The organism is Rhodanobacter sp. OR87 (genome assembly GCF_000473345.1).
Taxonomy (GTDB): Bacteria; Pseudomonadota; Gammaproteobacteria; order Xanthomonadales; family Rhodanobacteraceae; genus Rhodanobacter; species Rhodanobacter denitrificans.
In genome coordinates this window covers 112,129-153,986 of the sequence record NZ_AXBJ01000010.1, presented here as the reverse complement: position 1 = coordinate 153,986, position 41,858 = coordinate 112,129, and the positions used below count along the sequence as shown (strand labels likewise).

Below are 41,858 nucleotides of genomic sequence, written 5' to 3'. Positions count from 1 at the left end.
ACCGCGAGCGTGGCCGGCTGTTGCACCTCGGGCAGCGGAACCCCTGCGGCCAGCGCGCCCGGTATAGCGCCCGGTAGCACCTCGCCTCCGTGCCGTAGCGCCGGATGAACTGCGCCATCGACAACCCCGACTGGAACTGCACTTGGTTCATGGCCATGCCGGTTCTCCGCCTCGTAACATGGCACTGAGCCTCCGCCGCGCACGTCTCACATCACGCGACAGTCGGCTGAGCGTCGTCGCTAATCAGGTCATCTGAAGGTCACCTCTTACTGTGCATGCCTAGGCATGGACAAACGCATAGCGGTTCCCATAGTTCGCGTGCTGACGAAGACTGGGCAGGTGGTAAACCCATCGCCGGACGGATACGATTATTCCGTAGAAGGGCAGGGTAGCTTTACGCCGCTCTCGATGGCGCTTGATGTGACTGTGCCTGGCGCTGACGCCAACTATGCGCTAGTGGCTTCCGATAACTCACACTTAGACACATCTATAACTCGGATCAACTTTGATTGGGGCAACCATCTGGATATTTTGACATATCCCATTGGTCGATTCGATGTTCGATACATCGTTCATTAAGCGTTAACATCTTGGGATCCTGATGAAAAAGCTACTTTGGATGTTACTGGTCGTGTTAACTGCCTGCTCGGCCGATGTGCGTCGATTTGTGCCTCCAGCCGCAAACCTAAATTACATGGCACATCTGATCGCTCTTTCCGACTCTGCAGGAACGCTTTTGCGCTCAGAAGGACACTATCTATTCATTACGTCCGTAGACGGCGCGCAGAGCAAAAGTAACTGGGAGCTTAGGAAATTACCGAGTGACATTTACCTGACGCCTGGCGCGCACCGATTCGGCGTGCTCTACCAACACTCGGGGCTGACCGCCTCGGCGCAGTTCGAGGTCGACGCCAAGGAGGGGATGGCTTACTACATACACCGTCATGCAGGAGCCTACGGTGTCCAATTTTGGCTCACAGAAGGCAAAGAGGATGGTCCAAAGGTTGGCCGGCTGCTGCAGGCGCCAGAATAGCGAAGCCCGAAAACGGTTCCAGGTTTCGTTTTAGATCTGGCTGTGGTCGTGGTGGGGCGACGCTTCCAATCGCGTGGGTTCAATGTCGAAAACGGGCAGCGCAACCCGTTTTCGACTCGCCGAGTCCGGCCAAGGCCCGCCTCGGCTTCGCCGGATCAAGCGCCAAGGCGCTTGATCCACGACCGGCCTCTCTGGCCGCTAATCCTCCTCCGCATGCGGTTTCCACGCCGCGCTGAGCTGCTTCTGCACGATCGGAGGCACGGCTTCGTAGTGGCTGAGGTCGAGGCTGTAGCGGCCGCGGCCGCCGGTCATCGACTTCAGTTCGGTGGGGTAGTCGGTGAGTTCGGCCAAGGGCGCCTGCGCCTTGATCACCAGCTCGCCGCCGCGCTGGGTGTCGGTGCCTAGGATGCGGGCGCGCTTGCCGGCCAGGCCGCCGGTGACGTCGCCCACGCTGTGCTCGGGAATCGCCACCTCGACGTTGACGATCGGTTCCAGCACGATCGGCTTCGCCTTGCCGACCGCGTCGAGGAACGCCTTCTTGCCGGCGCTGATGAAGGCGACCTCCTTCGAGTCGACCGGGTGGTACTTGCCGTCGTACACGGTCACGCGCAGGTCCTGCAGCGGGTAGCCGGCGACCGCGCCGTGCTCCATCGCCTGGCGCACGCCTTTCTCGATCGCCGGCAGGAACTGGTTCGGGATCACGCCGCCCTTCACCGCGTCGACGAACTCGAAACCGGCGCCGCGCTCGAGCGGTTCGATGCGCAGGAAGACCTCGCCGAACTGGCCGGCACCGCCGGTCTGCTTCTTGTGCCGGTGGTGGCCCTCGGCCTGGCCGGCGATGGTTTCGCGGTAGGCGATGCGCGGCGGCTGCGAGTCCACCTCGACGCCGTAGCGCTCGCGCATGCGCTCCAGCATCACCTTCAGGTGCAGCTCGGACAGCCCGCGCACCACCGTCTCGTTGAGTTCCTTGTGGTGCTCGACGCGGAAGCACGGGTCTTCCTCGGCCAGCCGTGCCAGCGCGTTGGAGAGTTTCTGCTCTTGGCCCTTGTGCCTGGGCACCAGCGCCAGACCGAACATCGGCGCGGGGAAGGTCGGCGGCGCCAGCACGATGCGGTCCTCGTCGTGCGAGTCGTGCAGCACCGCGTCGAAGTGGATCTCCTCCACCTTCGCCACCGCGGCGATGTCGCCCGGGATTGCCGCCTCGATCTCCACGTGGCCCTTGCCCTGCGGGCGCAGCAGGTGGCCGACCTTGAACGGCTTGCGGCCGTCGTCGACCAAGAGCTGGCTGTCGCGGCGCACCGTGCCCTGCCACACGCGGAACACGCCCAGCTTGCCCACGAACGGATCGTTGACGATCTTGAACACGTCGGCAATCACGTGCGCGGTGGCGTCGGCGCTGACCTGCAGCGGCGTGCCGTCGCCGCGCACGAACGGGGGCGGGTTGCCCTCGGCCGGGTTCGGCAGCAACCGCGCCGCCACGTCCAGCAATTCGGGCACGCCCGCGCCGGTGCGCGCGCTGACGAAGCAGATCGGCACCAGGTGGCCTTCGCGCAGGCACTGCTCGAACGCGTCGTGCAGCTGCTGCGGGGTCAGCGCGCCTTCGCCGGCGTCGAGGTAGCGGTCCATCACGGTTTCGTCGACCTCGACCACCTGGTCCACGATGCGCTGGTGCGCTTCGGCCAGCGAGGAGAAATCGGTGGCGCCGTCGGTGTGGAAGAAGCAGTCCAGTACCCGGCTGCCGCGGTTGGCGGGCAGGTTCACCGGCAGGCATTCGCTGCCGAACTCCTCGCGCAGCGCCTCGACCAGCGCCGCCAGCTTGGCGCCGTCGTAGTCGATCTTGTTGATCACCAGCATGCGCGCCAGGCCGCGTGCCTTCGCGTGCATCATCATGCGGCGGGTGCCGTGTTCGATGCCGTTGACCGCATTGACCACCACCGCCACGGTCTCCACCGCGGCCAGCGCCGACAGCGTGCCGCCGCGGAAGTCGGCGTAGCCGGCGGTGTCGATCAGGTTGATGCGGCAGCCGGCGTGGTCAAGGCCGGCGATGCAGCTGTCGATGGAGTGGACGCGCGCCTTCTCCTGGCTGTCGCTGTCCGACACCGTGTTGCCGCGCTCGACCGAACCGATCGCCTGGATCGCGCCGCCGGCGTGCAGCAGCGCCTCGAACAACGTGGTCTTGCCCACGCCGGCGTGCCCGGCGAGCGCGATGTTGCGGATGCTTTCCGTGGAATACGTCACGATGCGACCCTCCCATGCAGGGCGTGGCCTCGTGGCATGAACGGCGCCGCGTGAGGCCGCGCGTTGGCGGCTGACGATGGCGGGCCGTCATGGTCGTGTTGTGCCGCTGCAGGGCGTGGCGTGCACCGGGCAAGCGCGGTCATGGCGGAGAGACGGCGCGTGGCGCCGCCCGGCTAGCCTTGAGCGAACCGTCGGTGCGGTCAAGTTGCAGTGCGGGGAACCGCTGCCGTGTAGCGGCGGTCTCAACCAAACGTCGCGGCCCGGCCAGTCGAGCCGCCGCCTGCCCAGCTGCCATTCGACGCTGGGCGGAGGTTCAAGCGCCATCGGTCATCCTGTCCGTCGCCATTACCCGCGAGGCATCGTCATCGTCCGTCCGCAGCAGCTCGCCCGGCGCCGCCCACCGCCGCCGGACCCGGCACCCGGCCAGCTGCCGGGTCGCGGCCTGAGTCCGCTGGAAGGCGCGGCGCAGGCGCTGTTGCGGCAACGGCGCTGGCGCGAGCCGCGGCGCGAGCGTCGCCAGCACTGGCTGGCGCTGGTGGTGGCCGGCCTGCTGCATGTGCTGTTCGTGCTGGTGATCTGGCAGCAGATGCGGCCGCCGGTGATCCGGAGCGTGGTGCACCTTCAACTGGATGATGTACTGCAGGTGCGCTTTGTCGCGCGCACGCCGAACGCCGCGGCCGCGCCGCCACCGCCAGCCATGCCAACGCCACCGAAGCCTCGCGCGCTGCCCCGTCCGCACGAGCCGCCGGCGAAGGATGCGATGACCCTGCAGGTGCCCACGCCGGCAGCGGCCGCTGCGCCGCGCCTGTATGACGAACATGGCCAGCCGTTGCTGCCCGCGGCCGCTGCCAGCGCGCCCACGCCCGACTACGTGCAACGCCTGCCGCAGGGCGACCCGCGGATCATGCAGCACCGCAGCCCGGTCACCTACCAGGCTACGCGCTTCGAGAAGGACTGGAACAGCAACAGCAATGCGATCGACAGCGCGCTGCAGAAGCTGGTGGACAAGACCACGCTGAAGAAGACCATCCGCCTGCCCGGTGGCGTGCGCATCCACTGCGGCGTTTCGCTTGCCATGCTGGCCGGCGGCTGCGGCGGCGATCCGCCGCCACCGCCTTCGGCCAAGGACGGCGACGAGCGCCTCAGCATGGCGCCGGCGAAACCGCTGGGCGGCGACGCGCACGCACCGCCGAAGCCCGGCGAGGAAGCGTGCATCGCGATGTACCGTGCCGGCAAACCGCTGGCGTGGGGTTGCCCGGTCGACACGCCGAGTCGCGCGGTCGATGCCGAGCTGCGCGAGCGTGCCGCGGGAACCGCCAGGCAACCCTGAGCGTCATGCGGAAGCGCGGGCGCGGCCGCTACACTCGCCGCATGCCCCTGCCGCCCCCGGACCCGCCTGCCAGCCGCCCCGCCAATCCGGCGCGGGTGATGCTGAGCTCGCCGCTGGCGGCAGCCACGCGGGCCCGCGTCTATCACCAGCGCACCCGGCTGCGTTCGCGCGAACGCGGCCTGCGCATCCTTGCCATGGTCAGCAGCTTGCTGGTGCATCTGCTGTTCCTGTTCGGCTTCGTGCTCGGCCCGGCGTTCCAGGTGGTGCCACCGCCGGAGTCACGGCAGCAGTTCCTGCAGGTGCGCCTGGTCGAGCCGCCGGAGCCGCCGCCCCCGCCGCCGGTGCGCGGCACCCCACCGAAGGAGCGCGGCCCGCGGCATCAGGGCCGCCGCAGCCGGCCTGCGCCTGGCAGCGAGCGCAGCGCGAACGCGGTGGCCGTGGTGGCGCAGCCGCCGGCCGCAGCCGCCGCACCGCCGACGATCGCGAAGGCCGCGCCGCCGCGCGCGCCGAAACCGCAACCGGCCGCGGCGCCGCCGGCGCCGGTGAGCCTGCCGCAGCCGGCGCCGACGCCGGCACTGCGGCCGATCCCGCTGGCTGCCGAGCCGCCGGCCGTGAGCTTGCCGACGCCCGTCGTGCAGCTGCCGGTGCCGCCGAAGTTCCAGCCCGAGTCGGTGCGCAAGCCGCAGCTGGAAGGCAAGCGCCCGCTGCCGCCGCCGCCGTCGCTGGCGTTGCCGGAACTGCCGCCGCAGGCCGCGCCGCCGATCACCGTGTCGAGCATCGCGTTGAGCACCGAGTTGCCGAAATCCACCGCACCGGCCAGTGTCACGCCGATCCGCGCGCAGCTTCCCGCCGCGCCGCCGGTGCCCGAGTTGCAGCCCATCCCGTTACCGGCGCAGCCTGCGCCGAGCGTGAACGTGCAGGCGCCATTGAGCGTGCCCGCGCCGACCGTGCCGACCGAGCGGCCACAACTGCAGGCACCGTCGATCGAGGTGGCCCAGGCGGAACTCGAGACGGTGCCGCTGGCGCCGGCCACGCCGTCGCGGATCGAGCCGCCGGCGCCGAGCGCGAAGATCGACGTCGCCGATGCCGCGCGGCAAATGGACGTCCAGCCGTTCATCGCGCGGCCGCAGTTGAGCACGCCGCCAACCGCCGCCGCCGCCGCGCCAGCCGCAGCGGCGGCGAGTCCGCCGTTGGCGTCGCCATCCCCCGCACCGGCCGGGCCGCCCACGCCCAGTCCGGACGACGCCCGCAGCGGACGCGATGTCAGCCGCGCCCCCGACGCCACGCCGCAAGGCAGCGAGCTGGCCACGCCCGGCCAGCCCGAAGGCGTGGTCGCTGCGCCGGAAAGCACCCGCACCGGCACCGCCGCCGCGCAGCCGGCGGCGCGTCAGGGCAGCGACAACGGGCGTCGCGGCGAGCAGCCCGGCAAAGGCCAACCCGGCGGCGACCAGCCCGGTGCGGAAGAAGGCAAGCCGCAGGGCGAGCTGGGCAGCTACGTGCAGCTGAAGCCGCGTGGCGACACCGAGATCATGCGCCACGGCGTGCCGAACATCGGCTACCAGCCGACCCGCTTCGAACAGGACTGGGCGCCCGAGGGCGAAAGCTCGATCGACACCGCCCTGCGTCGCGCGGTGGAGAAGACCAAGGTCAGCCACACCTTCCACCTGCCGCGTGGCGTGCGCGTGGAGTGCACGGTGATGCCGTTGCTGCCGATCGCGCTGTTCGGCTGCGACAACCCCGATCCGCCGGCGAAGCCGGTCGACGACAAGGTCTACGAACGCCTGCACCTGGCGCCGGCCAACCCGGCCGCCGCGCACGCTCCGGCGGTCAGCCGCACCGCCCCAGCGCCGATGGTCACGTTCGACAACAGCGCCGAATGCGCCGCCGCCCGCGTCGCCGGCAGCCCGCCACCGCCCGGCTGCGCAGGTCCCGTGCTGCCGGCCAGGCCGGCCACACCCGCCGCGTCATCCAGCTCATGGGTGCCGGCGAGCGATCAGTTCCACTGAGTTGCGGCAGAGGGCCATTCCCGATCAGGCGAACCGAATGCACCGTGGCCGCCGCGGTTGAGCACACGAGCATGGCCCCGGGAGATGACGACAACCGCCAACACGCACGCAGCTGATCCAGCAACCACGGCATTTTCGCCCCCGTTACACCCTCATTTTCGCCCGTGTAACTCATACATGTACTGACCCAGTGAAAACCTGCTCAGGTGTTACCTTGAAGAGGACACCCCATGCCTTGGCACGCTGCCGGGGCGACCGCTTCGGCGTCGTTGTGATCGTTCTTGCTGCGCGAGCTCTTGCGGAACGGTTTGACGAACTGGGCGGCCATGATCCGTGGCTGCAGACCGCACCCCAGGCAGCGTCGCGCCCAGCGATGCGCCCCGCTGCAGGCCTCCATCACCACCACCGTGCCGGCCGCACCTGCGCCAACCAGGTACTGCCGTTGTCGCCGATGGTTGCCCGAACTGCGGCGGCTTCAGTCCGCAGTCGGCAGCGCGCTGCCGCTCTGCCGGTGGGGTATCTGCCGTCGCGCGAGCGGGCGTCGAGGCCGGGCGGTTGCGCCGGGGCGCCTGACCCCGGCGCCTACAGCAGCCGCAGCAGCTCCTTCATCAGCGGCAGCCGGCGCACGCGCACGGCGCTGGCGCGGAACACGGCGTTGGCCAGCGCGGGGGCGGCGGTGGGCATGGCGAGGAAGCTGGCGCCGGCGGGCGTGCGGTCGTCGGCGACGGTGATCACTTCGACGTCGTTCGGCAGCTGCGCCATGCTGGCCAGCGGGTAGTCCCGGTAGCCGCGCTGCTGCACCTGGCCGTTCTTGAACGTGATGGCGGGATTCAGGGCGATGGACAGCGCGTCCAGCGTGGCGCCGGCCAGCTGGCCTTCGAGCCCGCGCGGGTTGATCACGCGGCCGACGTCGGCCGCGCAGACGACGCGCTGGATGGTCAGCTGTTCGCCCTGCATCGACGCCTCGATCGCGTGCGCCACGTAGGCGCCGTCGACGTGCCAGCAGGCGATGCCGAGCCCGTTGACGGTGCGCAGCCAGTTCTTCCACTCGATGCGGTCGGCGACCAGCTTGAGTACGTTGACCAGGCGGCCGGTGTCCAGCGTGCCGCCGCTGCCCAGCGGCAGCTGGCGCGGCTCGCCGAGGATACGCAGGCGCGTCTTCAGCGGATCCTCGCGCAGCTGGTGGGCGAGCTCGTCGATGAAGCTTTCCACCGCGAACGCGTTGCTGAGGTGCGGCATGCCGCGCATCGGCCCGCGCGGCATCGCCGACTGCAGCGCGTACCAGTCGCTGCGATAGTTCGGCACCAGTGCGGCGGGCAACTGGTCGGCCAGCAGCTCGGACGTCCACAGGCGGTCGGCAGCCACGCCGCGACCGTTCAGCGCGGAGGCGCTGGCCATGCGCTGGTACCAGCCGAGCAACTGGCGCTTGCGGCCGATGGTCGCGCTGATCCGGTGCACGCTGCCGGCGCGGTAGTAGTCGTGGCCGAAGTCCTCGCCACGCGTCCACAGCAGGCGCACCGGCCGGTTGACGGCCTTGGCCAGCAGCACCGCTTCGGCCACGTAGTCGTGGTCGAGCCGGCGGCCGTAACCGCCGCCGACACGCGGCACGCGGATGTCGATGCGGTCGGGGGCCAGGCCGGTCAGGCGCTGCACCACGGCCCAGGCCTGCTGCGGCGCCTGGGTCGGCACGACCAGGCTGGCGCGGTCCTTGTCCAGCCGCACCAGGCAGTTCATCGGCTCGGCGGTGGCATGCGCCAGCCACGGCTGCACGTAGGTGGCATCGAGGCGGCGTGCGGCTTTCCTGCCGGCGGCCTCGACGTCGCCGTCGTTGCGCACGCGACTGGTGGGAGCGGCGTCGCCGGCGAGCAGGGCAGTGGCCTGCTGTTCCAGCGCGGCGCTGTTCTCGCCGGCGCTGGCGCCGGGCTTCCACTCGAGCTTGAGCCTGGCGCGCCCCTGCAGCGCGGCCCAGCTGTTCTCGGCCAGCACCGCCACGGCCGGGGCGATCACCGTGCTGCCCGGCGGCTGGCCGGGCTCGGGTTTGAGCTGCACCACTTTCAGCACGCCCGGCACGGCGAGCGTGTCGGTGGTATCGATGCGCGCCAGCGTGCCGTCCGGCCACGGGCAGTGCGCCAGTACGGCGACCAGCGCGTCGCCGTAGTAGTGGTCGATGGCGTAGAGGGCGGTGCCGGTGACGATGGCGCGCGCATCGACGTCGCCGGCGCTCTGGCCGATCAGGCGGTAATCCGCGGCGTTCTTCAATGGCGGCACGCTGGACGGCAGCGCGATCTTGCTGGCGTCGGCGGCCAGGCTGCCGTAGCCGAAACGGCGGCCGTCCGGGGCGATCACCGTGCCGGCCTCGCAGCGCAGGCGGCTGGCCGGCACGCCGAGCCGGCGTGCCGCCGCCTGCAGCAGCAGCCAGCGTGCCACCGCGCCGACCTGGCGCAGGTCGTTCCATGCGGCAGGGATCGAGCCGCCGACGCCGCCGAGCTGGCGGCCGTAGCTCCAGCGCGGCTTGCCGTTGTCGTTCTCCACGCCGAGTCCGAGCGGCACCACGCCGACGCGGTTCCAGTCGGCGTCCAGTTCGTCGGCGATGATCCGCGGCAGCGCGGTGGCCACGCCGGTGCCGGTGTCCGGGTCGCGCGCGCCGATCAGCACGTTGCCGTCGGCGTCGATGCGCACGTAGGCGCCAAGGTCGTAGAGGTTGTCGCCGAGCATCGCCGGCGGCAGCGGCGCGTCGGCGGCGTCGGCGAGGCGGATGCCCACCACCAGCGCACCGGCGCCGCCGGCCAGCACCTGCAGGAAGCGGCGGCGCGAGAGCCGGATGCCCTGACTGCTCATGGCCGGCCCGCCTTGCCGGCGGCGGCACGCTTGATCGCGCGGCGCACGCGGCTCTGGCAGCCGCAGCGGCACAGGTTCGGCAACTGGTCGATGTCGCCGTCGTCCGGGTGGGGTTTGCGCCGGAGCAGGTCGACCCCGGCGATCAGCCAGCCCGGCGTGCAGTAGCCGCAGCCGATCGCGTCCTCGTCGATGAAGGCCTGCTGCAGCGGGTGCAGGCTGCCGTCGTTGGCGGCCAGGCCTTCCACCGTGGTCACCGCCTTGCCGGCCAGTCGGGACAGCGGCTGCATGATCGCGGACACCGCCTTGCCGTCGAGCAGCACCAGGTCGGCGCCGTTCTCGCCGGCGTCGCCGCCGTACTTGGTGCCGGTCAGCCGCAGCACGTCGCGCAGGTACCACAGCAGCGGCATCTGCGGGTCGCCGGTGTGGCGGAAGCGCTCGCCGTTGACTTCAAGCTCGATGCCGTCGCGCACCTTCTCGGCCACGATGCCGCTTTCCTGGCCGGTCGGCAGGACCTTGGCTTGCACGGGCGCCATCCATCATCTCCTTGAAGTCGATCCGTACATTGTGGCATTGCTGCCGCCCGCTTAGGGCAGCGTGCGGCTGAACAGGTGACGCCAGAGCGCGTAGACCGGCACGCCGGCGAGCATGATCAGCAGGCCGATGCCGCTGTTGCGCGGGTTGTCGCGCAGCGACAGCAGCACCACCGCGGTCACCGCGGCGATGAACAGCAGCGGCAGCCACGGATAGCCTGGCACGCGAAAGCCGCCGGAGGCGCGGTCGTGGCGGCGGTACCAGAATAGCGTGGCCACACCGATCGCGCAGGCCAGCCAGTCGCCGAAGGTGGCGTAGTCCAGCAGCTGGCCATAGCTGCCCGACAGCGCGAGCACGATGGCCCAGCCGGAGAGCAGCAGCAGCGCGGTGTTCGGCGTGCGCCAGCGCGGGTGCAGCCGCGCCACCACGCGGAAGAACAGCCCGTCCGCGCCCATCACCTGCAGCACCCGCGCGCCGGCGACCAGGGTGATGTTGCAGAAGCCGAGGGTGGAGATCGCCACGCCCAGCGCGATCAGCTTTGCGCCGACCGGGCCGGCGACCTGCTGCATCACGTCCGCTGCCGGCGCGGTGCTGGCGGCCAGCCCGGCGTGGCCGAGCACGGCGAGATAGGCCACGTTGACCAGCGCGTAGGCGACGATCACCAGGCCCATGCCCAGCGCGAGTGCGCGCGGCAGCGTGCGCTGCGGCTCGCGCACCTCGCCGGCGAGGTTGTTGAGGTAGGTGAAGCCCGAGTAGGCGAACAGCACCGGCAACGCCGCGCCGATGAAGCCCACGCCCTGGCGCGCCGGATCGGCCGCCAGCAGCTGGCCGTGGCCGGCGCCGGCGCCGGCGAGGAACAGGCCGCACGCCACCAGCACCGCCACCGCCAGCAGCTTGAGCAGGGCGAACAGGTTCTGGATCTGCGCGCCGAGGCGGATGCCGAACAGGTTGATGGCGCTGACGAAGACCAGGCCGCCGACGGTCAGCGGCAGCGCCCATGCGCTCGGCAGCCCGAACAGCGCGGCGGTGTAGCTGGCGAAGATGGTCGCCACCGCCGCGCTGGAGCCGGAATAGATCACCAGCAGCATGGTCCAGCCGAACAGGAAGCCGGCCAGCGGCCCGAACGCCTCGCGCAGGTAGACGTAGCTGCCGCCGGCGTGCGGCCGGCGCGCGCCGAGTTCGGCGTAGCACAGCGCGCCGATCAGGGTGAGCACGCCGGCGGCCACCCACATCAGCAGCAGCGCCAGCCCCGACTCGGTGCGCTGCGCCACGATGCCGGGGTTGAGGAAGATGCCGCCGCCGATGATGCCGCCGACCACGACCAGGGCGGCGTCCCGGGGCCGCAGGCTGCGCGCATAGGCGGTGCGGGAAGATGGGTTCATCGGATCGTAGTGGCGGCGGTGGAACGAGGCGGCGAGCATGCGGGCTTGCCGGTGCGCTCGCAAGCGGCGCCACCATCGAACTGCCATGGTATCGATCGACCAGGATGCCGACGGCTTGGCGGAAGTTATTGAAGACGCAAGAAAATACGATGTTGCAATAATGTGAAATCATCCACAAAAATGCACCGCCGCGCGACCGGTGTTCGCCGGCAAAGGGCAGAAACAGACGTAAACCAACAAGGACGCTACATGAAAAAGTACATGCAGGCAGCCGTCGCCGCCGTGGCGATGGCAGTGGTTTCCAGCGGCGCATTCGCCGCCGACCAGGGGGCATTCTTCATCAACGGAAATTTGGGCCAGTCGCATTTCCACGACAGAGGCTTCAGCGACCGCAGTGACACCAGCGGCGCACTGCGCGCCGGCTACAGCTGGCAGGGCGAGACCGCCGATTTCGGCATCGAGACCGGCTATGTCGACCTCGGAAAGGCCAGTGGCAGTGTCGCGATCGGCACCACCGTCGTCGGTTTCAGCGCCAAGGCCAAGGGGCCGCTGCTTGGCGTCAATGGCCGCTACAAGTTCCGCAACAAGATGTACATCTCGGGTCGCGCTGGCTGGTTCCACACCAAGATGGACATGAACACCGGAGGCTTTGGTTCGGGCAGCTACAACGGCGACGGCACCTATGCCGGCGTCGGCGTGGGCTACGACGCCACCCAGCACTTCAGCCTGGGCGTGGGTTTCGACAACTATCACGGCCGCATCAAATTCAATGGCCGCAAGTACGGCGAGAGCATTGGCGTGTTCTCCGGTTTCGCCGAGTACCGCTTCTGATCTTCGGGTCCAGCAACGCCACGGTGGCCGTCTCGTGCGGCCACCGTCGTTCTGGCGCAACGGTTCAGTCGATCTGCAGTTCGCCGCGCACGCCGATCGCGCAGGCGCCGCCGATGGTGACGGCGCCGCTGGCCGGATCGCGCTCGACCTCGACGTAGCCGTCGCGGTCGACCTCGCGGCCCTGGCTGGCGCGGTAGCGCAGGCCGTAGCCGTCGCGCCCGTCGCGCTCGCCCAGCCACGCCATGATCGCCGCGTTGGCGCTGCCGGTGACCGGATCTTCGGGAATGCCGTCGGCCGGGCAGAACGCGCGCACCGCCATGCTCGCCCCGCCCGAGCGCTGCCGGCCGAACACGCTGACGCCGACCGCGCCAGCGGCTTCGCACAGCGCGCCGATCGCCGCCAGGTCCGGCTGGAGCTGGCGTACCGCGGCTTCCTCGCGCAGGTCGCAGACGAACCACAACGGGCCGTTGTCGATCAGGCACGACTGCTCTTCCGCCAGCTCGGCGTGCACGGCCCGGCCGAGCGTGCTGGGCTGGGCCGCGCTGACTGCGCGCAGCGCGGCCGGCGGTGCCTGCACGTGGATGACCCTGTCGCGGCCATCGCCTTCGACCCGCACCGGCAGCAGTCCGGCCGCACATTCCTGCACCAGCGCGCTCTTGCCGGCGGCGACCAGGCCGGACTCGATCGCGGCGTACGCGCTGCCCACGCTGGGATGGCCGGCGAACGGCAGCTCCTGGCGCGGGGTGAAGATGCGTACGCGGTAGTCCGCCGCGGCGCTGCTCGGCGGCAGCAGGAAGGCGGTTTCGGACAGGTTGGTCCAGCGCGCGATGCACTGCATGGTCGCTTCGTCCAGCCCCTCGGCGTCGACCACCACGGCCAGCGGGTTGCCCTCGAGCAGGCGGCTGGCGAAAACGTCCAGTTGCAGAAACGAAAAGATCGGCATGGGTGCCTCTCGTGGTGCGGACGGACCTGAACGCTGGCTAGCGCAACGCGCCGAGTGTAGGTGATCCCCTGCAGCTCGGCCCGGGAATGCACGGCTAGAATGCGCGGCCGCCGATGATCAGCGGCCATCAATCAACGAAAAAAATAGGGAGTTTCCCCATTAACAAGATCCTGACCGCCGCCCTCGGCGCGGCGCTGGTCGTGGCGTCCGCCGCGGCCGCCGCCGCCGAAACCCAAGGCGCGTTCTTCATCAATGCCGCCGTCGGCCAGGCGCAATACCACGTCGGCCGTAGCGCCGGCCAGGGCTACTCGGTGGACGACAAGGACACCGCCGGCGCCCTGCGCTTCGGCTATGCCTGGAACGTCGGCAACGGTTTCAACCTCGGCGTCGAAGGCGGCTACGCGGACCTGGGCAAGGTCGTCGCCCGCTACAGCTACAGCGACGGAAGCACGATCCGGACCGGCGTCCATGCCAAGGGCTGGCTGCTCGGCGGCAATGCCAAGTACAACTTCGCCGGTCCGTGGTACGCAACGGCCCGTGCCGGCTGGTTCCGCTCGGAAGCGGACGCCAGCTACCGCTACAGCGAGCCGGGCTATACCGAGTACGCCAGCGGCAGTGCCCATGGCGACGGCTGGTATGGCGGCGTGGGCGTGGGTTACGACTTCGCACCCAACTTCAGCCTCGGTCTGAACTACGACAACTACCACGCCAAGGCCCGGTACAACCAGGCCTCGATCGGCGGCAATGTGGGCACCTACATGCTGACGGCCGAGTACCGATTCTGATCCCCAGGGAAGATCCGCTCGAGTGGCGCGCTGCCCGCCACGTCCGCATGTGCGGGAGTGGCGGGCAGGATCAGGGCATGCTCCAGCGTCCCCAGCCTGAACTGGCAACGGCCGCCTCGCGCGGTCGTTGTTTTTTGTCCAGCCCGGTAGTCTGCGGCACAATAGACGGCTTGTGCGCCACGCAAGGTGGTGCGTCGAAACCCACGAAAGCCGCCATGACCGCCATCAAACAAGCAGACCTGATCCAGTCCGTCGCCGACGCGCTGCAGTACATCAGCTACTACCACCCGGTCGACTACATCAAGAGCCTCGCCGCCGCGTACGAGCGCGAGGAGTCGCCCGCCGCGAAGGATGCGATGGCGCAGATCCTGATCAACTCGCGGATGGCCGCCGAAGGCCACCGGCCGCTGTGCCAGGATACCGGCATCGTCACCGTGTTCCTGAAAGTGGGCATGAACGTGCGCTGGGACGACGCCACCATGAGTCTGGAGGACATGGCCAACGAAGGCGTGCGCCGCGCGTACCTGGACCCGGACAACAAGCTGCGCGCCAGCGTGCTGGCCGACCCGGCGGGCAAGCGCGTCAACACCAAGGACAACACGCCGTCGGTGGTCAACATGTCGATCGTGCCGGGCGACACGGTCGAGGTGATCGTGGCGGCCAAGGGCGGCGGCTCCGAGGCGAAGTCGAAATTCGCCATGCTCAACCCGTCCGACTCGATCGTCGACTGGGTGCTGAAGACCGTGCCCACCATGGGCGCCGGCTGGTGCCCGCCGGGCATGCTTGGGCTGGGCATCGGCGGCACCGCCGAGAAGGCGATGCTGATGGCGAAGGAGGCGCTGATGGAGTCGATCGACATCCAGGAACTGATCGCGCGCGGCCCCGCCAATCGCGCCGAGGAACTGCGCATCGAGCTGTACGAGAAGGTCAACGCGCTGGGCATCGGCGCGCAGGGCCTGGGCGGCCTGACCACCGTGCTCGACGTCAAGGTGAAGGATTTCCCGACCCACGCGGCGAACCTGCCGGTGGCGATGATCCCGAACTGCGCCGCCACCCGCCACGCGCACTTCGTGCTGGACGGCTCCGGCCCGGTGATGCTCGACCCGCCGTCGCTGGAGGATTGGCCCAAGCTCACCTACGATGCGTCCAAGGGCCGCCGGGTGAACCTCGACACCGTGACCCGGGACGACGTCGCCGGCTGGAAACCGGGCGAGACCCTGCTGCTCAACGGCAAGCTGCTCACCGGCCGCGACGCCGCGCACAAGCGCATGGTCGAGATGCTCGACCGGGGCGAGCCGCTGCCGGTGGATTTCAACGGCCGCTTCATCTACTACGTCGGCCCGGTCGATCCGGTGCGCGAGGAGGTGGTCGGCCCGGCCGGCCCGACCACCGCCACGCGCATGGACAAGTTCACCGAGCAGGTGCTGGCGCAGACCGGCCTGCTCGGCATGGTCGGCAAGGCCGAGCGCGGCCCCGCCGCGATCGAGGCGATCAAGAAGCACCGCTCGGTGTACCTGATGGCCGTGGGCGGCGCCGCGTACCTCGTTTCCAAGGCGATCAAGGCCTCGCGCGTGGTCGGCTTCGCGGACCTGGGCATGGAGGCGATCTACGAGTTCACCGTCGAGGACATGCCGGTGACCGTGGCGGTCGACTCGGGCGGCAGCTCGGTGCACCAGACCGGCCCGCGCGAATGGCAGGCCAGGATCGGCAAGATCCCCGTGTTTATCAAGTAAAAGCAGTGCGCGCAGCGCACGCGTTTGCCTCCTCCCTTGCTCGCAGGGGAGGATTGAGGAGGGGTCAGCTCTTCGCCAAAGTCAAAAGCACCCCACCCCAACCCTCCCCTGCAAAGCAGGGGAGGGGGCTCGGCCGCCTGCTGCTTCGCAGGTCGATTTCTTCCATCGGATTCAGACGTCCATACGTCCAAAAATAATCCCCGGGAAAACCATTTGCATTTCAAATGCCGCGGCGCAACACTGACCTGATATCCATCCCTTACAGCGAACCCCTGTGACTCCGCCAATCTCCGCGCCGTTGCCCCCTGACGCCCCCTGGATCGTGATGAAGTTCGGCGGCACCAGTGTCGCCACGCTTCCCCGCTGGCAGAACATCCGCGAACTGGTCGCCAGCCGCCGCGCCGAAGGGGCGCGCGTGCTGGTGGTGGTTTCCGCGCTGACCGGCATCACCGACGCGCTGAAACAGCTGTGCGGCGAGGGCGAACAGGACAAACGCAAGGCGGCGGCCGGCGCGGTCGCGCAACGCCACTACGACTTGCTGGAGCACATGCAGCTGGCGTTGCCGGACACGCTCGGCTCGCGCCTGTCCGACCTGGCTGCGCTGGCCGCCGACGGCCCCGCGCCGCGCGGCGAGCTGGCCTGGCAGGCGCAGGTGCAGGCGCACGGCGAGCTGATGTCCAGCGCGCTCGGCGCCGCCTTCCTCAGCCACAGCGGCCTGCCCACGCAATGGCTGGATGCGCGCGAGTGCCTGGCGGCGGTGGCGCTGCCGAACCAGAACGAGCGCACCCGGCTGCTGTCGGCGATGGTCGAGGCGAAGCCCGATCCGGCGCTGAACGCACGCCTGGCCGCACTCGGCGAGGTGTTCATCACCCAGGGCTTCATCGCGCGCGAGCAGCACGGCCGCACCGTGCTGCTCGGCCGCGGCGGCTCGGATACCTCGGCCGCCTATTTCGGCGCATTGCTGAAGGCGCAGCGGGTGGAGATCTGGACCGACGTGGCCGGCATGTTCACCGCCAACCCGCGCCAGGTGCCCGGTGCGCGCCTGCTGCAGCGGCTGGATTACGAGGAGGCGCAGGAAATCGCCTCCACCGGCGCCAAGGTGCTGCACCCGCGCTGCCTGTCGCCGTTGCGCGAGCCGCGCGTGCCGCTCTTGATCAAGGACACCAACCGGCCGGAGCTCGACGGCACCGTGATCGGTCCGGAGGTGCGCGCACACGCACCCAGCGTCAAGGCGATCAGCGCGCGCAAGGGCATCACCCTGGTCTCGATGGAGTCGGTGGGCATGTGGCAGCAGGTCGGTTTCCTCGCCGACGTGTTCGCGCATTTCAAGACGCACGGCCTGTCGGTGGACCTGATCGGTTCGGCCGAGACCAACGTTACCGTGTCGCTCGATCCCACCGAGAACCTGCTCGACTCCGACGCAATCGCCGCGCTGGCCTCGGACCTGGCCAAGGTGTGCCGGGTCAAGGTGATCGCGCCGTGTGCGGCGATCACCCTGGTCGGCCGCGGCATGCGCTCGCTGCTGCACACCTTGTCCGGCGTGCTGGCCGAGTTCGGCCAGCTGCGCGTGCACCTGATCTCGCAGTCGTCGAACAATCTCAACCTCACCTTCGTGGTGGACGAGGAAGTGGTCGATGCGCTGCTGCCGCATCTGCACGACCTGCTGATCGGCGCCGGCGCGCTGCGCACCGACGACAGCGTGCTGTTCGGCCCGAGCTGGCAGATGCTGTATGGCGGCGGCGACATCGTTCCCGCCGTGCCGGCATGGTGGCGCGTCGCGCAGCGGCCGCGCCTGCTGGAACTGGCCGCGGCGGCCACGCCGCGCTATGTCTACCATCTGCCCACGGTGCGCCAGCAGGCACACGAACTGAAGTCGCTGGCAGCGGTGGACCGGCTGCACTACGCGGTGAAGGCGAACACCCACCCGGCCATCCTGCGCGCGCTGGCGGCGGAGGGCTTCGCGTTCGAGTGCGTGTCGCCGGGCGAGCTGGAAGCGGTCAGTGCGGTGGTGCCGGCGTCGGTGCCGCTGCTGTTCACGCCGAACTTCGCGCCGCGCAGGGACTACGTCCGGGCGCTTGCCACCCGCGCCAGCGTCACGCTGGACGCGCTGCATCCGCTGCAGCACTGGGGCGAGCTGTTCCGCGGTCGCGAGATCGTGTTGCGGGTCGACCTGGGCCGCGGCCTGGGTCATCACGAAAAAGTGCGTACCGGCGGCAGCGCCAGCAAGTTCGGCCTGCCGCTGGATCAGTTGCCGACATTCCTGCAGCTGGCCGATGCGCATGGCGTGGCCGTGCGCGGCCTGCACGCGCATCTTGGCTCGGGCGTGCTCGACGCCGCGCATTGGGGCGAGGTGTATGCGCAGCTGGCCAGCCTGGCCGAGCGCATCGCCAGCGTGGTGTTCCTCAACATCGGCGGTGGCCTCGGCGTGCCGGCGCACCCGGGCGAGGCGTCGCTGGACATCGCCGCGCTCGACCGTGCGCTGCGCGAGGTCAAGGCGGCCTATCCGCAGTACCAGTTGTGGATGGAGCCGGGCCGCTACCTGGTCGCCGACGCCGGCGTGCTGCTGACGCGGGTGACCCAGCTGAAGGACAAGGGCGGCTTCCGCTATCTCGGCGTGGACACCGGCATGAACAGCCTGATCCGCCCCGCGCTGTACGATGCCTGGCACAAGATCGTCAACCTGAGCCGGCTCGGCGAACCGGCCACCGCGCTGTACCAGGTGGTCGGCCCGATCTGTGAGTCCGGCGACGTGCTCGGCACCGACCGCCGATTGCCCGAGGCAGCCGAGGGCGACGTGATCCTGATCGCGCAGGCTGGTGCCTATGGCAAGGTGATGTCCTCGCACTACAACCTGCGCGACGAGGCCGACGAAGTCATCATCGACTGAGGTTTCTGCATCCTCTCCCCTTTGGGGAGAGGATTGAGGTGAGGGGTCACGCCGCGGCGGACCAGCAACAAAGGAGCTTTTCAGGGTGAAACGCCAGAACGTCGACCGGGCACGTGGTCTGCACCAAGCCATGACCGATGCCGAGCAGAAGCTTTGGTTCCATTTGCGCAACCGGAAGTTGAATGGCCACAAATTCCGCCGCCAACATGAGATCGATCATTACATCGTTGATTTTGTTTGCAGTGAGGCCATGCTGATCGTTGAACTGGATGGCGGCCAGCATGCGGAACAGGTCGGGTACGACGAGCGCCGCACCCGGTATCTGCAAGCCAAGGGATACCGCGTGCTGCGTTTCTGGAACAATGAGGCACTGATGAATATCGAAAGCGTGCTCGGGGTGATTCTGGAGGTCGTCGCCAGCCCGGCCCCTCACCCCAGCCCTCTCCCCGCAGGGGAGAGGGGGCACGTCGCGGCAGAGAGTGAAGAATGACGATAACCGTGCAACCGCGCCTGACCCGCGTGTTCCGTTTCACCCGCGCGAGCTACGCCGATGGCGTGGCCGAACTGGCGTATGCGTTCGACGAGGGCGAGGAACTGGTCGAGACGATCCGCTTTCCGCAGGCGCCGGCGGTGCCCACCGAGCGGCGCGCGGCGTTCGACGCGGCACTGAAGCTGCTGCACCTGGTTGCCGGCGTCAGCTATTACAAGGCCGGCGTGCCGCCGAAGATCGAGCTGGCCGATGGCCCGCTCGACGACGGCACCGCCGAGCTGCTGGACCAGTTGTACCTGCATGGCTTGGCCGAGTTCGCCTACCGCAACGGGCTGGATCTGCGTGGTCGCATTGCGTTCCCGCGCCTTGGCGCGGGAACAGGAACGGAACGTTCGCGTGGTGGCAGCGCGCCCGCGGTCGGCACGCTGGATTTGCCAAAACGCACCCTGGTGCCGATCGGCGGCGGCAAGGATTCGCTGGTCGCGGTGGAGGCGATCAAGGCGATCAGTGGCGAGGCGACCGCGGTATGGGTCGGCAATTCCGCCCTGATCGCGGCCTGCGCCGAACGCACCGGCCTGCCCATGCTGAACATCCAGCGCGAACTGGCGCCGGGCCTGTTCGAGCTGAACCGGCTGGGTGCGTGGAACGGGCACATCCCGGTGACCGCGGTGAACTCGGCAATCCTCGTCGTGGCGGCGATCCTGTACGGCTACGATTCGATTACGTTCGCCAACGAGCGTTCCGCCTCGGCCGCCACGCTGGAGTACGACGGCCAGCAGGTGAACCACCAGTGGAGCAAGAGCCTCGCGTTCGAGACGCTGCTGGGCGACTGGCTGCACAGCCACGTGGCCGCCGACCTCGACTACTGCTCGCTGCTGCGGCCGTACTCGGAGCTGGCGATCACCCGCGCGTTCGCGAAGCTGACGCCGTATTTCGACGTGTTCTCCAGCTGCAACCGCAACTTCAAGCTGCTCGGCCCGAAGCCGGTGGACCGCTGGTGCGGGCAGTGCCCGAAGTGCCACTTCGTGTTCCTCGCACTGGCGCCGTTCCTGCCCAAGCCGCGGCTGCTGGGGATCTTCGGCCGCAACCTGCTGGATGACGAGAACCAGGCCGCCGGCTTCGACGCGCTGCTGGAATACCAGGACCACAAGCCGTTCGAGTGCGTGGGCGAGGGTGCCGAGGCGCGCGCGGCGATGTACGCGCTGAGCCAGCGGCCGGAGTGGCAGGAAGATGCGCTGGTCGAGCGCTTCCGCAGCGAAATCCTGCCGCAGCTCGACGCAACGCAGCTGGCGCTGGAGCCGTGGCTGCAGCCGTCGCCCGAACACCGCGTGCCGGCACGCTTGCAGCCGGCGCTGGCGGCGATCGGTTGATGCGCTTCGACGAGCTTCGCGATCGCCGCGTGGCGATCTGGGGTTTCGGCCGCGAGGGCCACGCGGTGCTCAAGGCGCTGCGCGAGCGCCTGCCGTCACAACCGCTGACCTTGTTCTGCAGCGCCGCCGAAGTCGAGGCGGCGCGCGCGTTCGACGCAGCGCTGCACATCGTCGCCGGCGAACCGGATGCCGCCACGCTGGGTCGCTTCGACGTGGTGGTGAAGTCGCCCGGCATCTCGGCCTACAAGCCGGCGTTGCTGGCCGCGCGGGCGCAGGGCACCCGGTTCACCTCCGGCACCGCGCTGTGGTTCGGCGAGAATCCCGACGCGCGCGTGATCGCCGTCACCGGCACCAAGGGCAAGAGCACCACCAGCGCGCTGATCGCGCACCTGGCGCGCGCGCTTGGCGTGCGCACCGCGCTGGCCGGCAACATCGGGCTGCCGCTGCTGGAACTGCTCGGCCAGTCGGCGGACCTGTGGGTGATCGAACTGTCCAGCTTCCAGACCGGTGAAGCGGGCCCGCTGGAACTGGGCGTGGTCACCAGCCTGTACGAGGAACACCTCGACTGGCACGGCTCGCGCGAGCGCTACGTGGCCGACAAGCTGAAGCTGGCCGACGTATCGCGCATGCTGCTGGTCAACGGCCTGCAGCCGGGCCTGCTGGAGCGCACCGCCGCGCATGCGCGGCGCCTCGTGTTCGGCACGCCGGAAGGCTGGCACGTGTGTGATGGCGCAATCCGCCGCGGCGGGCAGGCGGTGTTCGACAGCGCCGCACTGGCGGCGCCCGGCCTGCACAACGCGCTCAACGCCTGCGCTGCGCTGGCCGCGCTGGAAGCGGTCGGCATGGACGCGCTCGCCGCCGCGCCGGCATTGGCGACGTTCCGCCCGCTGCCGCACCGCCTGCAGCCGCTGGGCGAACACGAGGGCTGGCACTGGGTCAACGACTCGATCAGCACTACGCCGCTGGCCACGCTGGCCGCATTGGAAAGCCTGCATGGCCGCGCGGTGACCGTGCTGGTCGGCGGCCATGATCGCGGGCTGGACTGGACACCGTTCGTCGAGGCGATGCGCACCGCACCGGCGCACGCGATCGTCTGCATGGGCGCCAATGGCGGCCGCATCGAAGCGGCCTTGCGCGCGGCTGCGGTTGCTTGTCCGGTCTTGCTTGTGAATGATCTCGCAAGTGCGGTCGAGGCGGCCAGGGCGCGCACGCTTGCGCATGGCGTGATCCTGCTGTCACCCGGCGCACCCAGCTTCGACCAGTTCAGGGACTATGCCGAACGCGGGCGGCAGTTCAGTGCGCTGGCCGGGTTTGAGGCGACCGGCGTTGCCGGCATCGATGGTTTGGGTATCGAGGGAACTCCGCACGACTGAATCGCTTGCGAGGATGGTTCGTCGATCACATCGTCAACTGCCCGCAACTGCAGGGGCATATCTGGTGCGCAATTTCCTGCTTCCAGCGTTGAGCCGTCGGCCTTGCCCACAAGTGGAAGCGAGGGGAGGGTTGGTGTCACCCACCTCTGACTTCCTCGGCCACTTCCGCCTGCCAGGCCGGGGTGGGCCGTAGGTGGCGGGCAGGAGGCCGTCGGGGTTTCCAGCGCGAACAGCTCGTCGTCTTTTTCGAGGCGCAGGCAGCCCGGCAGTTCGCGCGGCAGGATGACGCCGGCGGAGTTGCCGATGATGGTGATCTTCGGTTTCATGACGGGCCCCGGGGAATGGGGTATGGCGAATGCCGCGCCGCGGCACGGCGCGGACGCAACGCACTGCCGGGGCCAAGTTATGCTTGTCCGGCCGGCGTGCGGCCGGTACGTGAAACGAGTGTCGGAGGATGCATGAAGTCAGCAGGCAAACCCGATGGTGAGGATGCTTCCGCCCATATCACCGCGCGGATCGACGAGCTCGGCGATTGGCGGGGCGAGGTGCTCGCGCACGTCCGCCAGCTGATCCGCGAGGCCGACCCGGATATCCGCGAGGAATGGAAATGGGCCAAGCCCACATCGGGAGGCACGCCGGTCTGGTCACATGACGGCATCGTCTGCACCGGGGAGTCGTACAAGGACAAGGTGAAGCTCACCTTTGCCCGCGGCGCCTCGATCAAGGATCCGAAGAAGCTGTTCAACGCCAGCCTCGATGGCAATACGCGTCGGGCGATCGACCTGCGCGAAAGGGACAGGATCGACGAGGCGGCGTTCAGGCAACTGATCCGAGCGGCGGTGGCGGCCAACACTGCCAGGAAGAAGTAGGTTTCGGCCTCCGGCGAAGCCGCCGGTGGCCGCCACTGTCCGCGCGCCACGCAAAAGGGCCGCACTTGCATGCGGCCCTTCGTTTTCAGCGGCTGGAAACGCCTACCAGATCTTCACCCGATCCTTCGGCGCCAGATACAGCTTCTCGCCCGGCTTCACGCCGAACGCGGGATACCACGGATCCAGGTTGCGCACGGTCTGCGCGCGGAAGTCGGCGGGGGCGTGCACGTCGGTGGCGAGGCGCTGGCGCTGGGCGGCGTCGCGGATCTTCGAACGCCAGGCCTGGCCGTAGGCGAGGAAGAAGCGCGGGTCGCCGTCGAGGCCGTCGATCACCGGCGCCGGCTTGCCGCCGAGCGATTTGTGATAGGCGAGGTAGGCGATGGTCAGGCCGGAGACGTCGGCGATGTTCTCGCCCAGCGTCTGCTCGCCGTTGACGTGCAGGCCGGGCAGCGCCTCGTACTGGTCGAACTGCTTCGCCAGCTGCTGGCCGGCGGCCTTGAAGTGGGCCAGGTCTTCCGGCGTCCACCAGTTCGCGAGGCGGCCTTCGGCATCGAACTCCGCGCCCATGTTGTCGAAGCTGTGGCTGATCTCATGGCCGATCACCGAGCCGATCGCACCGTAGTTGGCGGCGGCATCGGCATGCGGGTCGAAGAACGGCGGCTGCAGGATCGCGGCGGGGAAGTTCAGCGCGTTTTGCAGCGGCAGGTTCACCGCGTTGACGGTCTGCGGGGTCATCCACCATTCACCCTTGTCGACACGCTGGCCGAGCTTGGCACGCTGGTGTTCGTACTCGAATTTTTCCGCACGCAGGTGGTTGCCGAGCGCGTCGTCGGCACGGATCTGCAGGGAACCGTAGTCGCGCCAGGTATCCGGGTAGCCCACGCCGACGCGCAAGGTGGCGAGCTTGGCCTTGGCCTTTTCGCGTGTGGCCGGGGTCATCCAGCTCAGGGTATCGATGCGGTCGTTGAACGCGGCGATCAGGTTCTTCACCAACTGCTCGATTTCTGCCTTCGACGACGCCGGGAAGTAGTGCTTGACGTAGAGCTGGCCCACCGCGTCGCCGAGGTCGCCGCTGGTGGCGCCGACCGCGCGCTTCCAGCGCGGTTGTTGCTGCGGCGTGCCCTGCAGGGTGCGGCCGTAGAAGTCGAAGCTGAGGTCGGCATAGGCCTTCGGCAGCAGGCCGGCGCTCTGGTTGATGGTGTGGAAGAGCAGCAGGTCCTTCCACGCCTGCAGCGGCTCGCTGGCGACCAGTGCCGACAGGCCGGTCACCGCATTCGGCTGCCAGGTGTCGATCTGCTGCTGACCGTCCAGGCCGGCGGCCTTGAAGTAGCTGGCCCAGTCGAGGCCCGGCGCCTTCCGCGCGAAGTCGGCCATGCGCCAGAGGTTGTTGGCCTTGTGGATGTCCTGGCTGTCGAGCAGGTCCGTCTGCGCCTTTGCGATCTTCGCCTCCAGGTCGAGGACGGTTTTTGCCTTGGCCGCCGCGTCGGCGGTGCCGGCCTGGTCCAGCAGGGCGCCGATGTAGGTCAGGTACTTGCCGCGTGTTGCCAGCATGTGGGGGTCGCTGGACAGGTAGTAGTCGCGGCTGGGCATGCCCAGGCCGCCCTGCAGCAGGTAGGCGATGTTGTGCGAGGGATCTTCCAGCCCCTGCGTCACGAACAGGCCGAACAGGTTCTGGGTGTGGAAATGGGTGGCGTTGACCGGGTCGACGTCCGCACGCAGGCGGCTGCCCAGCACGCGGGCGAGATCCGCGCGCGAGGCGATCGCGCCGATCTGCGCCAGCTCCGGCTTGAGCGGCGCCAGGCCATGCTGCTCGATGGTGGCGGTGTCCATCCAGGCGGCGTAGTAGTCGGCGATCCTGCGCGCGTTGCTGCCGGCGGCGGGATGGCCGGCACCGGCGTCGCTGATCAGCTCGGCGGTGTTCTTCTCGGCCTGCTCGAACACCTTGAGGAAGGTGCCGGTACTGGAGCGGTCGGCGGGAATCTGCGCCGTCATCAGCCAGCCGCCATTGGCGTAGCGGAAGAAGTCGTCGCCCGGCTTCACGCCGTGATCGATCCCGGCCAGGTCGATGCCGGAAGGCCCGCTGGCCGGTGTCGCCGCCCATGCCGCGGGGCTGCACAGGATCGCCGCCGCCAGTACCCATCGGATGCGTTGCATGGTCGTTCCCCGGTCTTTGGAAACGTCCACGATAGTCCGCCGCGGCGGTCTTGTGGGCATGACCTATGGACTACGCCGGGGCGGGCCAGCGAGGCGTGCGACGGCTACTTCTCGATGCGGTAGTTGAAGCTGGCGCGACTGGACTCGGTGGCCTGCTGCGCCTCGAAGTTCCAGCGCTGGCTGAGGCGGTAGCGCAGGGTGATCACCTCGCCGGGCTCGAACAGGCCCACGCCGTAGCTGAGGTACAGCCGCGGCGACAGGTACTTGCCCACGGTGAACGCCGAGCTGCCACCCAGCGCCGCGTTGCTGGACACGCCGATGTCGTCCACGCCCATCCGCGCGCCGATGCTCCTGGCCAGCAGGTCGCCGGCGGCGGAGCCGAGCGCCTGCGCGGCGGCTCCCACCATGTCGCCTTCGCCGCCCTTCACCTGCGACAGCGGCTTGCCGGTGACCAGGTAGGACAGCGCGTCGGACTGCTCCATCACCGGGTTGGAGAACACGCTGAGGATCGGCCGCTGCGCGGTGCCGGAGACCAGCAGGCCCACTTCCTGGCCTTCGTCGATGGTGGCGTTCGGGTTGAGCTTGCGCACCGCGCGGAGGTTCAGGCCCGGGTTGTCGATCGGCGTGCTGGCGAACAGCAGCTGGCCGCGCTGGATCTGCAGGTTCTGGCCGTAGGCCTTGTAGGTGCCGTCGACCGCAAGCTGGCCCTGGCCCGTGGTGGCGCGGCCGGGGCGCTCGACCACCGTGAGCATGCCGCTGACGCGGCCGTCCAGACCCATGCCGACGACGTGCGTCTTGCGGCCGAGATCCACCTTGACCAGGGCACGGATCGGCACCTTGCTGGCGGCCTGTTGCTGCTGCTTCTCATCGACCACCACCACGTCGGGCGAGATCCGGGTGGCGCCGGCGCCGGGCAATTTCTCGGCGTTCACGTCGGCGCTGTCGATGCCGAGCGCGCCGCCGATGTCGATGCCGTCGGCGTCCTGCTTCACGGTCAGGTCGGGCGAGATCACCACCCTGGCGGCGGGGATGTCGGCGGCGGTGAACTGGCTGCCCTTGAGCGTGAGGATGGTCCGGGCGTCGGCGCCGAGGCCGGCGTTGCCGTCGATCGCCACGCGGCCCTTGCCCGATTGCACGCTGCCGTGGATCAGGAACTGCCGCGCGTCGGTGGTGCTGACCGTGAGCTGGCCCTGGCTCAGCTTGAGTCCGGCCGACGGCACCTCGGCGGCGAAGCCGTGCACGTTCGCCTGGCCGCTGAGCGCAGGCTGCTTCAGCGTGCCCGCGAAACGGAAGTTGCCGTCGGCGTCGCCCTTGACGCTGGCCACCTCGCTGCTGAACAGCTCGACGAAGGCGAGCTTGTTCAGGCGCAGGTCGAGCTGGCCACCCAGCGTCTGCTGCGCGCCCCTGATCGTGACCTGGCCATCGATGCGGCCGCCGTCGTCGAGCCCGCCGTGCACGGCGATGCGCTGGCCGGCCGGCGCGAGGTCGGCGTCCACGCGCAGCTGGTCGTAGCGCAGCAACGGTTGGTCGGCGCGGTCGGTGTAGCTGACGCTGCCCTGCGCGGAGCCGAGCGAGGCGTTGCCGCTGAGCGCACCGGCGGCGCTGCGGCGGATCTTGCCGCTGCCCTCGATGACGCCATCGGCGCGCATCGGCAGGTCGGCGTTGCCGGTGGCGTTCAGCAGCAGTGCCAGCGGCAGCGCCTGCAGCCGGTAGCTGGCGTCGAGGTTGCCCGGCTTGTCCTGTTTCGCGGCCACGCACAGTTGCGGATCGCCGGCGCTCAGGCACAGCTCGGACAGGCTCATCGCGCCGTCGTGGTAGCTCAGCTGCGCGGGCTGCAGCAGGCGCCAGCCGGGCATGCCCTGCGGTTCGAGGTTGAGCGTGGACAGCGTGCCGGTCCAGGCCGATCCCTTCAGTGCGCCGTGCAGGGCGAGCCTGCCGGAGAGCTGGGTGCCGCGGGCATCCACACGCAATTGATGGTCGCCCTGGCTGCCTTCGGCCAGCAGGTCGAGATGCTGGAACAGCAGGCCCTGCAGGTACACGTTGCCGGTTTGCAGATCCAGCTTGCCGGCCGGGTGGCTGATGTCGGGAATGCCCACGATCAGTTGCAGCGTGTCGGCCTTCTGCTGCCGCCAGGCCAGCGAATGCCCGTGCAGCTGGCCGTTGATGCCGAGCTTCGGCCACATGCCACGGAGGTTGAAATGGCCGTCCAGACGGCCGCTCGCATCCGGCAGCCAGTCGCCCAGCGAGGCGATCGCCAGCTGCAGGTCGGCATCGTTGCTGGCGCCGGGGCGGGCATCCAGCTTCACCGTGCTGCCGCCCGAAGCGAGATCGAGCTGGCCGTCGACAACTTCATTGGACGACAGGTGCAGCTTGCCGTGGCCGCTGACCGCGCGCCCGCGCAGCTTGCCGGCCAGCCGGCGGATCTCCAGCGTGGCGTCCGGGCCGCGGGTGCTGTTCGTGGGCAGGCTGCCGCTGCTGGCGATGTCGAAATCCAGGGCGCCGCCCCAGCCGGCGAACAACTGGCCGGGGTCGAGTTGGTCGGCGCTTGCTTCGGCCTGCCAGGCCAGATCCGGCTGCAGCGCCAGCGTGCCGTGCGCCTGCAGGCCGCCTTGTGCCTGTTTCAGTTGCAGCGTGTGCAGGGTGATCAGCTGCGCGGTGCCGTCCAGGTTCAGCGCCAGCTTCGCGAGCTTGCCCGGCGGGCCGATGTCGACGTCGCCTTCGGCGTGGTACGCGTCGGCGTTGCCGCTGGCCTTGAGCGCACCGCGGCTGGCCAGCGCCTGGCCGGCCAGGTCCGCCGGCAGCAGCAGGTCGTTCCAGCGGATATCCAGTGCGGCGCTGAGCGGCTTGGCGGCCAGCTGCACGGTACCGCTGGCTTCCACGCTGCCCTTGATCTGCGGCGAACCGAGCGTGAGCTGCTGCAGGGTCAGCGTGGCGAAGTCGGGGCTGAACTGCGCACGCAGCGGCTGCAGCAGCAACGGGTAGTCGTTGAGATCGAGCCGGCCGTCGAGCGTGCCGCCGTGACGGTCGCCGTGGCCTTGCACGGCAATCGCCAGCGCCTTCAGCGGACTGTCGCCAAGCAGCGGTTCCGGGTCGAAGCGCGGCGCGTCGAGCTGGCCGGTCCAGGCGTAGTCGCCGGACTGAATCAGGTCCACCTGCAGTCGGGCCACGGCCGGCGCGGTGAGCCTGAGGTCGAGCTGCGCCCGCTTGCCATCGCTGCGCGCGCCGAGGCTGCCGGCATAGCTGGTGTCGCCGATTTTCCAGGCGAACACAGCCTTGCCGTTGCCCTGGTAACGCGTGCCGATCGCCAGCTTGCCATCCAGGTTGGCGTGGCCGCCGGGCGCCAGCAGCACGAGCTGGCGCAGTTCGATGCCGCGCCCGGTCCAGCTGCCGGCCAGGTCGAGCCGATGGGAGGCGAACAGCGGCTGGCCGTCCTGCGTCAGCTTCAGCGAGCCCAGGTGCACGCGGTCGAGGATCAGGTCGATCGGCGGCCGCAGCGAGAAGCTGCCGGAGCGGGAGGTGTTGTCCGGCGCGGACTTGGCCAGGGCCACTTCGACGCCATCGACGTCCAGCGCGAGCACATGCAGGCGTTTGGCCAGCAAGGGCCAGAAACGCAGGTTCAGATGCGCCTTCGCCACGGTGGCCACGGTGCCCTTGCCGTCGTCGTAGCGGATGCCGGCCAGGTCGAGCGGGCCGAGCAGGCGGCCCTGCGCCTGTTGCACATGCAGCGCGCCGTCGGTAGCGGCCTGCGCCAGCGCCAGCACAAAGCGTAGGCCGGAACCGGTGCCGAGCAGCCACCACAGTGTTGCCGCCACGAGCAGCAGCAGTGCGGCGAATGCGATGGCGATGCGCTTGAACCACTTCATGAATCCGATGCCTTCCGTTTTTCCTCAGTCGTTGCGCTTTTTGCTTTTCGGGACCCAGCCTTTTACTCAAAATTGCAAAAGGGCAGTCCTGCCCTTTTGCAACTCGCCGAGTCCGTTGCACGGACCCGGCTCCGCCGCATCGACCACGTCGTGGTCGATGCGCGTGCGATCCATCCGTGGATCGCCTGTGAGCAGCCGCCTGCGGCAACCGCTCACAGATCCGGTCCGATCACCAGGTGCAGCTGGATGCCGTGCGCGCGATCGTCGTGGATCGGCGTGCCCAGGTCGACGCGGATCATGCCCACCGGCGAGCGCCAGCGCAGGCCGAGGCCGGCGCCGAGCTTCGGCCGGTAGTCGGTGCCGCTGAATGCGTTGCCGGCGTCGACGAAGGCAGCCATGCCCCAGTTGCGCGTGAAGTAATGCTCGAGCTCGGTGCTGGCGACCAGCAGGTGGCGGCCGCCGATGACGCGGTCGGTGCTGTTGCGCGGGCCGATCGACTGGTAGCCGTAGCCGCGCACCGAGCGGTCGCCGCCGGCGAAGAAGCGCAGTTGCGGCGGCAGCGCGGTGAAGTCGTTGGTCCAGGTCATGCCGGCGCCGCCGCGCAGGATCAGCCGGTTGCGGCTGCGCGTGCCGAGCGCGCGGATCCATTTCGCGTCAGCGGTGACCTGGCTGAAGCTGGCGTCGGACAGCAGGTTGCCGGCGGTGCTGCGCGCGGCCACGCTGAGCAGCCAGCCGCGCCGCACGAAATCGGGGTTGTCGGCCTGCTTGCGCGTCAGCGCGGCCTCGCCGAACACCAGCGTGCTTCGCCCGTGCTCGATGCCGGGCGCGTTGTCCGGCTCGCTGCCGCGCTTGCCCACGGTGAACGTGCCGGACAGCGCATGCACGCCCAGGCTGCGGGTCCAGCCGTGCCACTGGCGGGTCTCGTTGCCGACCAGTTCCAGCGTGCGCGATTGCGAGGTGGCGGTGTTCGCGTCGCGGAAATTCGCGCCGACGTTGTAGCTGCGCTGGTTGTCGCCGGGCAGCGGGATCGAGTACAGCGTGGACAGCGTCTTCAGCTTCTGCGCGACCACCAGCTCGTTCTTCCACTTGTGCCCGCGTCGGTTGACCCAGCGCCGCTCCATCCCGCCGCGCACGCCGAAGCCGGTGTCGGTGCCGATGAACGGGCCGCCGGTATAGATCGTGCGCTTGGCCGGCGCCAGCTGCACGGTGACGTCGACCACGCCGCCCTTCGCCGCGTCCACGTCCGGCAGCACGTTGACCACCGCGAAATAGTCCGCACCGTTCAGCGCCTGCTGCAGCTCCAGCAACTGGCTCTGCGAAAAGTAGTCGCCGGATTTGAACGGCACGTAGCGGTCGAGGAAGCCGTCCTCGAACTGCGAACCGTCGAAGTGCACCCGGCCGTAGCGGTAACGCAGGCCGGCCTGCCACGCCAGCTTGATCGCCGCGCTGTGGTTGGCACGGGTGACTTCGACCCGGTGGGTGAGCAGGCGGGCGTCGAGGAAGCCGCTGGCGGTGAGCTGCGCGCCGAGCGCGTCGCGCGCCGCGTCGTAGGCGCCATGGTTCAGCGGCTTGTCCTTGAGGCGTTCGAGCGCGCGCTTCGCCTGGCGGATCGGGGCCAGTGCGGCCGCTTCCGGGTCCAGTTGCACGTCGACGGCGGTGACCTTGACCGGCTCGCCCGGTTGCACGTGCAGGGTCACCCGCCAGTCCCTGCCGATCGGCTGCAGCTCGCCGGTAACGCTGGCGTCGTAGTAGCCGTACGGCTGCAGCGCGGACTTCACCTGGCCGGGCGCGCGTTCATACAGGCGTTTGGCCTGCGCATCGCTGACGTCACGACCAGCGTATTGCGACAGCTCCACGCCGGCGATCACCGCGGCCTTCAGCGGATCGGCGATGCCGTCCACCACCAGTTGCACCCCGGCATGGGCCTGCGATGCCAGCAGCAACAGCGGCAACAGGAAGCTCGGGCGTCGGCGCGGACGGCGCATACGTGGGGTTCCATCCTCGGGGCATCTTCACGGGGGAGGGCAGCTTAGCCAGATCGAGGTCGGCTTGGCATGAACGCGGGCCGGTTGCCGCGGTATCGGCGTCGAAGGGCCAGGGGCGGCTTCGCCGGGGCGGCCATGGCCGTCCCGACGGGCGGCATCAGCCGGCCTTGTCGCCTGACTTGTGCGCGATCCATGCGCCGATCACCGCCGAGACGTACGGGATCGACTGCGCGGCGAGGATGAACATCCACAAGGTGCCCTCGATGTAGCGCGTGCCGTAGCCCAGCGCCATGCCGACGATGCACAGCATCAGCGCGACCGCCATCAGCAGCTCCTCGCGTACCGGCGCGAACGCGGCGAAGTTGCTGCCGCCCAGGCGCCGGCTCTTGGCGGTGACCACGAACGAGGTCTTCTCGCGGGTGAGGCCGTGCAGGATGCCGCGGGCGATGGCATGGCTGAGGCCCATGCTGGCCAGCGAGGCCATCAGCGTGTCGTACCAGCCACAGGGTACGCGGGCACGGTACAGCACGATGCCGAAGATCGCCTTGGCGAAGAAGAAGCCGATCACCGGGATCAGGAACAGCTGCATCGGCAGGCTGAAGTACTGCGGGAAGGCCACCATGCCGGCGGTCCAGAACAGCGCCATCAGAGTGAAGATCAAATGCAGCGCGTCGGCGAACCAGCTGAACCAGCCGGTGAGGAAGTGGAAGCGCTGGCCGGCCGAGAGCGGACCCTTCTGCGTCATCCACCGCCAGCGGCCCTTGAGGATCTGCATGGCGCCGAACGCCCAGCGATAGCGCTGGCTCTTGTACGCCTTGAAGTCGGCCGGGGTGAGGCCCTTGCCCATCAGCTCGTCGACGTAGACCAGCTCGTAGCCGGCATGCATCAGGCGCAGGCCGAGTTCGGCGTCCTCGCAGATGGTCCACTCCGACCAGCCGCCGGTGCCTTCCAGCGCACTGCGCCTCACCATCGTCATGGTGCCGTGCTGGATGATCGCGTTGCGCTCGTTCCTGTGGTGCATGCCGATGCGGAAGAAGCCGTCGTACTCCCACGCGGTCATGCGGCGGAAGCGGTTGTGCTCGAACTCGCGGTGCGCCTGCGGGCACTGCACCACGGCCACCTTCGGGTCGTGGAAATGGCCGGTGAGGGTGGCCAGCCAGTCGGCGCGCACCTCGTAGTCGGCGTCGATCACCGCCACCACGTCGGCCTGTGGGTCGGTTTCCTTCAGGCCGAAGTTCAGCGCGCCGGCCTTGAAGCCCGGCCACGGCGCCAGGTGGAAGAAGCGGAAGCGCTTGCCGAGCTTCTCGCAGTATTCCTGCACCGGCTGCCACACCGCCGGGTCCTTGGTGTTGTTGTCGATCACCAGCACTTCGAAGTTCGCGTAGTCCAGCGCGGCCAGCGAATCGAGCGTGACGATCACCATCTCCGGCGGCTCGTTGTAGCAGGCCAGATGGATCGACACGAATGGCTGCTTCTCGGGCGGATCGGGCGTCAGCATGCCGGCATGGCGGATCCAGTCGCGCCGCCACAGCACCTCGGTGAACTCGAAGCCGTTGATCAGCAGGATCGCCAGGATCGCGATCTGCGCCGGGAACAGCAGCGTGAGCATGGTCCAGTCGACCCAGCTCAGGTAGAAGTTGAACGGCAACGTGGCCGACCACACGATCAGCCCGCAGGCCAGCTGGATCAGTGCGGCGAAGAAGAACCGCCCCATCAGCTTGAAGCGGCTGAAACGGCGCGCGAAGAAGATCATCGGCAGCAGCGCCAACAGGCTCGCCGCGATCGCCTTCCACGGCCACGAGGTGTCCTCGACCACCGGGCCGGTCAGCGGGAACTTCAGCTGGCGATCGGCGTTGAACATGCCCCAGTACGCGCCGGTGCGGCCTTCGCCGAGGTTTTCCTTCCACGGCTGGTCGAACGCTTCGAGCAGGTAGTAGTCGATGTGCGCGGTCTTGGCCGCGTTCATCCAGTCGCGGATGAAGATCGCCTCGTTGGAAACCGACGGGTCGGCGTACTCGTGGCGGTCGCCGTTCGACGGCCAGCCGATTTCGCCGACCACCACCGGCTTGTCCGGGTAGCGCTGGCGGATCTGCTGGTAGGCGCCGAGCGCCTGGTCCAGCGCCGGATGGGGGTTGCCGGAGGGACCGCTGACCGGCACGCCGTTCCAGAACGGGAACAGGTGGATGGTGATGAAGTCGACGTGCTGCGCCAGCTCGGGATACTTCAGCCAGATGTAGTCCGGCTCGGCGATCGACACCGGCTGATGCACGGCGGCGCGCACGCGGTCCAGGTAGGCCATCATCTGCTCGGGCGCGAGGTCGTTGCGGAACAGCACCTCATTGCCCACGATGACGCGGGTGACGGTGTCCGGGTAGGCGCGCGCCTTGGCGATCAGCAGGTCGAGCTCGCGCTCGTTGTTGTCCAGGCGTTTGTCGATCTCGGCGCCGGCCATCACCTTCAGGCCTTCCTTCTGCGCCAACCGATACAGCTGCGGGTTCTGCTGCATCGTGTAGGTACGGATGTGGTCCGTGTACCGGTGCAGCAGCTTGAGGTCGGCGGCGATCTCCTCGTCGCTGGGGTAATCCAGCTTGAACGGGCTCTGGTAGCGCTGGAACACCGACAGCGCATAGCCGCCGACCTTGCCGTGCCAATCCTCCGGTCCGCGCGGGTAGTTGCCCCACCACCACAGCCCGATGTTCATCGCGGCCACGATCAGGGCGAGCACGATCGCCGTGAGCAGCGGATACCGGCTGTTGTGGTTTGCTGCGGTGGCGCTCAAAAAAATCCCCGGAGGAAGCCTGCGCAACAGGCGGTAGAGCCGCAAGAGCTTACCGAATGTGCGGCTGGCGGCCAATAAACCCGCGGGAAGCCGGTCAGCGCAAGGTCAGGCCCGCGCTCGGGTGGCGACGCAAAAACGGCACCGTGCGGAGGGATGCCGTCGGATCGCGCCGGGTGCGGCCGGTCGGGCCTACTTCAGCAGCGAGCGCAGCATCCACGCGGTCTTTTCGTGTTCCTTCAGCCGCCCGGTGACCATGTCGGCGGTGCCGTCGTCGCCGGCCGCATTGGCGGCCTTGAGCGCGTCGCGCGCGGTGGCGGCGGCGATCTCGTGGCCTTCGACCAGCTGGCCCACCATTGCCTTCCACTCCGGCACGCCGGCTTCTTCCTTGATCGCGCTGAGCTTGGCGAACTGGCTGTAGGAGCCGGGCGCGAACACGTCCAGCGTGCGGATGCGCTCGGCCACCTCGTCGGCGGCCAGCCACAGTGCGTTGTACTGGGTCTGGAACATGGCGTGCAGGCTGTTGAACTGCGGGCCGGTGATGTTCCAGTGGAAGCTGTGCGTCTTCAGGTACAGCGAGTAGGTGTCGGCCAGCAGCCTGGACAGGTGCTTGGCGACCGCTTCGCGGTCTTTCTTGGCGATGCCGATGGAAATGGCCATGTCGTGCTCCTTCCGGTGGGTGGATGGACTCACGGTAATGGGTGCTGCGGCGGTGGTGAAATGAATCCTTCGGATGCCGCCGATAGTCGGCGGCTATCGGGTCGGTGCTCCGCCTGCGGCTATCATGTGCGGTCCGATGAACGACAGCTCCCCGCCAACGCCCGATTCTTCCGCCGACCCCGGCCTGCGCGACGTGCGCCGGCAACTGGAGACGGTGTCCAGCCGCGACTTCGGTCGCCTGCTGGGGCGCTGGCGTGCGCTGTCGCGCCGACCCGACCAAGGCAAGCTGGCGGCGTTGCGCGGGGATATCGAGCGCTCCGCGGCCAGACGCCGCGCCCGCGCCGCCGCCAAGCCGCCGATCCGGCTGGACGAATCGCTGCCGATCAGCGCGCGCGGCGAGGACATCGCCAGGCTGATCCGCGAGCACCAGGTGGTGGTGATCGCCGGCGAGACCGGCTCGGGCAAGACCACTCAGCTGCCCAAGCTGTGCCTGGCCGCCGGCCGTGGCGAAGCCGGCATGATCGGCTGCACCCAGCCGCGCCGGCTGGCCGCGCGTTCGGTGGCGCGCCGCGTGGCCGAGGAGCTAGGCACGCAGGTCGGCGACATCGTCGGCTTCCAGGTGCGCTTCAACGACCAGGTCTCCGAGCGCAGCCTGATCAAGTTCATGACCGACGGCATCCTGCTCGCCGAGACCCAGGGCGATCCGTGGCTGAGTGCCTACGACACCATCATCATCGACGAGGCGCACGAACGCAGCCTCAACATCGACTTCCTGCTCGGCTACCTGAAGCGGCTCGCTGCAAGGCGTCCCGACCTCAAGATCATCGTCACCTCGGCGACGATCGATACGGCGCGCTTTGCCGAACACTTCGACGGCGCGCCGGTGGTGGAAGTGGAGGGGCGCGCGTACCCGGTCGAGCTGCGCTGGCGCTCGCTGGACGAGATCGCCGCGCGGCAGGGCCGCAGCAAGGACATGCAGCAGGGCAGTGCCGAACACATCGCTGCGGTGCTCGACGAAATCACCCACGACGATCCGCGCGGCGACGTGCTGATCTTCCTGCCTGGCGAGCGCGAGATCCGTGACGCGCACCAGTTGCTGTCGCGCCGGCAATACCGCGAGACCGAGATCATGCCGCTGTACGCGCGGCTCTCCGCCGGCGACCAGGACCGCGTGTTCAAGCCCGGCGTGAAGCGCCGCGTGGTGCTGGCCACCAACGTGGCCGAGACCTCGCTCACGGTGCCGCGCATCCGCTACGTGATCGACACCGGCACCGCGCGGGTGAAGCGCTACAGCCAGCGCAGCCAGCTCGAACGGCTGCACGTGGAGCCGGTCTCGCAGGCGGCGGCCGATCAGCGCAAGGGCCGCTGCGGCCGCGTCGGGCCGGGCATCTGCTACCGCCTGTACGACGAAGCGGACTTTGCCGGCCGCGCTGCGTTCACCGATCCGGAACTGCTGCGCTCCTCGCTGGCCAATGTGATCCTGCGCATGCTGGCGCTGAAGCTGGGCGAGGTGGACGCGTTCCCGTTCCTGGAGGCGCCCGACCCGCGCGTGGTCGCCGACGGCTTCCGCCGGCTCACCGAGATTTCCGCGATCGACGAGACGCGCCAACTCACCGCGATCGGCCGCACGCTGGCGCGGCTGCCGATCGACGTGCAGCTGGCGCGCATGCTGGTCGAGGGCGAGCAGCTGCACGCGCTGCGCGAGCTGCTGGTCATCGTCGCCTTCCTCAGCATCCAGGATCCGCGCGAGCGCCCGTCGGATGCACGCCAGCAGGCCGACGCCGCGCACGCCGTGTTCGCTGACCCGAAATCCGACTTCGTCGGCGTGCTGAATCTGTGGCGCGCTTACCACGACGCGCACGAGGAACTGACCCAGTCGAAGCTGCGCGACTGGTGCGCGCGGCATTTCCTCAGCTTCATGCGCATGCGCGAGTGGCGCGAGCTGCACCGGCAGCTGCTGCTGGTGGTGGAGGAACTGGGGTGGAAGCTGGAAGCGCAGATTCCCGCTCGTGACGAAGCACGTTCTGCTCCTCCCCCTGCTGGCAGGGGGAGGTTGGGAGGGGGTAAAGCTCTTCGCGTCGCGGCACAGGATCAAAAGCGAACCCCAGCCCAGTCCTCCTCTGCGACCGAAGGAAGTCCCCGTGGGGCGAGCAGGGGAGGGAGCGAGAGCGATGCCGATCGCCTTTACGAATCCGTCCATCGCTCCCTGCTCGCCGGCCTGCCCACCCAGGTCGGCCGCAAGGACGAGAAGGGTATCTATCAGAGCACGCGCGAACGCAAGTTCCAGGTCTTTCCCGGCTCGGCGCTGGCGAAGGCGCCGCCGAACTGGGTCTTCAGCGCGCAGATCCTCGACGTGGGCGGGCGCGTATGGGGCATGATGAATGCGCGGGTCGAGCCCTCGTGGATCGAGCAGCAGGCAGCGCATCTGCTGCGCACGCATTGCCGCGACCCGCACTGGTCGAGGAAGCGCGGCTGCGTGGTGGCGTACGAGCAGGTCAGCCTGTTCGGGCTGGTGCTGGTGGAGAAGCGGCCGGTCACGTTCCAGGCGCAGGACCCGGCGCTGGCCCATGCGATCTTCCTGCGCGAGGCGCTGGTACGCGGCGACATCGACACCAAGGCGGATTTCGTGCGCGCCAACCAGCGCGTGCTGGAAGAGGCGCTGGGCATCGAGGCGAAGCAGCGCCGCGAGGGTCTGATCCGCCACGAGGACCAGCTGGTCGCGTTCTTCGAGGGCAAGCTGCCGCAAGACATCGCCAGCAGTCGCGCGCTGGACGCGTGGTATCGCAAGGCCCGCCCGGCCGAACAGGCGGCGCTGCGCTGGTCGCTGGACGACGTGCTGGCCGGCGGCACCGGGCTGGATGCGAAGGCGTTCCCCGCGGTGCTGGAGATTCCACCGCAGAGGTACAAACTCGAATACCGCTTCGTCCCCGGCGACGAAGCCGACGGCGTCACCCTGCAGCTGCCGCTGGCGATGTTGAACGCGCTGCCGTCCGCCCGCTGCGAATGGCTGGTGCCTGGCCTGCTCGCCGACAAGGTGGCCGAGTTGATCCGCGGCCTGCCGAAAGCCTTGCGCCGCAACTTCGTGCCGGCGCCGGATTTCGCGCGCGCCTTCGTCGAAGCCGAATCGCCGCGCGACGAGCCGCTGGCGAAGGCGCTGGCTGCGTTCCTGAAACGCACCACCGGCGTCGACATCACTGCCGGCGAATTCGCCGGCGTCGAACTGTCGCCACACTTCCTGATGCGTTATCGCCTGCACGACGAGCGCGGCAAGACCCTGGCCAGCGGCCGCGACCTCGCCGCCTTGCGTGGCCAGTGGGAAGGCCAGGCGCGCGAGGCGTTCTCGCGCAAGACCGACATCGAGCTGACCCGCGAGGACGTGGCTCACTGGGATTTCGAGGCGATCCCCGCACAGGTGCGTTCCGATGGCGGCCTCGCCGCGTTCCCTGCGCTGGTCGACCTCGGCGAGACGGTGGCGCTGCGCGTGTTCGAGCGCGCCGACGAGGCGCGCGCGGCGCATGCCGGCGGCGTGGTGCGCCTGCTGCGCAACGCGCTGGCCGCCGAGGCGAAGCAGGCGCGCCGGCGATTGCCGATCGGCAACGCATTGGCCTTGAAGTACGCGCCGCTGGGCGGCGTGGACAGCCTGCGCGAGGACCTGCTCGAAGGCGGCTTCGCCGACCTGCTGGGACGCCATGAACTGGACGTGCGCAGCGCCGGCGCGTTCGAGGCGCTGCGCACGCAGTGCGCGCGCGAACTGTTCGGCGCCGGCGTCGAGCGGCTGAAGCTGGCAGAACCGGTGGTCGAAGCGCAGGCCGAGCTGAAACCGTGGCTGGAGCCGCCGCTGCTGGGCTTCGCCCGCGCCAGCTACGACGACCTGCGCGAACAGTTCGACGCACTGCTCGTGCCCGGTTTCCTGCGCGACCTGCCGCTGGCGAGGCTGGCGCATTACCCGCGTTACCTGAAAGCGATGCGCCTGCGCGGCGAGCGGCTGCGCCAGGACCCGGCGAAGGACCAGCAGCGCCTGCTGCAGGTGCTGCCGTACTGGCGCGCGTACCTGCAGCAGCGCGCGGTCGGCACCGATCCCGCGGCGCTGGCCGAGCTGCGCTGGCTGATCGAGGAGTGGCGCGTATCGCTGTTCGCGCAGGAGCTGAAGACCGCCGAGCCGGTGTCGCCGAAACGGTTGGCGAAGGCACTGGCGGCGCTGGGTTGAGAGCGGGTGATTTCGGCCGCTCAGCGCGTCCGCCGCACGTGCACGCTGCCGTTGCAGCCGTCCACGTACATCAGCCAGCTGTCGAACAGCGACGGCTTGACCTTGACTGCCGGGTTGTCGGCGCTCATGCAGACGGGCGCATCCGAGCCGATCTGCTTCCACGACTGGCCATTGTCCAGGGTGAATTCGTCGTGGCCGTGCCAGCCGCTGAAATGGCCGACCAGGCGGGCGTTGAACTTGCTGCGCTTCTGCTTCGGTTCGTAGAACACCGGCTGGCCGCTGGTGTCGACCATCTTGGTAGTGGTCTTGCCGTGCTGGCGCAGCCAGTCGTCGAGGTTCTGCAACTCCTGCGTCGACAGCTTGTCCAGCCCGGCGGCCTTGAATTCGGCGGCGCTCATGCGCTGTTGCAGGCCGTTGGCCTGCTGCGCCTGCGCGGACAGGCAGCCCAGCGACAGCGCCAGCAGCAGCGGCAAGGTCAGGTGGTGGGGGCGGATCGACATGGGTGCATCCTCGGGGCAACGGAACGGAAGCGCTGATTCTGCGCGGCAGGCTGGCCTGCCGCCAAGGGGCACGCGGCGATTCGCGCGCAGCGCGGCCGGCACGCCCCGGCAGCGGCTACCATGGCAGGGCAAGACCCGAGCTGACTGCCCATGGCCCCGATCGTCGAACCGCCCCCTCTGTCCCGCTGGCGCGAACGCGCCGGCGCGTTGCCGCCGCTGCTGGCCGACGCGCTGGAGGCCTGCGCCACCCGCGCAGTGGACCAGGCCGGCTGCGCCGACGTGCTGGAGCTGCTCAGCATGCTCGGCTGCGACGCGCAGACCCAGGCGGCCGCGCTGTGGTTCGAGCTGGCCCGGATCGATCCCGCGCTGTGGGCGGAGCGCCGCGCGGCGTTGCCGGCCGAACTGCAGCGCCTGGTCGACGGGCAGCAGGCGGCCGAGCGGGTGTGGGCGCTGCATGCGCAGCGGCCGCCGCAGGGCGCGGCCGAGGGCCTGCGACGGCTGCTGCTGGCGATCGTGCGTGACCTGCGCGTGGTGTTCGTGCTGCTGGCGCGGCAGCTGGCGCGCATGCGCGCGGCACCGGCGCTGCCTGAAGGCGAGCGGCAGGCGCTGGCCCGGCTCACCCGCGACATCCATGCGCCGCTGGCGAACCGGCTCGGCATCTGGCAGCTGAAGTGGGAGCTGGAAGACCTGGCGTTCCGCTACCTGCAGCCGGACACCTACCGGCGCATCGCCAACCTGCTCGACGAGCGCCGCGCCGACCGCGAGGCATTCATCCGCGACTCGCTGGCCGAGCTGCAGCGTGCGCTCGAGGCGGCCGGCATCCAGGCCGAGCTGGCCGGGCGACCCAAGCACATCTATTCGATCTGGAAGAAGATGCAGCGCAAGTCGCTGGACTTCTCCGACCTGTACGACATCCGCGCGGTGCGCGTGCTGGTGGACACCATCACCGACTGTTACGCCGCGCTGGGCGTGGTGCACGCGCTGTGGCCGCACCTGCCGGGCGAGTTCGACGACTACATAGCGCGGCCCAAGGCGAACGGCTACCAGTCGCTGCACACCGCGGTGATCGGGCCGCAGGGCAAGACCCTGGAGGTGCAGATCCGCACCCACGCCATGCACCGGGCGAACGAATTGGGCGTGGCCGCGCACTGGCGCTACAAGGAAGGCGGCAGCGCCGACGCCGAGTTCGAGGCGAAGATCGCCTGGATGCGCAAGCTGCTGGAGCCGCGCGGCGAGGACGACAGCGCGCTGGCCGCCGAGCTGCAGACCGAGCTGCTGGAAGACCGCGTCTACCTGCTGACCCCGAAGGGCGAGGTGTTCGACCTGGCGCGCGGCGCCACCGTGCTGGACTTCGCCTATCTGGTGCACACCGAGGTCGGCCACCGCTGCCGCGGCGCCAAGGTCAACGGCCGCATCGTGCCGCTGACCTTCCAGCCGCAGAGCGGCGACCGCGTGGAGATCCTCACCGGCAAGCTGGCCGAGCCCAGCCGCGACTGGCTGTCGCCGCACCACGGCTACCTCAACACGGCGCGGGCGAAAGAGAAGGTGCGCGCGTGGTTCCGCAAGATCGCCCACGACGCCAACCTCGCGGTCGGTCGCGGCATGTTCGAGCGCGAACTGAAGCGCCTGGCGCTGTCGAACGCCGACGTGGGCAAACTGCCGGCGCACTTCCACCTGAAGAACCACGACGAGTTGCTGGTGGCGCTGGCGCTGGGCGAGGTCACTCCCGGCCAGATCGCCCGCGTGCTGCAGGAAGCGGCGCAGCCGGCGGAGCCTGTGGTCACCCAGTCGAGTGCGCCGGTGGCCTCGCGCCATGCCACGCTCGACCACAGCGCGCTGCGCATCGAAGGCATCGGCAACCTGCTGACCACGCTGGCGCGCTGCTGCCAGCCGCTGCCCGGCGACCCGGTGCGCGGCTTCGTCACCAAGGGCCGCGGCGTGTCGGTGCATCGCGCCGACTGCGGCAGCCTGGCGCGGCTGGCCCGGCGCGATCCGGACCGGGTGATCGAAGTGAGCTGGGGCAGCGCCACGGCACAGGCCTACGAGGTCGACATCGAGCTGCGCGGCTACGACCGCAAGGGCCTGCAGAAGGACGTCACCAGCGTGGTCAGCAACGCCGGCACCCACATCATCGCCTCGTCCAGCCGGCTGTTCGTGCACACCGGCGAGGTGGAGATGCGCTTCACCCTGCGCGTGCGCGATTTCGAACAGCTGTCGACCCTGCTCGGCAAGCTGCTGGCGCTGCCGAACGTGCTCGACGTGCGCCGGGTCGGTACCGGCTGAATGACCGCGCAATGCCGGCCGGCGGGCGGAACGGCGGCTGGCGGCCCGATGCTAAGCTGCAGCGACAGCCTTCACAGCCATGGACCATGAGCGGACGCCGAGACCAGCACGACGCACATCCACCGGTTCGCACCGAGCCCACCCTGGGCGACCTCGATCGGCTGGATGCCCCGCCCGCGCCGGCCGCGGACGGCCTGCCGCAGATCGCGGTCGAGCCGCGCCGTCCGCATGGCCGGGCGACCGCCGCGCCGCGGCGCAAGCGCCGCCGCGGCTGGCTTGTCCTGCTCTTGCTGCTGGTGCTCGCGCTGGCCGGTGGGCTCTGGCTCAACCAGAATCGCCTGCGCGGCATGCTGCCGCGCACCGATTTCAACACGGTGCTGGCGCAGGCGCAGCAGGCCTTGCAGGATGGCCGTCTGGACGGCCAGGACGGCAGCAGCGCACGCGAGCTGTTCCAGGCTGCGGTGGCGCTGGAACCGGACAACGACCGCGCCCGCGACGGCCTGCGCCAGGTCGGCCAGGCCATGCTGGCACAGGCCGACGCCGCACTGCAGGCTGGCCAGCTGGCGCAGGCCGCGCAGCAGGCCACGGTCGCCCGCGAACTGCTCGGCGGCGGCAGCGACATCGACCGGCTCGATCGTGCGATCGCTGCCGCCCGCGCCGCGCAGGTGCACACGGTGGACCTGGTCGACCAGGCGCAGCAGGCGCTGGCCGCCGGCAAGCTGGATGGCCCCGACGGGGCCGGCGCGCTGTACCAGCGCGTGCTGCGCGCCGATCCCGACAATGCGGTGGCC

At 69.2% G+C, this 41,858-nt stretch carries 26 protein-coding genes and 2 pseudogenes (1 of these 28 running past the window's edge); 14 read left to right on the top strand and 14 right to left on the bottom strand.

Annotated elements, in window-relative coordinates:
• Nucleotides 1–157, bottom strand: a 157-nt coding sequence (locus tag RHOOR87_RS19880; RefSeq protein WP_196806979.1) for a transposase, incomplete at its 3' end; no start/stop codon positions are given.
• Between the two features lie 444 nt (nucleotides 158–601).
• Here RHOOR87_RS19880 and RHOOR87_RS20405 point away from each other — a divergent pair.
• The gene (locus tag RHOOR87_RS20405) at nucleotides 602–1,033 is read left to right on the top strand and encodes a hypothetical protein (protein WP_015448671.1); all 432 of its coding nucleotides are present in this window, start codon (nucleotides 602–604) and stop codon (nucleotides 1,031–1,033) included.
• A gap of 198 nt (nucleotides 1,034–1,231) precedes the next feature.
• Here RHOOR87_RS20405 and fusA read toward each other — a convergent pair whose 3' ends face one another.
• Nucleotides 1,232–3,271 carry an elongation factor G gene (gene fusA, locus RHOOR87_RS0111055; protein ID WP_007513789.1) on the bottom strand — a complete coding sequence of 680 codons (2,040 nt, stop codon included), beginning with the start codon at nucleotides 3,269–3,271 and terminating at the stop codon, nucleotides 1,232–1,234.
• 205 nt (nucleotides 3,272–3,476) lie between these two features.
• Here fusA and RHOOR87_RS0111050 point away from each other — a divergent pair, with 205 nt between their 5' ends.
• Both RHOOR87_RS0111050 and RHOOR87_RS0111045 read left to right on the top strand, forming a co-directional pair.
• A complete protein-coding gene (locus RHOOR87_RS0111050) occupies nucleotides 3,477–4,601 on the top strand; it encodes a hypothetical protein (protein ID WP_231381769.1) in 1,125 nt (374 codons plus the stop codon).
• 41 nt (nucleotides 4,602–4,642) lie between these two features.
• Nucleotides 4,643–6,607, top strand: a complete 1,965-nt coding sequence (locus RHOOR87_RS0111045; RefSeq protein WP_231381768.1) for a hypothetical protein — start codon at nucleotides 4,643–4,645, stop codon at nucleotides 6,605–6,607.
• Between the two features lie 232 nt (nucleotides 6,608–6,839).
• Here the strand turns inward: RHOOR87_RS0111045 and RHOOR87_RS19875 are convergent.
• From RHOOR87_RS19875 to RHOOR87_RS0111030, 4 genes and pseudogenes are all read right to left on the bottom strand, one after another.
• Nucleotides 6,840–7,045 (bottom strand): annotated as a pseudogene (locus RHOOR87_RS19875) (IS110 family transposase); the annotation flags it as partial.
• Nucleotides 7,046–7,189: 144 nt separating this feature from the next.
• On the bottom strand, nucleotides 7,190–9,445 hold the full coding sequence (locus tag RHOOR87_RS0111040) for a molybdopterin cofactor-binding domain-containing protein (protein ID WP_027485035.1): 2,256 nt from the start codon (nucleotides 9,443–9,445) through the stop codon (nucleotides 7,190–7,192).
• On the bottom strand, nucleotides 9,442–9,978 hold the full coding sequence (locus tag RHOOR87_RS0111035; protein ID WP_027485034.1) for a (2Fe-2S)-binding protein: 537 nt from the start codon (nucleotides 9,976–9,978) through the stop codon (nucleotides 9,442–9,444). The genes RHOOR87_RS0111040 and RHOOR87_RS0111035 overlap by 4 nt, the downstream gene beginning before the upstream one ends.
• 51 nt (nucleotides 9,979–10,029) lie before the next feature.
• Complete coding sequence (locus RHOOR87_RS0111030) at nucleotides 10,030–11,397, bottom strand: amino acid permease (RefSeq protein ID WP_027485033.1); 1,368 nt, start codon at nucleotides 11,395–11,397, stop codon at nucleotides 10,030–10,032.
• A gap of 210 nt (nucleotides 11,398–11,607) precedes the next feature.
• Between RHOOR87_RS0111030 and RHOOR87_RS0111025 the strand changes: the two genes are divergently transcribed.
• A complete protein-coding gene (locus tag RHOOR87_RS0111025; RefSeq protein ID WP_007512697.1) occupies nucleotides 11,608–12,189 on the top strand; it encodes an outer membrane beta-barrel protein in 582 nt (193 codons plus the stop codon).
• 64 nt (nucleotides 12,190–12,253) lie between these two features.
• Here the strand turns inward: RHOOR87_RS0111025 and RHOOR87_RS0111020 are convergent, their stop codons facing one another.
• Entirely contained in the window at nucleotides 12,254–13,132 is an 879-nt protein-coding gene (locus RHOOR87_RS0111020) for a PhzF family phenazine biosynthesis isomerase (RefSeq protein WP_015448658.1), read from the bottom strand.
• Between the two features lie 113 nt (nucleotides 13,133–13,245).
• Here RHOOR87_RS0111020 and RHOOR87_RS0111015 point away from each other — a divergent pair, with 113 nt between their 5' ends.
• From RHOOR87_RS0111015 to murD, 6 genes are all read left to right on the top strand, one after another.
• The gene (locus RHOOR87_RS0111015) at nucleotides 13,246–13,917 is read left to right on the top strand and encodes an outer membrane beta-barrel protein (RefSeq protein ID WP_015448657.1); all 672 of its coding nucleotides are present in this window, start codon (nucleotides 13,246–13,248) and stop codon (nucleotides 13,915–13,917) included.
• 215 nt (nucleotides 13,918–14,132) lie between these two features.
• Nucleotides 14,133–15,650: a fumarate hydratase gene (locus RHOOR87_RS0111010; RefSeq protein ID WP_015448656.1), complete on the top strand. Its 1,518-nt coding sequence runs from the start codon at nucleotides 14,133–14,135 to the stop codon at nucleotides 15,648–15,650.
• Nucleotides 15,651–15,975: 325 nt separating this feature from the next.
• Nucleotides 15,976–18,537, top strand: a complete 2,562-nt coding sequence (locus RHOOR87_RS0111005) for a bifunctional aspartate kinase/diaminopimelate decarboxylase (RefSeq protein WP_027485032.1) — start codon at nucleotides 15,976–15,978, stop codon at nucleotides 18,535–18,537.
• An 85-nt stretch (nucleotides 18,538–18,622) separates the two neighbouring features.
• Nucleotides 18,623–19,027, top strand: coding sequence for an endonuclease domain-containing protein (locus RHOOR87_RS19870; protein ID WP_037115585.1), 405 nt, complete (start codon nucleotides 18,623–18,625; stop codon nucleotides 19,025–19,027).
• Nucleotides 19,024–20,397 carry a UDP-N-acetyl-alpha-D-muramoyl-L-alanyl-L-glutamate epimerase gene (murL, locus tag RHOOR87_RS0110995; RefSeq protein ID WP_027485030.1) on the top strand — a complete coding sequence of 458 codons (1,374 nt, stop codon included), beginning with the start codon at nucleotides 19,024–19,026 and terminating at the stop codon, nucleotides 20,395–20,397. Before RHOOR87_RS19870 ends, murL begins: the two co-directional genes overlap by 4 nt.
• Complete coding sequence (gene murD / locus RHOOR87_RS0110990) at nucleotides 20,397–21,770, top strand: UDP-N-acetylmuramoyl-L-alanine--D-glutamate ligase (protein WP_027485029.1); 1,374 nt, start codon at nucleotides 20,397–20,399, stop codon at nucleotides 21,768–21,770. The genes murL and murD overlap by 1 nt, the downstream gene beginning before the upstream one ends.
• Before the next feature lie 212 nt (nucleotides 21,771–21,982).
• On the opposite strand, the pseudogene RHOOR87_RS20400 reads toward murD, so the two are convergent.
• Nucleotides 21,983–22,096: pseudogene (locus RHOOR87_RS20400) on the bottom strand (AbrB/MazE/SpoVT family DNA-binding domain-containing protein); the annotation flags it as partial.
• A 132-nt stretch (nucleotides 22,097–22,228) separates the two neighbouring features.
• On the opposite strand from RHOOR87_RS20400, the gene RHOOR87_RS0110980 reads away from it, so the two are divergent.
• The gene (locus RHOOR87_RS0110980; RefSeq protein WP_015448651.1) at nucleotides 22,229–22,639 is read left to right on the top strand and encodes a DUF1801 domain-containing protein; all 411 of its coding nucleotides are present in this window, start codon (nucleotides 22,229–22,231) and stop codon (nucleotides 22,637–22,639) included.
• 102 nt (nucleotides 22,640–22,741) lie between these two features.
• Here RHOOR87_RS0110980 and RHOOR87_RS0110975 read toward each other — a convergent pair whose 3' ends face one another.
• From RHOOR87_RS0110975 to RHOOR87_RS0110950, 5 genes are all read right to left on the bottom strand, one after another.
• The gene (locus tag RHOOR87_RS0110975; protein WP_027485027.1) at nucleotides 22,742–24,793 is read right to left on the bottom strand and encodes a M13 family metallopeptidase; all 2,052 of its coding nucleotides are present in this window, start codon (nucleotides 24,791–24,793) and stop codon (nucleotides 22,742–22,744) included.
• Between the two features lie 104 nt (nucleotides 24,794–24,897).
• Nucleotides 24,898–28,656, bottom strand: a complete 3,759-nt coding sequence (locus RHOOR87_RS0110970) for a translocation/assembly module TamB domain-containing protein (RefSeq protein WP_027485026.1) — start codon at nucleotides 28,654–28,656, stop codon at nucleotides 24,898–24,900.
• A gap of 212 nt (nucleotides 28,657–28,868) precedes the next feature.
• Nucleotides 28,869–30,641: an autotransporter assembly complex family protein gene (locus RHOOR87_RS0110960; RefSeq protein WP_027485025.1), complete on the bottom strand. Its 1,773-nt coding sequence runs from the start codon at nucleotides 30,639–30,641 to the stop codon at nucleotides 28,869–28,871.
• Nucleotides 30,642–30,798: 157 nt separating this feature from the next.
• Nucleotides 30,799–33,420 (bottom strand): glycosyltransferase family 2 protein, encoded by a 2,622-nt coding sequence (locus RHOOR87_RS0110955; RefSeq protein WP_007512726.1) that lies wholly within the window; start codon nucleotides 33,418–33,420, stop codon nucleotides 30,799–30,801.
• A 189-nt stretch (nucleotides 33,421–33,609) separates the two neighbouring features.
• Nucleotides 33,610–34,077: a Dps family protein gene (locus RHOOR87_RS0110950; RefSeq protein WP_027485024.1), complete on the bottom strand. Its 468-nt coding sequence runs from the start codon at nucleotides 34,075–34,077 to the stop codon at nucleotides 33,610–33,612.
• Between the two features lie 136 nt (nucleotides 34,078–34,213).
• Here RHOOR87_RS0110950 and hrpA point away from each other — a divergent pair, with 136 nt between their 5' ends.
• Nucleotides 34,214–38,284: an ATP-dependent RNA helicase HrpA gene (gene hrpA / locus RHOOR87_RS0110945; protein WP_027485023.1), complete on the top strand. Its 4,071-nt coding sequence runs from the start codon at nucleotides 34,214–34,216 to the stop codon at nucleotides 38,282–38,284.
• A gap of 20 nt (nucleotides 38,285–38,304) precedes the next feature.
• Here the strand turns inward: hrpA and RHOOR87_RS0110940 are convergent, their stop codons facing one another.
• Nucleotides 38,305–38,784 carry a hypothetical protein gene (locus RHOOR87_RS0110940; RefSeq protein ID WP_007512752.1) on the bottom strand — a complete coding sequence of 160 codons (480 nt, stop codon included), beginning with the start codon at nucleotides 38,782–38,784 and terminating at the stop codon, nucleotides 38,305–38,307.
• Between the two features lie 150 nt (nucleotides 38,785–38,934).
• Here RHOOR87_RS0110940 and RHOOR87_RS0110935 point away from each other — a divergent pair, with 150 nt between their 5' ends.
• Together RHOOR87_RS0110935 and RHOOR87_RS0110930 are read left to right on the top strand one after the other, a co-directional pair.
• Nucleotides 38,935–41,067, top strand: a complete 2,133-nt coding sequence (locus tag RHOOR87_RS0110935; protein WP_027485022.1) for a bifunctional (p)ppGpp synthetase/guanosine-3',5'-bis(diphosphate) 3'-pyrophosphohydrolase — start codon at nucleotides 38,935–38,937, stop codon at nucleotides 41,065–41,067.
• 86 nt (nucleotides 41,068–41,153) lie between these two features.
• A protein-coding gene (locus RHOOR87_RS0110930) for a hypothetical protein (RefSeq protein WP_027485021.1) crosses the window boundary here: on the top strand, nucleotides 41,154–41,858 show its 5' end (the start). The gene runs 984 nt beyond the window's last position; the window shows 705 of its 1,689 coding nt (coding positions 1–705); it begins with the start codon at nucleotides 41,154–41,156; its stop codon lies off the right edge, out of view.

Excerpts from the sequence above, each read along its gene's own strand:
- RHOOR87_RS0111040 (WP_027485035.1), bottom strand. The coding sequence starts at position 9,445 with ATGAGCAGTCAGGGCATCCGGCTCTCGCGCCGCCGCTTCCTGCAGGTG.
- RHOOR87_RS0111035 (WP_027485034.1), bottom strand. The coding sequence starts at position 9,978 with ATGGCGCCCGTGCAAGCCAAGGTCCTGCCGACCGGCCAGGAAAGCGGC.
- RHOOR87_RS20405 (WP_015448671.1), top strand. The coding sequence starts at position 602 with ATGAAAAAGCTACTTTGGATGTTACTGGTCGTGTTAACTGCCTGCTCG.
- RHOOR87_RS0111010 (WP_015448656.1), top strand. The coding sequence starts at position 14,133 with ATGACCGCCATCAAACAAGCAGACCTGATCCAGTCCGTCGCCGACGCG.
- RHOOR87_RS0110940 (WP_007512752.1), bottom strand. The coding sequence starts at position 38,784 with ATGTCGATCCGCCCCCACCACCTGACCTTGCCGCTGCTGCTGGCGCTG.
- RHOOR87_RS0110975 (WP_027485027.1), bottom strand. The coding sequence starts at position 24,793 with ATGCAACGCATCCGATGGGTACTGGCGGCGGCGATCCTGTGCAGCCCC.
- RHOOR87_RS0111030 (WP_027485033.1), bottom strand. The coding sequence starts at position 11,397 with ATGCTCGCCGCCTCGTTCCACCGCCGCCACTACGATCCGATGAACCCA.
- murL (WP_027485030.1), top strand. The coding sequence starts at position 19,024 with ATGACGATAACCGTGCAACCGCGCCTGACCCGCGTGTTCCGTTTCACC.
- RHOOR87_RS0110935 (WP_027485022.1), top strand. The coding sequence starts at position 38,935 with ATGGCCCCGATCGTCGAACCGCCCCCTCTGTCCCGCTGGCGCGAACGC.
- hrpA (WP_027485023.1), top strand. The coding sequence starts at position 34,214 with ATGAACGACAGCTCCCCGCCAACGCCCGATTCTTCCGCCGACCCCGGC.
- RHOOR87_RS0110960 (WP_027485025.1), bottom strand. The coding sequence starts at position 30,641 with ATGCGCCGTCCGCGCCGACGCCCGAGCTTCCTGTTGCCGCTGTTGCTG.
- RHOOR87_RS0111015 (WP_015448657.1), top strand. The coding sequence starts at position 13,246 with ATGATCAGCGGCCATCAATCAACGAAAAAAATAGGGAGTTTCCCCATT.
- RHOOR87_RS0111005 (WP_027485032.1), top strand. The coding sequence starts at position 15,976 with ATGAAGTTCGGCGGCACCAGTGTCGCCACGCTTCCCCGCTGGCAGAAC.
- RHOOR87_RS0111045 (WP_231381768.1), top strand. The coding sequence starts at position 4,643 with ATGCCCCTGCCGCCCCCGGACCCGCCTGCCAGCCGCCCCGCCAATCCG.
- RHOOR87_RS0110970 (WP_027485026.1), bottom strand. The coding sequence starts at position 28,656 with ATGAAGTGGTTCAAGCGCATCGCCATCGCATTCGCCGCACTGCTGCTG.
- RHOOR87_RS0110950 (WP_027485024.1), bottom strand. The coding sequence starts at position 34,077 with ATGGCCATTTCCATCGGCATCGCCAAGAAAGACCGCGAAGCGGTCGCC.
- murD (WP_027485029.1), top strand. The coding sequence starts at position 20,397 with ATGCGCTTCGACGAGCTTCGCGATCGCCGCGTGGCGATCTGGGGTTTC.
- RHOOR87_RS0110980 (WP_015448651.1), top strand. The coding sequence starts at position 22,229 with ATGAAGTCAGCAGGCAAACCCGATGGTGAGGATGCTTCCGCCCATATC.
- RHOOR87_RS0111020 (WP_015448658.1), bottom strand. The coding sequence starts at position 13,132 with ATGCCGATCTTTTCGTTTCTGCAACTGGACGTTTTCGCCAGCCGCCTG.
- RHOOR87_RS0111025 (WP_007512697.1), top strand. The coding sequence starts at position 11,608 with ATGAAAAAGTACATGCAGGCAGCCGTCGCCGCCGTGGCGATGGCAGTG.